General features: G+C 64.8%; 49 protein-coding genes and 2 tRNA genes (2 of these 51 running past the window's edge). 17 read left to right on the top strand and 34 right to left on the bottom strand.

What is annotated here, in order from left to right:
* The 5 genes from ntrX to dusB form a co-directional block, all read right to left on the bottom strand.
* Positions 1 to 461: the start of a nitrogen assimilation response regulator NtrX gene (ntrX, locus tag BraRD5C2_RS01890; RefSeq protein WP_223966450.1), read on the bottom strand. Its footprint begins 910 nt before the window's first position; only the first 461 of its 1,371 coding nucleotides appear in the window; the start codon lies at positions 459 to 461; the stop codon falls past the left edge of the window.
* Between the two features lie 17 nt (positions 462 to 478).
* Complete coding sequence (locus BraRD5C2_RS01885) at positions 479 to 2,947, bottom strand: sensor histidine kinase NtrY-like (protein ID WP_223966448.1); 2,469 nt, start codon at positions 2,945 to 2,947, stop codon at positions 479 to 481.
* 190 nt (positions 2,948 to 3,137) lie between these two features.
* Positions 3,138 to 4,580, bottom strand: a complete 1,443-nt coding sequence (gene ntrC / locus BraRD5C2_RS01880; protein WP_029084144.1) for a nitrogen regulation protein NR(I) — start codon at positions 4,578 to 4,580, stop codon at positions 3,138 to 3,140.
* A gap of 9 nt (positions 4,581 to 4,589) precedes the next feature.
* A complete protein-coding gene (locus BraRD5C2_RS01875) occupies positions 4,590 to 5,765 on the bottom strand; it encodes a two-component system sensor histidine kinase NtrB (RefSeq protein ID WP_223966447.1) in 1,176 nt (391 codons plus the stop codon).
* Positions 5,762 to 6,763 (bottom strand): tRNA dihydrouridine synthase DusB, encoded by a 1,002-nt coding sequence (gene dusB, locus BraRD5C2_RS01870; RefSeq protein WP_223966446.1) that lies wholly within the window; start codon positions 6,761 to 6,763, stop codon positions 5,762 to 5,764. The genes BraRD5C2_RS01875 and dusB overlap by 4 nt, the downstream gene beginning before the upstream one ends.
* Before the next feature lie 285 nt (positions 6,764 to 7,048).
* On the opposite strand from dusB, the gene BraRD5C2_RS01865 reads away from it, so the two are divergent.
* The 3 genes from BraRD5C2_RS01865 to BraRD5C2_RS01855 all read left to right on the top strand — a co-directional run bounded on the left by BraRD5C2_RS01865 (position 7,049) and on the right by BraRD5C2_RS01855 (position 9,404).
* A complete protein-coding gene (locus BraRD5C2_RS01865) occupies positions 7,049 to 8,245 on the top strand; it encodes a bifunctional 2-C-methyl-D-erythritol 4-phosphate cytidylyltransferase/2-C-methyl-D-erythritol 2,4-cyclodiphosphate synthase (protein WP_223966445.1) in 1,197 nt (398 codons plus the stop codon).
* A 1-nt stretch (position 8,246) separates the two neighbouring features.
* On the top strand, positions 8,247 to 8,846 hold the full coding sequence (locus BraRD5C2_RS01860) for a CinA family protein (protein ID WP_223966444.1): 600 nt from the start codon (positions 8,247 to 8,249) through the stop codon (positions 8,844 to 8,846).
* Positions 8,847 to 9,017: 171 nt separating this feature from the next.
* Entirely contained in the window at positions 9,018 to 9,404 is a 387-nt protein-coding gene (locus BraRD5C2_RS01855) for a BA14K family protein (protein ID WP_223966443.1), read from the top strand.
* Between the two features lie 102 nt (positions 9,405 to 9,506).
* On the opposite strand, the gene BraRD5C2_RS01850 is transcribed toward BraRD5C2_RS01855, so the two are convergent.
* From BraRD5C2_RS01850 to lipA, 3 genes are all read right to left on the bottom strand, one after another.
* The gene (locus BraRD5C2_RS01850; RefSeq protein WP_223966442.1) at positions 9,507 to 9,974 is read right to left on the bottom strand and encodes a type II toxin-antitoxin system RatA family toxin; all 468 of its coding nucleotides are present in this window, start codon (positions 9,972 to 9,974) and stop codon (positions 9,507 to 9,509) included.
* Positions 9,974 to 10,513 carry a P-loop NTPase family protein gene (locus BraRD5C2_RS01845; RefSeq protein ID WP_223966441.1) on the bottom strand — a complete coding sequence of 180 codons (540 nt, stop codon included), beginning with the start codon at positions 10,511 to 10,513 and terminating at the stop codon, positions 9,974 to 9,976. Before BraRD5C2_RS01845 ends, BraRD5C2_RS01850 begins: the two co-directional genes overlap by 1 nt.
* A gap of 77 nt (positions 10,514 to 10,590) precedes the next feature.
* A complete protein-coding gene (gene lipA, locus BraRD5C2_RS01840; protein ID WP_223966438.1) occupies positions 10,591 to 11,550 on the bottom strand; it encodes a lipoyl synthase in 960 nt (319 codons plus the stop codon).
* Between the two features lie 134 nt (positions 11,551 to 11,684).
* Here lipA and BraRD5C2_RS01835 point away from each other — a divergent pair, with 134 nt between their 5' ends.
* Complete coding sequence (locus tag BraRD5C2_RS01835; protein ID WP_223966437.1) at positions 11,685 to 12,290, top strand: DNA-3-methyladenine glycosylase; 606 nt, start codon at positions 11,685 to 11,687, stop codon at positions 12,288 to 12,290.
* Between the two features lie 18 nt (positions 12,291 to 12,308).
* Here the strand turns inward: BraRD5C2_RS01835 and BraRD5C2_RS01830 are convergent, their stop codons facing one another.
* The 8 genes from BraRD5C2_RS01830 to BraRD5C2_RS01795 form a co-directional block, all read right to left on the bottom strand.
* A complete protein-coding gene (locus tag BraRD5C2_RS01830; protein WP_223966435.1) occupies positions 12,309 to 15,176 on the bottom strand; it encodes a valine--tRNA ligase in 2,868 nt (955 codons plus the stop codon).
* Positions 15,177 to 15,424: 248 nt separating this feature from the next.
* Positions 15,425 to 16,174 (bottom strand): PopZ family protein, encoded by a 750-nt coding sequence (locus BraRD5C2_RS01825; RefSeq protein WP_223966433.1) that lies wholly within the window; start codon positions 16,172 to 16,174, stop codon positions 15,425 to 15,427.
* A gap of 333 nt (positions 16,175 to 16,507) precedes the next feature.
* Complete coding sequence (locus BraRD5C2_RS01820; protein ID WP_223966430.1) at positions 16,508 to 17,890, bottom strand: TolC family outer membrane protein; 1,383 nt, start codon at positions 17,888 to 17,890, stop codon at positions 16,508 to 16,510.
* 215 nt (positions 17,891 to 18,105) lie between these two features.
* Positions 18,106 to 18,771: a protein-L-isoaspartate O-methyltransferase family protein gene (locus tag BraRD5C2_RS01815; RefSeq protein WP_223966428.1), complete on the bottom strand. Its 666-nt coding sequence runs from the start codon at positions 18,769 to 18,771 to the stop codon at positions 18,106 to 18,108.
* Positions 18,772 to 18,906: 135 nt separating this feature from the next.
* Positions 18,907 to 19,086, bottom strand: a complete 180-nt coding sequence (locus BraRD5C2_RS01810; protein WP_223966426.1) for a hypothetical protein — start codon at positions 19,084 to 19,086, stop codon at positions 18,907 to 18,909.
* Positions 19,087 to 19,218: 132 nt separating this feature from the next.
* Positions 19,219 to 19,293 (bottom strand) — tRNA-Asn (locus BraRD5C2_RS01805).
* A gap of 256 nt (positions 19,294 to 19,549) precedes the next feature.
* On the bottom strand, positions 19,550 to 19,918 hold the full coding sequence (locus tag BraRD5C2_RS01800; protein ID WP_223966425.1) for a hypothetical protein: 369 nt from the start codon (positions 19,916 to 19,918) through the stop codon (positions 19,550 to 19,552).
* Between the two features lie 115 nt (positions 19,919 to 20,033).
* On the bottom strand, positions 20,034 to 20,519 hold the full coding sequence (locus BraRD5C2_RS01795; RefSeq protein WP_223966423.1) for an anthrone oxygenase family protein: 486 nt from the start codon (positions 20,517 to 20,519) through the stop codon (positions 20,034 to 20,036).
* Positions 20,520 to 20,611: 92 nt separating this feature from the next.
* Between BraRD5C2_RS01795 and BraRD5C2_RS01790 the strand changes: the two genes are divergently transcribed.
* Entirely contained in the window at positions 20,612 to 21,283 is a 672-nt protein-coding gene (locus BraRD5C2_RS01790; protein WP_223966422.1) for a TetR/AcrR family transcriptional regulator, read from the top strand.
* Between the two features lie 300 nt (positions 21,284 to 21,583).
* On the top strand, positions 21,584 to 21,766 hold the full coding sequence (locus BraRD5C2_RS01785) for a hypothetical protein (RefSeq protein WP_223966421.1): 183 nt from the start codon (positions 21,584 to 21,586) through the stop codon (positions 21,764 to 21,766).
* A gap of 43 nt (positions 21,767 to 21,809) precedes the next feature.
* Here BraRD5C2_RS01785 and BraRD5C2_RS01780 read toward each other — a convergent pair.
* From BraRD5C2_RS01780 to BraRD5C2_RS01755, 6 genes are all read right to left on the bottom strand, one after another.
* Positions 21,810 to 21,883, bottom strand: a tRNA-Cys gene (locus BraRD5C2_RS01780).
* A 55-nt stretch (positions 21,884 to 21,938) separates the two neighbouring features.
* Positions 21,939 to 22,652: a tRNA-uridine aminocarboxypropyltransferase gene (locus tag BraRD5C2_RS01775; protein ID WP_223966420.1), complete on the bottom strand. Its 714-nt coding sequence runs from the start codon at positions 22,650 to 22,652 to the stop codon at positions 21,939 to 21,941.
* A gap of 39 nt (positions 22,653 to 22,691) precedes the next feature.
* Positions 22,692 to 25,847, bottom strand: coding sequence for an efflux RND transporter permease subunit (locus tag BraRD5C2_RS01770; RefSeq protein WP_223966419.1), 3,156 nt, complete (start codon positions 25,845 to 25,847; stop codon positions 22,692 to 22,694).
* Positions 25,844 to 28,972 carry an efflux RND transporter permease subunit gene (locus BraRD5C2_RS01765; RefSeq protein ID WP_223966418.1) on the bottom strand — a complete coding sequence of 1,043 codons (3,129 nt, stop codon included), beginning with the start codon at positions 28,970 to 28,972 and terminating at the stop codon, positions 25,844 to 25,846. Before BraRD5C2_RS01765 ends, BraRD5C2_RS01770 begins: the two co-directional genes overlap by 4 nt.
* A gap of 48 nt (positions 28,973 to 29,020) precedes the next feature.
* The gene (locus BraRD5C2_RS01760) at positions 29,021 to 30,484 is read right to left on the bottom strand and encodes an efflux RND transporter periplasmic adaptor subunit (protein WP_223966417.1); all 1,464 of its coding nucleotides are present in this window, start codon (positions 30,482 to 30,484) and stop codon (positions 29,021 to 29,023) included.
* Positions 30,474 to 31,943 (bottom strand): efflux transporter outer membrane subunit, encoded by a 1,470-nt coding sequence (locus BraRD5C2_RS01755; RefSeq protein ID WP_223966509.1) that lies wholly within the window; start codon positions 31,941 to 31,943, stop codon positions 30,474 to 30,476. The genes BraRD5C2_RS01760 and BraRD5C2_RS01755 overlap by 11 nt, the downstream gene beginning before the upstream one ends.
* 436 nt (positions 31,944 to 32,379) lie before the next feature.
* Between BraRD5C2_RS01755 and BraRD5C2_RS01750 the strand changes: the two genes are divergently transcribed.
* Complete coding sequence (locus tag BraRD5C2_RS01750) at positions 32,380 to 32,781, top strand: DUF2177 family protein (RefSeq protein ID WP_223966416.1); 402 nt, start codon at positions 32,380 to 32,382, stop codon at positions 32,779 to 32,781.
* Here the strand turns inward: BraRD5C2_RS01750 and BraRD5C2_RS01745 are convergent.
* From BraRD5C2_RS01745 to BraRD5C2_RS01735, 3 genes are read right to left on the bottom strand one after another with little or no spacing between them, the layout of a single operon-like run.
* Positions 32,770 to 33,585 carry a DUF1295 domain-containing protein gene (locus tag BraRD5C2_RS01745; RefSeq protein ID WP_223966415.1) on the bottom strand — a complete coding sequence of 272 codons (816 nt, stop codon included), beginning with the start codon at positions 33,583 to 33,585 and terminating at the stop codon, positions 32,770 to 32,772. The two genes, BraRD5C2_RS01750 and BraRD5C2_RS01745, sit on opposite strands and share 12 nt — an antisense overlap.
* Before the next feature lie 23 nt (positions 33,586 to 33,608).
* Positions 33,609 to 34,259: a ChrR family anti-sigma-E factor gene (locus BraRD5C2_RS01740; protein WP_223966414.1), complete on the bottom strand. Its 651-nt coding sequence runs from the start codon at positions 34,257 to 34,259 to the stop codon at positions 33,609 to 33,611.
* Positions 34,256 to 34,951: a sigma-70 family RNA polymerase sigma factor gene (locus tag BraRD5C2_RS01735; protein ID WP_223966413.1), complete on the bottom strand. Its 696-nt coding sequence runs from the start codon at positions 34,949 to 34,951 to the stop codon at positions 34,256 to 34,258. The genes BraRD5C2_RS01740 and BraRD5C2_RS01735 overlap by 4 nt, the downstream gene beginning before the upstream one ends.
* Before the next feature lie 144 nt (positions 34,952 to 35,095).
* Between BraRD5C2_RS01735 and BraRD5C2_RS01730 the strand changes: the two genes are divergently transcribed.
* The 4 genes from BraRD5C2_RS01730 to BraRD5C2_RS01715 all read left to right on the top strand — a co-directional run bounded on the left by BraRD5C2_RS01730 (position 35,096) and on the right by BraRD5C2_RS01715 (position 39,725).
* Complete coding sequence (locus tag BraRD5C2_RS01730; protein WP_223966412.1) at positions 35,096 to 36,430, top strand: NAD(P)/FAD-dependent oxidoreductase; 1,335 nt, start codon at positions 35,096 to 35,098, stop codon at positions 36,428 to 36,430.
* Positions 36,427 to 37,230 (top strand): DUF1365 domain-containing protein, encoded by an 804-nt coding sequence (locus BraRD5C2_RS01725; RefSeq protein ID WP_223966411.1) that lies wholly within the window; start codon positions 36,427 to 36,429, stop codon positions 37,228 to 37,230. The genes BraRD5C2_RS01730 and BraRD5C2_RS01725 overlap by 4 nt, the downstream gene beginning before the upstream one ends.
* Entirely contained in the window at positions 37,220 to 38,458 is a 1,239-nt protein-coding gene (locus BraRD5C2_RS01720; RefSeq protein ID WP_223966409.1) for an SAM-dependent methyltransferase, read from the top strand. Before BraRD5C2_RS01725 ends, BraRD5C2_RS01720 begins: the two co-directional genes overlap by 11 nt.
* 232 nt (positions 38,459 to 38,690) lie before the next feature.
* Entirely contained in the window at positions 38,691 to 39,725 is a 1,035-nt protein-coding gene (locus BraRD5C2_RS01715; RefSeq protein ID WP_223966408.1) for a cysteine synthase A, read from the top strand.
* Between the two features lie 118 nt (positions 39,726 to 39,843).
* Here BraRD5C2_RS01715 and BraRD5C2_RS01710 read toward each other — a convergent pair whose 3' ends face one another.
* The 4 genes from BraRD5C2_RS01710 to BraRD5C2_RS01695 are packed head-to-tail and all read right to left on the bottom strand — an operon-like array spanning position 39,844 to position 44,359.
* Positions 39,844 to 40,584 (bottom strand): amino acid ABC transporter ATP-binding protein, encoded by a 741-nt coding sequence (locus BraRD5C2_RS01710; protein WP_029083902.1) that lies wholly within the window; start codon positions 40,582 to 40,584, stop codon positions 39,844 to 39,846.
* A gap of 11 nt (positions 40,585 to 40,595) precedes the next feature.
* Positions 40,596 to 42,116 (bottom strand): amino acid ABC transporter permease, encoded by a 1,521-nt coding sequence (locus tag BraRD5C2_RS01705; protein ID WP_223966407.1) that lies wholly within the window; start codon positions 42,114 to 42,116, stop codon positions 40,596 to 40,598.
* Entirely contained in the window at positions 42,113 to 43,318 is a 1,206-nt protein-coding gene (locus BraRD5C2_RS01700; RefSeq protein ID WP_223966406.1) for an amino acid ABC transporter permease, read from the bottom strand. Before BraRD5C2_RS01700 ends, BraRD5C2_RS01705 begins: the two co-directional genes overlap by 4 nt.
* A 24-nt stretch (positions 43,319 to 43,342) precedes the next feature.
* The gene (locus tag BraRD5C2_RS01695) at positions 43,343 to 44,359 is read right to left on the bottom strand and encodes an amino acid ABC transporter substrate-binding protein (protein ID WP_223966405.1); all 1,017 of its coding nucleotides are present in this window, start codon (positions 44,357 to 44,359) and stop codon (positions 43,343 to 43,345) included.
* 329 nt (positions 44,360 to 44,688) lie between these two features.
* On the opposite strand from BraRD5C2_RS01695, the gene metC reads away from it, so the two are divergent.
* From metC to BraRD5C2_RS01670, 5 genes are all read left to right on the top strand, one after another.
* The gene (gene metC, locus BraRD5C2_RS01690; RefSeq protein WP_223966404.1) at positions 44,689 to 45,885 is read left to right on the top strand and encodes a cystathionine beta-lyase; all 1,197 of its coding nucleotides are present in this window, start codon (positions 44,689 to 44,691) and stop codon (positions 45,883 to 45,885) included.
* Between the two features lie 289 nt (positions 45,886 to 46,174).
* Complete coding sequence (cpaB, locus tag BraRD5C2_RS01685) at positions 46,175 to 46,978, top strand: Flp pilus assembly protein CpaB (RefSeq protein WP_223966403.1); 804 nt, start codon at positions 46,175 to 46,177, stop codon at positions 46,976 to 46,978.
* 13 nt (positions 46,979 to 46,991) lie between these two features.
* Positions 46,992 to 48,458 carry a type II and III secretion system protein family protein gene (locus BraRD5C2_RS01680; RefSeq protein WP_374707943.1) on the top strand — a complete coding sequence of 489 codons (1,467 nt, stop codon included), beginning with the start codon at positions 46,992 to 46,994 and terminating at the stop codon, positions 48,456 to 48,458.
* Positions 48,459 to 48,485: 27 nt separating this feature from the next.
* The gene (locus tag BraRD5C2_RS01675; protein WP_223966402.1) at positions 48,486 to 49,226 is read left to right on the top strand and encodes a CpaD family pilus assembly protein; all 741 of its coding nucleotides are present in this window, start codon (positions 48,486 to 48,488) and stop codon (positions 49,224 to 49,226) included.
* The gene (locus BraRD5C2_RS01670; protein WP_223966400.1) at positions 49,223 to 50,491 is read left to right on the top strand and encodes an AAA family ATPase; all 1,269 of its coding nucleotides are present in this window, start codon (positions 49,223 to 49,225) and stop codon (positions 50,489 to 50,491) included. Before BraRD5C2_RS01675 ends, BraRD5C2_RS01670 begins: the two co-directional genes overlap by 4 nt.
* Before the next feature lie 130 nt (positions 50,492 to 50,621).
* On the opposite strand, the gene BraRD5C2_RS01665 is transcribed toward BraRD5C2_RS01670, so the two are convergent.
* Together BraRD5C2_RS01665 and BraRD5C2_RS01660 are read right to left on the bottom strand one after the other, a co-directional pair.
* The gene (locus tag BraRD5C2_RS01665; protein ID WP_223966399.1) at positions 50,622 to 51,413 is read right to left on the bottom strand and encodes a tetratricopeptide repeat protein; all 792 of its coding nucleotides are present in this window, start codon (positions 51,411 to 51,413) and stop codon (positions 50,622 to 50,624) included.
* Positions 51,414 to 51,585: 172 nt separating this feature from the next.
* Entirely contained in the window at positions 51,586 to 51,831 is a 246-nt protein-coding gene (locus BraRD5C2_RS01660) for a PilZ domain-containing protein (RefSeq protein WP_021079298.1), read from the bottom strand.
* A gap of 317 nt (positions 51,832 to 52,148) precedes the next feature.
* Between BraRD5C2_RS01660 and BraRD5C2_RS01655 the strand changes: the two genes are divergently transcribed.
* Positions 52,149 to 53,831 (top strand): Na/Pi cotransporter family protein, encoded by a 1,683-nt coding sequence (locus BraRD5C2_RS01655; protein WP_223966398.1) that lies wholly within the window; start codon positions 52,149 to 52,151, stop codon positions 53,829 to 53,831.
* A gap of 18 nt (positions 53,832 to 53,849) precedes the next feature.
* Here BraRD5C2_RS01655 and BraRD5C2_RS01650 read toward each other — a convergent pair whose 3' ends face one another.
* The 3 genes from BraRD5C2_RS01650 to BraRD5C2_RS01640 form a co-directional block, all read right to left on the bottom strand.
* Positions 53,850 to 55,655: a M23 family metallopeptidase gene (locus BraRD5C2_RS01650; RefSeq protein ID WP_223966397.1), complete on the bottom strand. Its 1,806-nt coding sequence runs from the start codon at positions 55,653 to 55,655 to the stop codon at positions 53,850 to 53,852.
* A gap of 180 nt (positions 55,656 to 55,835) precedes the next feature.
* Complete coding sequence (locus tag BraRD5C2_RS01645; protein ID WP_223966396.1) at positions 55,836 to 56,174, bottom strand: lipid-A-disaccharide synthase N-terminal domain-containing protein; 339 nt, start codon at positions 56,172 to 56,174, stop codon at positions 55,836 to 55,838.
* Positions 56,174 to 56,756 carry the 3' portion of a glycosyltransferase family 2 protein gene (locus BraRD5C2_RS01640; protein WP_223966395.1) on the bottom strand. It continues 194 nt past the right edge of the window, so the window shows 583 of its 777 coding nt (coding positions 195–777); its start codon lies beyond the right edge, outside the window — the gene reads right to left on this strand; the stop codon is at positions 56,174 to 56,176. The genes BraRD5C2_RS01645 and BraRD5C2_RS01640 overlap by 1 nt, the downstream gene beginning before the upstream one ends.

Raw genomic sequence — 56,756 nt, 5'->3', positions numbered from 1 at the left:
TGGCGCAGCTGATTCATGCAGGCCGAGCGGCCGGTCAGGACGCTCGCCGCGGGCGCCAGTTGCTTGAGCTCCTTCACCTCACGCTTGAGCCGCGAGGTCTCCAGCGCCCGCGTCGCGACCAGGATCAGCCGGTCCGACTTGAACGGCTTCTCGATGAAGTCATAGGCGCCGCGCTTGATCGCGGCGACGGCGGTTTCGATGTTGCCGTGGCCGGAGATCATCACGACCGGCAGATCGGCATTGTCCTTCTTGATCTGCTCGAGCAGTTGCAGGCCGTCGAGCTTGGAGCCCTGCAGCCAGATGTCGAGGAAGACCAGGTTCGGGCGGCGGTTGGCGATCTCGGCAAGCGCCGAATCGCTGTCGCGCGCGGTGCGCGTGGAAAACCCCTCATCGTCCAGGATACCCGCAACGAGGTCGCGAATGTCTGCTTCGTCGTCGACAATCAGAATGTCACTTGCCATGGGTTACACCTGCGTTGTCAGTCGCCCGTCGCGGCTTTGATTCTTGGCTGTTGGCTTCTTGGCTCTTGCGCATTTGGCTCTTGGTTATTGGGTTCTTGCTTGTTGGGTTCTTGGATCGGCTCTTGAATTTTTGGTTCATTGTTGGTCGCCTGTGCCGGGCCGTTGGTCGGCTCTTGCGGCGGATTTTTTTCACCGTCCGGGTCGGATGATTTCACGTCCGGCTTTTGTTCCTTGCTCTCGGGCTTGTTCTCCGGCTTGGCCGCCTGGCCCGTGACGGAAAAGCGCAGACGCATCCAGGCACCGCGCTGGCCCTCGCGGAAATCGGAGGCGTCCTTGAGCTCGATGCGGCCGCCATGGTCCTCCAGAACGCGGCCGACGATCGCCAGTCCAAGCCCGGTGCCCTTCGCCCGCGTCGTGACATAGGGCTCGAGCAGCCGCGCACGGGCGACCTTGGGCAGGCCGATGCCGTTGTCGACGACATCGATCAGGATATCGTCGCCCTCGCGCTGCGCGACGACGTCGATGCGGCCCTTGCCGAGCTCCTCGCGCGGGACCTGCTCGATCGCCTCGGTCGCGTTCTTGATGATGTTGGTCAGCGCCTGCGAGATCAGCCGGCGGTCGAACTGCGCCGGCAGCGGCGACTGCTTGATTTCGGCCTCGATGTCGAGATCGGGATGCGCGACCTTCATCAGGAACACCGCCTGCTTGACCACGTCGGCGACGTCCTCACCCTCGATCACGGGCTTGGGCATCCGCGCAAAGCGCGAGAACTCGTCGACCATGCGCCTGATGTCGTCGACCTGGCGCACGATGGTATCGGTGCACTGCTCGAAGATCGACTTGTCCTTCTCCTCAGTGATGGTCTTGCCGAACTTGCGGCGGATCCGCTCGGCCGAGAGCTGGATCGGGGTCAGCGGGTTCTTGATCTCGTGGGCGATGCGGCGGGCGACGTCGCCCCAGGCCGAGGTGCGCTGCGCCGACACCAATTCGGTGATGTCATCGAGCGTGATGATGTAGCTGTCGCGCGACTGGCTGGTCTGCTCGGCCGAGACGCGAACCGACAGATTGCGCTCATTGCCGTCGCGCAGGATCGTGACCTGCCCCTGAACCAGGCGCTGAGTGCCTTCGCGCGCCGTCTTCATCATCTCGTCGAGCTCGGGCAGCACGTCCGAGAGCGGATGGCCGAGCGTCTCCGACTCGGCATGCCCGATCAGCTTCTCCGCCGACCGATTAAGGACGCCGATAGTGCCTGAGGCGTCGACCCCGATGATCCCGGCGCTGGCCGACGACAGCACCGCTTCGATGAAGCGGCGTCGGCTGTCGATGGTCTCGCTGGCATCGACCAGCTCGTTGCGCTGGGTGCGCAGCTCCTGGGTCATCTTGTTGAAGATTTCGCCGAGCAGCGCGAGGTCGCTTGCCGACTTGTGGACCGGCACCTGGACATTGAGGTTGCCGGTCGAGACCTCGCTCGCCGCACCCATCAGCTGGCGGATCGGCGACACCAGCCCGTTGGCGAAGTTGAGGCCAATCAGCACCGAGGCCATCAGGATGGTCAGCGCGATCACCGCGAACATCAGCGCGAACGCCACCTGGATGCCAAGCCTTCGGGTCTCGAGCTGGGCATATTCGGCGGCGCTGGTCTGGGTCTGCTTGAGCTGGGCGACGACGGCCGGATCGAGCAGACGCGCCACGTACAGGAACATGTCGTCATAGGCCCGCAGGCGGACCACGGAAGCGACGTAGTTTTCGGGGAAGACCGAGATCTTCGGCTCGGTCTCGTTGATGTCCTTGAGGATGTCCGGCGGCGGCGCCTCGTAGTTCAGGCGAACGCCGGTTTCGGCGCTGGCGACGATCTTGCCGTCCTTGTCCATCAGCACCGCGACCGGCAGGTTGCGGGACTCGGCGCCGGCCGTCATCAGCTGCAGGAACGTCATGCGATCCTGGTCGTAGAGCGGCCGCGCATGGGCGAGATCGTTGGCCATCGCCAGCGTGTCGCCGTTGATGAGCTGCGCATGCTCCTGCATGTAGGCGCTGGCAATCGTCAGCGAGTTCTGGATCACCTGCTTGGTGGGGCCAGAGAACAGCCGGTCGAGGCCACGCTCGATGGTGACGTTGGCGACGATCGACACCAGCACGGCGGGCAGCACCGCAATCACCGAGAACAGGCCGACGATCTGGACATGCAGCCGTGCCGCTGCCCGGCCCCGCCGCCTCGCCTGCACCATCTGCCAGACTTCCCGGACGATGATGCCGACCAGCAGCAGGATCGTGGCGGCATTGATCATCAGGAAGGAGCGCACGACCTCGGAGGTCGGCTCGATCGGGGTCAGGCCGGTCAGCACCACGAAGGTGAGGAAGCCGGACAACAGCGCGATCGCCACGGCGAACGGTGCCAGCCAGCGCCGCAGCGGGAAGCCCCGCGCCTCTACATTGGGCTCAGCCGGGGACGCGTGTAACGTTGAAGCGGTGGTGTCTGCGCTGGTCATACCGGCAATTGAGCTGAAAGCGATCGCCCGCGGGAATTGCGAACTGATGCAATCATATCACAATGTTGCCGAATTGCGACATTTCCGCGGCGCAAACCGCGGTGCGGCGCCGTGTCCCTCAAAACCATTTGTGACTACTCAATAACGGTAGCGAGGCTTGAAGCCGGGCTTGCGCCCCGCCCCGTCGGTCCTAGCCGCCGCTCCGGTAGACCTGGATATCGAGGTCGCGGATCTTCTTGCGCAGCGTGTTGCGGTTCAATCCGAGCAGGTCGGCGGCCCGGATCTGGTTGCCGCGGGTCGCCGCCAGTGCGGCGGTCAGGAGCGGGATCTCGATCTCCTTGAGGATGCGGTGGTAGAGGCCCGGCGGCGGCACGCCGTTCGGGAAGCCGGAGAAGTGCGAGGACAGATAGGCCTCCACGGCCCCGCCGAGATTGTCGACGCCGACGGTCGCGGTGCTGCCGGAGGTGACGGCCGGCGGCGCCAACTCGCCGTCGATCACAGAGGCGGTGATGACGTCCTGCGGATAGAGCGCGGCGAGCCGCCGGGCGAGGTTTTCCAGCTCGCGGACGTTGCCCGGCCAGCGGTGCTGCTTCAGCCGCTCCAGCGCCTGGGTGTCGAGCTTCTTCGGCGGCAGGCCGTCCTTTTCGGCGAGCGAGAAGAAGTGCCGGATCAAATCGGGCAGATCCTCGATGCGCTCGCGCAGCGGCGGCAGTCGCAGTGGCACCACGTTGAGGCGGAAGAACAGGTCTTCGCGGAACAGGCCCTGCTGGATCAGGATGCGCAGATCCTTGTTGGAGGCCGCGACGATGCGCACGTCGGTCTTGATCGGGGTGCGGCCGCCGACCGTGGTGTATTCGCCCTGCTGCAGCACGCGGAGCAAACGGGTCTGCGCCTCCATCGGCATGTCGCCGATCTCGTCGAGGAACAGCGTGCCGCCCTCGGCCTGCTCGAAGCGGCCGGAGGCGCGGGTGTTGGCGCCGGTGAACGCGCCGCGCTCATGGCCGAACAATTCGGATTCGATCAGGTCGCGCGGGATCGCCGCCATGTTGACCGCGACGAACGGGCCGTTGCGGCGCCGGCCATAGTCGTGCAGCGCGCGGGCGACCAGCTCCTTGCCGGTGCCTGACTCGCCCGAGATCATCACGGTGAGATCGGTCTGCATCAGCCGCGCCAGCACGCGGTAGATCTCCTGCATCGCCGGCGAGCGGCCGACCAGCGGGATCGAGTCGAACTCGCCGTCATCGGCGGGACTGGAGACCCGCTCCTTCGGCTCGGCCAGCGCGCGGCCGACGATGGTGATCAGCTCCTTCAGGTCGAACGGCTTCGGCAGATATTCGTAGGCGCCGCGCTCGGAGGCGCGGATCGCGGTCATGAAGGTGTTCTGCGCGCTCATCACGATGACCGGCAAATTCGGCCGCATCTTCTTGATCCGCGGCAGCAGATCGAACGCGTTCTCGTCGGGCATCACCACGTCGGTGATGACGAGATCGCCCTCGCCCTGGCTGACCCAGCGCCACAGCGTGGCGGCGTTGCCGGTCAGGCGCACCTCATAGCCGGCGCGCGACAGCGCCTGGTTCAGGACGGTCCGGATGGCGGTGTCGTCGTCAGCGACAAGTATGCTACCTGCAGGCATTGGTGTTCCTCATCGTGTATCCTGAGAGGCAGGCGAGGACGTACCCGGAACGTCATCGCGGTTGCTTTGGTCGTGTTGTTTGGCGGCGGTGTACATCGGCATCAGCACGCGGAAGGTGGTTTTGCGCGGCTGCGACTCGCATTCGATGATGCCGCCGTGATCGCCGACGATCTTGGCGACCAGCGCGAGGCCAAGCCCGCTGCCGGTCTGCTTGGTTGTGACGAAGGGATCGAACAGGTTCGGCAGCAGGTCTTCCGGCACGCCTGAACCGTTGTCCTTGACGCAGAACTCCAGCGGCAGCGAGACCCGCGATTTCTTGCCCGGCACCGACAGTCGCACGCCCGGCCGGAACGCCGTGGTGAGGTGGATCTCCGCATCGGTGCCGAGATCGGCGACCGCTTCAGCCGCGTTCTTCACGAGGTTGAGGAACACCTGGATCAGCTGGTCCTGATTGGCGAGCACCGGCGGCAGCGACGGATCATAGTCCTCAATGAAGCGGACGTTGCGGGCAAAGCCCGATTGCGCCAGCCGCTTCACATGGTCGAGCACGGAATGGATATTGACCGGGCCACGCGCCACCGGACGGTCGTCGCCGAACACTTCCATGCGGTCGACCAGCGTCACGATGCGGTCTGCCTCGTCGCAGATCAGCCGCGTCAGCAGCCTATCCTCTGAGGAAGCCTGCTGCTCGAGGAGCTGCGCGGCGCCGCGGATGCCCGACAGCGGATTCTTGATCTCATGGGCGAGCATCGCGGCCAGCGCGATCACCGAGCGCGCCGCGCTGCGATGGGTGAGCTGGCGATCCATCTTGTCGGCGATGGTGCGCTCCTGCAGCATCACCACGATATGCCCGGGCCGCTCGGTCAGCGGCGCGACGTGCAGGTCGACCTGACGATCGCCGCCGATCCGCGGCGTGCCGAGATCGACCTTGTATTCGTTGACCGGCGAGCCGCTCGCCCGAACCTGCTCGATCAGCGCGAGCAGCGGGCTGCCGAACGGCACCAGCTCCTTCAGCGACTGCCGGCGCAAGAACTGCGTCGAGATCTCGAAGAAGGATTCGGCGGCGATGTTGGCATCGACGATCCGTCCGTCGGGGGCGACCAGCAGCACCGGATTGGGCAGCGCGTTGAGGATGGCCTCGCCGTCGGTGGGCACGGGCCGGCGAAATTCCATGGCTGACGTCATGCGGCAGCGCTCCAGGCAAAATCGTCGTAGGCGTCCTCGAGCGCGCGATGCACGCTGGACGGCTGCTCTGAAGTCAGGATCGCCTGCCGCCAGGTCTTCAATGTTGCCGCCGGCGCGCAGCTATAGGCCGCCGCAGTCTCCAGCGCCCAGCCGAGATGCTTGCGCGCATGCCTGAGCCCGATGCGCAGGCCATAGTGGCTGCAGACCTCGTCATAGAGCGCGCGAACATGCTTGAGCTGCTCGGCGAGCGACGGCGCGGCCTCGGCGACCCCGGTCTCGAGCCGGCGGCCGATCTGGCCGGGCAGCCAAGGCTGGCCCTGCGCGCCGCGGCCGATCATGACGGCGTCGGCGCCGGACATCTCCAGCGCGTCGAGCGCCTTGTCGAACGAGGTGATGTCCCCGTTGACCACGACCGGGATCGTGACGGCATCCTTGACCGCGCGCACCGCGTTCCAGTTGGCCTCGCCCTTGTAGAACTGGCAGCGGGTGCGGCCATGGACGGTGATCATCTGCACGCCGGATGCCTCGGCGCGGCGCGCCAGTTCGGGCGCATTGAGCGAGCGATCGTCCCAGCCGAGCCGCATCTTCAGCGTCACCGGCACCTTGACCGCCGCCAGCGTCGCCTCGATCAGCGTCACCGCGTGGTCGAGGTCGCGCATCAAGGCCGAGCCGGACTGGCCGCCGGTCACGTGGCGCGCCGGGCAGCCCATGTTGATATCGATGATGTCGGCGCCGGCGCCCTCGGCGATCCGCGCGCCTTCCGCCATCCAGTGGGTCTGGCAGCCGGCAAGCTGGACCACATGCGGCCCGATCCCGGCTGCCTCACAACGCAGCTTCGACATCGGCTTACCGTTCACCAGATCGTCGCTGGCGGTCATCTCGGAGACCACCAGTCCGGCGCCCAAACTAGCGGCGAGTCGCCGGAAGGGCGCGTCGGTGATGCCTGACATGGGCGCGAGGAGAACCCGGTTGGCGACAGCAATATCGCCTATCTTCAATGGGTTACGAGGAGTACTTTGCACGCCGGTCACAGCCGTCTCGTCGTTCTGTCAGCCACGCCATTGCAGCTGACGTCGTCTATTCTGCGCACAATTCTTGTGCAGTCAAGGCTCATGCCTACGGTTTAGACATTCCTACCACCTGTGTAAGTGCACTGCAACAAAATCTGCTTTTCCCACAGTCATCGGCAAACGCTCTGTTTTTGCGCAGCGGTCATGCTAAGGGCTGTGCGCGGCGGTCCCCGCCGCTCCCCTCATCCCCGATTTGTTTGTCACTGGTTCAACATGCCGAAGCCTGAGCGTACCGCAGCCATCCTTGTCGCAGCCGGCCGTGGACTGCGCGCCGGCGCAGGCGGACCCAAGCAGTACCGGACGATCGGCGGACAGACGGTGATCTACCGCGCCATGGAGGCGTTCTCCGGGCACCCCGACGTGTTTGCGGTGCAGCCGGTGGTCAATCCCGACGACGCCGCATTGTTCGACGAAGCGGTCGCGGGCCTCCGCCATCAACCGCCGACGCCGGGCGGCGCGACCCGGCAGGCCTCCGTCCATGCCGGGCTCGAGGCGCTCGCCAGCGCGAAGCCCGACATCGTGCTGATCCACGATGCCGCGCGTCCCTTCGTCACGTCGGCAGTGATCTCGCGCGCGATCGCCGCGGCCGGTCGGACCGGCGCTGCGATCCCAGTGATTCCGGTCACCGATACGATCAAGGTCACCGGCGATACCGGCGATGTCGAGGCGACGCCGGAGCGCGCCCGCTTGCGCATCGCCCAGACGCCGCAGGCATTTCGTTTCGACGTAATATTGGAGGCGCATCGTCGTGCCGCGCGCGAGAGCCGCAGCGACTTCACCGACGATGCCGCGCTTGCCGAATGGGCGGGATTGACCGTTGCGACGTTTGAAGGCGATGCTGCCAACATGAAACTCACCACACCCGAAGATTTCGTGCGCGAGGAAGCGCGGCTCGCGAGCCAGCTCGGCGACATCAGGACCGGCACCGGCTACGACGTGCACGCCTTTGGCGACGGCGACCATGTCATGATCTGCGGCGTGCGCGTGCCGCACACAAAGGGATTCCTGGCGCATTCCGACGGCGATGTCGCGCTGCATGCGCTGGTCGACGCGATCCTCGGTGCGCTGGCCGACGGCGACATCGGCTCGCACTTCCCGCCGAGCGACGCCAAGTGGAAAGGCGCCTCGTCCGACCAGTTCCTGAAATATGCCGTCGAGCGCGTCACCGCGCGCGGCGGGCGGATCGCCAATCTCGAGGTGACGCTGATCTGCGAGCGGCCGAAGATCGGCCCGCTGCGCGACACCATGCGGGCGAAGATCGCGGAGATCTCCGGCGTCCACATCTCGCGCGTGGCGGTCAAGGCCACCACCAGCGAGCGGCTCGGCTTCACCGGCCGCGAGGAAGGCATCGCGGCGACCGCGAGCGCCACGGTTCGCCTCCCCTGGGATGAAACCGGCTGGAGTGCCTGACATGGGCGGCAGCGACGCTCGTGCCCTCTCCCGCGCGCTGCTCGACCTGTGCCGGATGCGCAAGCTGACCATCGCGACCGCCGAATCCTGTACCGGCGGCCTGGTCGCCGGCGCTCTCACTGATATTCCCGGATCGTCCGACGTGATCGACCGCGGCTTCGTCACCTATTCGAACGAGGCCAAGCGGGCGATGCTCGGCGTCAAGGCGGCTACGCTGGAGACGTTCGGCGCGGTGAGCAAGGAAACCGCGACCGCGATGGCGATCGGCGCGCTGGAAAAGGCCGGCGTCGACCTTGCGGTCTCGATCACCGGGATCGCTGGCCCCGGCGGCGCGACGCCGGGCAAGCCGGTCGGCCTGGTGCACTTCGCCGTCGCCGCGCGCGATGGCCGCATCGTTCATCGCGAGCAGAGGTTCGGCGCGATCGGCCGCAGCACAGTGCGGCAGCGCTCCGTGGTCGAGGCGCTGCGCATGCTGATGGAGCTCGCGCGCCCGCCGCAGGCCGCAAAGCCGCGGCGCGAGGCCGCCAGCCGGTTGCGGCCGCGCGTGGCGCGGTCGCCGCGAAACCACGCCGCGAAACGCAGAAGGCCGCCACGCGGATAGGCCTACGCAAGTCTAGTCGCGCGAAGGCCAGCCTCACACTACCCTCAAGTCAACTGCGACCCAGTGCCGCCTATCTCAGGTGGAACTGCGACGTCGCTTCGCCGTTTTCCATTATTCCCGCCGCCGTTTGAATCGTTTTTCCAAACAGCAAAATCCCACAACAAGGAGAAAATGATGAAGTTGGGAACTTTGGTCGTGGCCGCAATCACCTCTGGCGCCATGACGCTGTCGACTATTGCCCCCTCGTTCGCCGCACCGCTCGCGCCCGCCCGGTTGCAGGACCAGCCGACCTCCGTCGAGCACGTGCAGTATCGTCACTGGCATGGCGGCCCGCGTTACGGCTACCGCGGCGGCTACTACGGTCATCGCCATGACGGCGGTGGAAACGGCGCTGCGATCATCGGCGGGCTTGCAGCCGGTGCGATCATCGGCGGCGCCATCGCGGCGAGCCAGGCCAAGGCCAACAACGACGCCTATTGCTCGCAGCGTTTCCGCTCCTACGACCCGGCTTCAGGCACCTACATCGCAAAGGGCGGTGTACGGCGTTCGTGCCCTTAAAGTCAGCGAACGCGCCTCCGCACTATCCGTCATGCCCGGCCTTGTGCCGGGCATTTGCGTTCCGGGGAAACGACCGCCTCGTCAGCGGACGAGACAGCGTTACTAGGTCGAGAGCTGGGGCTTGCCGTAGACCTGATCGGCACGCTTCTCGAACGCGGCAGCAAAGCGCGAGAATGCGGCGTCGAACATCGAGCCCATCAGCATCGCCAGCATCCGGTTCTTGAATTCGTAGTTCAGGAAGAAGCCGACATCGCATTCGGTGTCCGACTTCGGCTCAAAACTCCAGCGATTCTCCAGATTGCTGAACGGTCCGCGCAGATATTCGACCAGGATCTTCAGGTTGGGTCGGTCGAGCGTCACCCTGCTGGTGAAGGTCTCGCGCACCAGCTTGAAGGAGACGGTCATGTCGGCGACCACGACCTCTGTGCCGTCGTCTTTGGGCGTCCGCTGGCGGATCTTGAGCGCCTGGCACAGCGGCACGAATTCGGGATAGCGCTCGACGTCCGCGACCAGGTCGAACATTTGAGGTGCGGTGTGGCGGACCCGCCGCTTGCTTGAGAATCGTGGCATCAGTGGATACTCGCACGGTTTTGCTGGCGTGCGAGACGCTGCAGATAATCGTCCGCCTGGGCCCGATCGGTGAAGCAGACCAGCGATTGATCGGCGCGCAAGCCCGAAAAATATTCGATCAGCTTCGGTCGCTGCCGCTGGCGATAGGTCCAGACATAACGGAAGAATTCGAGGTCGATCTTCTCCGGGCAGCCTTCCGCCATCTCGGGGCGAACCTGGCCATAGCTACCGGCGATCCGCCCCAGGATTCCGAGCATGCAGGTCAGTCGCGGCAGGTCGAACCAGATGATCGTGTCGGAAAGCTCCCGGCGCAATTCACCTGCGCCGTTCCTCATGAAGTTCCCATCCATGATCCAGCGCGGCCCTCGCGTGACCTCGATCATGCGGCGCTCGAATTCATCCTTGTCGGACTCGACCCAACCCGGCTTCCAGAACAGCGCGTCGATCGACACAGTCGGGATACCCGTTATGGCAGACAGCCGTCGCGCAAAGGTCGACTTGCCGGACCCCGACGATCCCATCACCAGCACGCGTTGCATTGGTCCCGTCCAAGATTCGGTCAAGGCTCGATCAGGCAACGGCGCGCGGTGACGCCGGCCTCCTGCCGTTTCAAAATCTAGCGGCCGCGAGCCGTGCGTGCCGCCTGCAGCTTCGCAAAATCCTCGCCGGCATGATGCGACGAGCGCGTCAGCGGACTCGCCGACACCATCAGAAATCCCTTGGTATAGGCGACACGCTCGTAGCCGGCGAATTCATCCGGCGTCACGTAGCGCATCACGGCGTGATGTTTGCGCGTCGGCTGCAAATACTGGCCGATGGTCAGGAAATCGACCTCGGCCGAGCGCAGATCGTCCATCACCTGCAGCACCTCGTGCCGCTCCTCGCCGAGACCGACCATGATGCCTGACTTGGTGAAGATGGTCGGGTCCATTTCCTTGACCCGCTGCAGCAGCCGGATCGAATGGAAGTAGCGCGCCCCGGGACGGACCGTCAGATAGCCCGACGGCACCGTTTCCAGATTGTGGTTGAAGACATCGGGCTTGGCCGCGACCACGCGCTCGAGCGCGCCGTCCTTGCGCAGGAAGTCCGGCGTCAGGATCTCGATCGTGGTGGTCGGGCAGCGGGCGCGGATGGCGCGGATCACTTGCGCAAAATGCTCGGCACCGCCGTCAGCGAGATCGTCGCGATCGACCGAGGTGATCACGACGTGGGCCAGACCGAGCTTCGAGACCGCCTCGGCGACGTGTTCGGGCTCATGGGCATCGAGCGCGCTGGGCATGCCGGTCTTGACGTTGCAGAACGCACAGGCGCGGGTGCAGGTGTCGCCCATGATCATGAAGGTGGCGTGCTTCTTATCCCAGCACTCACCGATGTTGGGGCAGCCCGCCTCCTCGCACACCGTGACGAGGCCGTTCTCCTTCACGATCTTGCGCGTGTCCGCATAGCCGCGCGTGTTCGGTGCGCGGACCCGGATCCAGTCCGGCTTCGGCGGCGACACGGCATCCGGCCGGTTCACCTTTTCGGGGTGGCGCGGGCGGAGCTGAGTGGTGGAGATGGTGTCGACGATGGTGACCATTTGTGCCTGCAAATCGCGAGAGGCCATAGCTAGTCCGTGTTGGCACGGCTCGCAACCCGGCCTATGCAACCCTAGCAGATCAGCCAATATATTGGCAGTGTCGAGGTCCGTTCCGCCCCGATTCCCACCTCAAAATGGCTCAAAAACCCCGCTCGACCCGTGCGACCGCGCCGCGCCTCGGCAAAGCTCTGAAACGCTCGTTCTTCGATCGCAGCGTCCTCGAGGTCGCGCCCGACCTGATCGGCGCGACCTTCCTGGTCGGCGGCGTCGGCGGCATCATCACCGAGGTCGAGGCCTACCATCACACCGAACCGGCGGCCCACTCGTTCAACGGACCGACCCCGCGCAACCAGGTGATGTTCGGCCCACCGGGCTTCTCCTATGTCTACCGATCCTACGGCATCCATTGGTGCGTCAACTTCGTCTGCGAGGCGCCGGGCTCGGCCAGCGCCGTCCTGATCCGCGCGCTCGAGCCGACCCATGGGCTTGCCGCGATGCGCCGGCGGCGCGGGCTGGAGGATGAGCGCGCCTTGTGCTCGGGGCCCGGCAAGCTCTGCGAGGCGCTCGGCATCACGATCGCGCACAGCGAACTGCCGCTCGACCGGCCGCCGATCGCGCTCCACGCGCGGCTGGAGCCGCCCGACATCGTCACCGGATTGCGGATCGGCATCACCAAGGCCGTCGACCTGCCCTGGCGCTATGGGCTGAAAGGATCGAAGTTCCTCAGCAAGCGGTTCTGAGCGTCACAGCGTTATCAGCTATGACGCCTTCTTCAGTAGCTCGATCGCCTCGAGGATCTTGGCGCGGCGCTCCGTTGCTGCCGCGCGCTTTTCCTTCTCTTCCTCGACGAGCTCTTCCGGCGCGTTGGCGACGAACTTCTCGTTGGAGAGTTTTGCATCGACCCGCTTGATGTCGGCGTCGGCCTTGCCGAGCTCTTTCTCCAGACGCGCCCGTTCGGCCGCAAGATCGATCACGCCCTTCAGCGGCAGCGCGACGACTTCGCCGCGCACGAGCAGCTGCATGGCGCCTTCCGGCGCGGCGTTAGCGAAGGAAATCTCCGACAATCGCGCGAGGCGTTTGATGGTGTCGTTCCAGCGCTGGGCGCGGTCGCGCGTCTCGTCGGAGGTGGTCACGATCGCCAGCGGCGTCAGCGTCGACGGCGGGATGTTCATCTCCGCTTTCACCGATCGCATTGTGGTGACGAGATCGACCACCCAGCCGATCTCGGCCTCGGCCGCGGGATCGCTGAACTCGTCCGCATCGAGCGCCGCAATCACCGGTGGAATGATCGGATCGACGACGGGACCTGCGGTCGCGATCGCCGCCAGTTGCTCCCCGGTCACGCCCTGCTTGCGCGGCCAGGGCGCCAGCACCAGGAGGCCGTCGCGCTTTGCGGTCACGGCCCACAGCTCTTCGGTGATAAAGGGCATGAACGGATGCAGCAGCTTGAGGATCTCGTCGCGGGTCCAGGCGATCATGGCGCGGGTCTCGGCCTTGGCCGCGCCCTCCTCGCCCATCAGCACCGGCTTTGCCAGCTCGAGATACCAGTCGCAGAACACGTTCCAGACGAAGCGGTAGATCGCGCCGGCCGCGTCGTTGAAGCGATGATCCTCGATCGTCTCGGTCACCTCGCGGGTGACGCGCGAGGTCTCGTGCGCGATCCAGCGGTTCAACGTCTCCTTGGCGCCCTTCGGATCGAAACCGTCCGGCTTGACGCACTCGTTCATCTCGGCGAAGCGGCAGGCGTTCCAGAACTTGGTCGCGAAGTTGCGGTTGGTCTCGACCAGATGCGGCGACAGGCGGATGTCGTGGCCCTGCGCCGCCTCACGGGTCAGCGCGAAGCGCAGCGCGTCGGCGCCGAAATCGTCGATCACGCCGAGCGGGTCGATGACGTTGCCCTTCGATTTCGACATCTTGGCGCCCTTCTCGTCACGGACGAGACGGTGGATGTAGACGGTCGAGAACGGCGCCTCCTTCATGAAGTGGAGGCCCATCATCATCATGCGGGCGACCCAGAAGAAGATGATGTCGAAGCCCGTGACCAGCGTGTTGGTCGGGTAGTAGCGCGCGACCTCCGGCGTGTCGTCCGGCCAGCCCAGCGTCGAGAACGGCCACAGCGCCGACGAGAACCAGGTGTCGAGCACGTCCTCGTCACGCGTGATGAAGCCCTCGCGCTTGGCGGGATCGACCGCCATGTCGTGGCCCTGCTCCGGTGTGATGACTTCCTGCTCGACGTAATAGCCGAGCGCGTTGCCGACCGCCTCTTCCTCGGTCTCGGCCACGAACACCTTGCCGTCGGGCCCGTACCAGGCCGGGATCTGATGGCCCCACCAGAGCTGGCGCGAGATGCACCAGGGCTGGATGTTCTCCATCCACTCGAAATAGGTCTTTTCCCAGTTCTTCGGCACGAACGTCGTCTCGCCCGAGCGCACCGCTGCCATCGCCGGCTGCGCCAGCGTCTTGGCGTCGACATACCACTGGTCGGTGAGATACGGCTCGATCACTACGTTCGAGCGGTCGCCATGCGGCACCATGTGGGTGTTGGGCTCGATCCGTTCGAGGAAGCCGAACTCCTCCAGCCGCACCACGATCTTCTTGCGCGCCGCGAAGCGCTCGATGCCGTGAAACTCCGCCGCGAACTCGTCGGCGCCCGTCGGCAAGCCGCGCAGATAGTCCTCGTTGCCGGTGAGGCTGAGGCAGCCTTCCTGGTCGAGCACGCTGATCTGCGGCAGGCCGTGGCGCTTGCCGATCTCGAAGTCGTTGAAGTCGTGCGCCGGCGTCACCTTGACGGCGCCCGAGCCCTTCTCCGGATCGGAATAGTCGTCGGCGACGATCGGAATCCTGCGGCCGACCAGCGGCAGGATCACATGCCGGCCGACCAGGTCGGTGTAGCGCTCATCGTCCGGATGCACCGCGACCGCGGTGTCGCCGAGCATCGTCTCCGGACGCGTCGTCGCGACCACGATGAACGATTTGGGGTCCTCGGGATTGAACGTCCGCCCCTCGATCGGATAGCGCAGGTACCAGAGATGGCCCTTGACCTCGACCTGCTGCACTTCGAGATCGGAGATCGCGGTGAGCAGCTTCGGATCCCAATTAACCAGGCGCTTGTCCTTGTAGATCAGGCCCTGGCGGTGCAGCTCGACGAACACCTTGACGACGGCGCGCGACAGGCCCTCGTCCATGGTGAAGCGCTCGCGCGACCAGTCGCAGGACGCGCCGAGGCGCTTGAGCTGGTTGACGATGGTGCCGCCGCTCTCGGCCTTCCACTGCCAGACCCGCTCGAGGAACTTGGCGCGGCCCATGTCGCGACGGCCCGGCTCCTGCCGCTCCATCAGCTGACGCTCGACCACCATCTGGGTGGCGATGCCGGCATGATCGGTGCCGGGCTGCCACAGCACGTCGCGGCCGCGCATCCGCTCGAAACGGCACAGGATGTCCTGCAGCGTGTTGTTGAGCGCGTGGCCCATGTGCAGCGAGCCGGTCACGTTCGGCGGCGGGATCACGATGGTGAAAGGCGCGGCGTCCTTGCGCTCGGGCCGGCCGGCCTTGAACGCACCGCTCTCCTCCCAGATCTGGGCCATCCGGAGCTCGATATCGGCGGGCTGGTAGTTTTTCTCGATCATGACAATGCGCTGTGGACCATGGGGAAAGGGTAGAAAGCCGCCCGAACGCACCAAGTCAACCGGACCGGCACGTCAAAACGGCATTGGGAGCGTTTTCGAGCGAAGTGGATACCGGTTCGCGTGAAAACGCGTCAAAACGGGGAACTGGCGTTTCGGGTCTGATCCTATCAGAACCGAAACACGGGGGCATTTGGGGGCTGAATGAGGGCTGCCAAGCCCCTGCGGAAGGAGCTGACGCCCGCGGCGGACTAGCGCCCGCGGGAGACCCGCTCGATCTCGGCCTTGACGATCCGCTCGACCAGCCCCGGCAGATTGTCGTCCAGCCAGGACTTGAGCATCGGCCGCAGCATCTCCTTGACCAGATCTTCCAGCGTCCGTGCATTGTTGCTCAGCACGGTGTTGGCCAGGGAGTTGAAGGCGGATTCGACCGCCCGCATCGTGGTTCCCGAGATGATCTGTTGCATCGGCGCAGTTTCGATTGCCGGCGGCTCTCGCTCTCGAACCGGTTCTCGCATTGGCTCCGGCACCCGTGTGCGGGCTTCCGTGAACTCGACGTCATCCTGCGGCTCGACCTTGCGGAACGACGGCGTGGCCGCCGGTTCCGGCAGCGCCATGTCGTCGGTGAGCTCGAATACATCGGCTTCGGGCTGGGCTTCGGGCTGCGGCGACGGCCTGATCTCGGCCGCAGGCGTCGCCTCGTCGAGGCTGGCGAGCAGCGAGTCGATGTCGTCCTGACTGTTGCTGGCCGGCGTTGGCGCCGGCGGCGGTGATTTCGGTGCCGACGCGGCGGGCTTCGCGGCCGGGGGTGCTGCGGGCGGCGGGCTCTTCATCGCAGGCTTGGCGGCTGGTGGCGGCGGCTCGACTTTCGGCGGCGGCGGTGCAGCAGCAGCAGGTTTCTCGGCCGCGGCCGGCTTCGCCTCGTCGTCGGCAATGATGCGACGGATCGACGCCAGAATCTCCTCCATCGAGGGCTCTTGGACCTTCGCAGGTTGCGTCATCTCCGACTCCACATCGAAACTTATTTTACATCAAGCCCGAGAGGATTCGCCGGTTCCGATGAAGCAGGCGGAGATTTTCATTGCTCCCGCCCGACTTGTCCCCAGATCAAGCCCGCCCGAGGCTTTGTGCAAGCTTCGTGTCGCCCAATGCAGCGTGATCACAGGTGGCGTCGCACCTGCCATCACGCAACGCCGGCGCCGCGAATCGCGTTGCTGCCCGACAAAACGGTATGTCAGGCCAATTATCGATTGCAAGCAAACGCGCCAGTCTGTGGTCCTGATTAACTCAGAACCACAAACATGGCGCGACGAGCGACGTTGATGTGAAGGTGTTTAGCGGCCGTCGGGCGTACGCACGCCGGCCCAGTTGTCGCGCACCTGCTGATAATGCACGGTGGGATCATAGACGTTGGTCGAAAGGCCCATCACCTGCGGTGACAGCCGGCCGATCGCGCTCAGCACGTTGTAGGATGCAACGACGCGGTCGTGTTGCGCGGTGACGAGTGCGTTGCGCGCATTGACCAGCGCTTGCTGCGCGTTGAGCACGTCGAGCGTGGTGCGCTGACCGGCCTTGGCCTCTTCGCGCACGCCGTTCAGCGCGATTTCGGACGCGGTCACCTGCGCCTGCGCCGACGCGACCTGCGACTTGCCGGCGACCAGCTGGCCCCATGCGGTGACGACGTTGGCACGCGCCTGATCCCTGGTCTGTTCCAGGACCAGACGCTGCTGCGCCAGCGATTCCTTCGACTGCCGGATCAGCGAATACTCGGCGCCGCCCTGATAGATCGGCACCGACACCTGAACCTGCGCCGCCGCATTGAACAGCCGGTTCACCGACAATTGCTGCTGGTAGCCTTCGGTCACCGACGCCTGCAACCCGACCGTCGGCAGCAGCGCGCCTTCGGCAACCTTGGTCTGCAGGAAGTTGACGTCGACGCCATACATCGCGGACGTGACGTTCGGATTCTGGGTCAGGCTGAGCTCGACGGCCGCCGCAAGCGTTGTCGGCAAGAAGCGATCGACCGGCGAGCCGGGCGCGAGATTCTGCGGCTCGTTGCCGATGATGCGGCGGAAGTTCGACCGCGTGGTCGTCAGGTTCGATTCTGCGGTTAGCTGCTGGGTCTTGCCGGCCGCAAGTTGCGCCTCGGATTGCGCGACGTCCGTCCGCGTCACCTCACCTACGTTGAAGCGGTCCTGGGTCTGCTTCAGCGTCTGTTCCAGCACGCGCGTGTTGCTGCGCTGGACCTCGACGATCGCCGCGTCGCGCAGATAATCCATGTAGATGGTGGCGGCGCTCAGGATGACGGTCTGCTCGAGCACGCGCAGACCTTCGCGTGCCGACGACACCTGGCTTTCGGCCGCGCGCACCCTGTGCGGGGTCTGCGCGTTGTACAGCGACTGGTTCACCGTCAGGCCCGCGCTGGCCGGATTCTGGGTTCCGTTGATCGCGCTCTTGATACCCGTCGGCTGCTGGTCGGTGTACTGATATCCGCCGCTCACGGTCAGCGCAGCTTTCGGACGGTAGCCCGAGAGCGCCTGGGGAACGTTTTCGTCGGTCGCCCTCACCAGCGCGCGCTGCGAATTCAGCTGGGGGTTGTTCTGGTAGGACCGCACCAGCGCGGCCTCGATAGTATCGGCGAGCGCGGGCACGGGGCCCAGCTCCGCCAAGAGAAGGACGGCAGTCGCAGCCGCGGTGATAGCTTTCACCCCACGCATCCCCGGTAATCCAATCATTGTAGTCGCCGTCTCCACACGCAAGTCAGTTCCGGCGGTCGCTTCAGACGAAGTGAGTCCCGCCTCACCTTAATCCGCAGCTAAGGGCAACGGAACCACCCCGCAACGGAACACGGCGGAAACTCTTCACATGGGGCAAACGGGCCACACTTCTGATTCGGAACGGGATTTTATCAGGTGGCGCAGTGCAGTAGCGGTCAGAAGACGAAGGCGGGAACCCGTTCCAGTCCGGGCAGCACGGGGGCCGTGGCGTCGAACAGCTCGCGATGTCCGAAATCCCCGTGGGTGTGAGTCACGAGGGTCGCGCGCGGCGGCGGCGTTAGGCCGAACACCCCGACCAGCCGGCCCCCCTCCTTGAGCTGACCGAACAGCCCGCTCGGGATGATCTCGGTCGCACCGTTGAGAACGATGACGTCGTACGGCGCGCAGGCGGCATCGCCGTCGGCCACCGCCGCGGTCTTGACGGTCACATTCTGGATGCCGAGCTGGGCGAACGCGGCAGAGGCCTTGCCGGCAAGCGCCGGATCGCTCTCGGTTGCGCTGACCTCTCCGGCAAGGTGCGCCACGATGGCGGCGGCGTAGCCGGTCGCACAGCCGACGACCAGGACGCGGTCGGTCGCCTTGATCTCGGCGGCTTGCAGCATCCTGGCGAGCAGCGCCGGCGTGATCAGGCAGCGCTTGGCCGCATCGCCCTCGGTCACGTCGAGATCGAGGTCGAGATAGGCCAGTGCCTGCTTGCTGGCCGGCACGAACACCTCGCGCGGCACGGTCAGCATGGCTTCGAGAATACGATCATCGGTCACGTCGCTCGGACGCACCTGACCATCCACCATGTACTGGCGCGCGGTCGAAAAACCGGTCATTGGCGGGACCCTGCAAGTCGCGGCATTGCCGCTGGAGAAGCTAGAACAGGGCCATCTTTTGGAACAAGCTTCGCGAAAACGCAACACGCCGTTGCCGCGCAAAACGCGCTCTCAAAAGGCGCTTCGCGGTGCGCCCTATTCGATCGTGACGGCAAGCCGGCCGATCAGGCGCGCCACTTCGTCGAGATGCTCGGAATCATGCTCCTCGACGGCCCGCGCGAGCCGGCGAACGCATTCATCGTCACTGATGCAGGGAGCATCGTTCGGAACAAGCGTCGGCTGCGGCATCGACAGGTCGATCAGGGTAATGGCCATCAGAATCACCTCTCAAGACCCGGCAGGACGAAGTCTCCGCGGTTATTGAGTCGATTTGACGACGATTTTTGTCTGCCTGTTACGGACCACAGGCTTGTGAACGACGATGAAGGGTATTGATGGGGCCAAAACTGGCTCCCCGGGCTGGATTCGAACCAGCGACCATTCGATTAACAGTCGAATGCTCTACCGCTGAGCTACCGAGGAATAGGCGAACAAAGCGTTCGCGAGCGGGCAGCGTATAACAAAGCCTTTCGGCCTTGCAAAGAACCAAATGGGCCTCCGGCGAAACTTTAGCGCGGGACGGTAAACCTCTGCGGTGCAAGGCTTTGCCGGCGTTCCAGGGCGATGCAGGCCTGTCCCGGCTGTCCCGCTTTCGGCGCCATGCGCGCCCGCAAACGCCGCCGGCGCGGCCATTCCGCCGCACCGTGGATTCTTCCGCGGGCCCGGCCCGCCCCTGACGTCACTCCGCGATGAACGAGGTGGTCTTGGTACCGGGGTCGTAGCGCAACCTCAGAACATTGAGCTTGCAGAGATTGACGTTCTTCCACAGCACCGATTCATTGTAGTTGGCCCAGTCGACCTTGATGTTCCAGACGCAGCCCTCGTCGTCGTTGCCGAACTCGACATAAGCGGTGTCCTGATTCTTCAATGTGCCTTCGAGCTCATTCTCCCATTCATCGAGGCCGTCATCGGGCCCGTTGAAGCCGAGAAATTTGATGGCGTATCCGGTCTCGTTGACCACCGAAACGTTGCGGTTATCGGCGGCCGACGCGGGCGAGGCGATCAGCGCCAGTCCCATCACAAGCAGTGCCGGCAAAATAGACTTCATCGAAAATCTCCTGGCAGTCGGCCGCGCATCGGTGTGCGACGTCACATCCTTAGCGATCGTGCCGCACGGGTACAAATCGTGCACAGAATGCGAAGCGCATCGCTCACGAAACGCTCTATCGCGCAGCGATGGCGACAATGAACAGCGCCGTCGCCGCAAGCGAGGCGATGGCCCGCACGTGGTTCCAGAAGGTCCAATCGGTGAGATAGCGCGCCCAGACCGGCGCGGCCGCTGCGCTCGCCGGATCTGTGGCCGCAAGCTGATCGTTCAGCGGCACGTTGAACACGGCCGTGACGACGAACATCCCGACGACATAGACGATGCCGCCGCAGATCATCGCAACCGCGCCCGGCTCCTGCCATCGCAGCCCACCGAGCAAAACCAGCACGGCGCAAGACAGCGTGGTGCCGAGAAAGAGCGGCATGAACAGCGAGCGCACGATGTCAACATCGATCGCGTTCATCGCCGTGATGCCGGCGGCCTGATCGATGCGGCCGAGCGCGGTCATGACGAACGCCGAGAACGCGAAATAGACCCCGGCAAGCAGGCCGCAGCCGAGCGCGGAAAACCACAGCAAGCCCGAGGTCAGGACATTGCGCATCCTTCCATCTCCAAATACGATAAATACTCGTATTTGTAAAATGAGATAAACTCTCGTATTTGAAGCGTCAACCCCGATTGCGGAGGAGAGAAATGGCGAGACGAAAGGCCGCGCCTGAGGCAGCGGCAAGGGCCGCGCCCGGGGTGGGAGCCCCCCTGCCCGGGTTGGCGCGGCTTGCTCCGACGCAACAGCGCAGCCGCGAGCGGTTCGAGCGCATCCTCGCCTGCGCGACCGAGATCATGGCGGAGAAAGGCAGCGAGGCCTTCCGCATGAGCGACATCGTCGAACGCAGCGGCGTCGCATTCGGCTCGCTCTATCAATATTTTCCCGACAAGGCCGCGATCATCGGCACGCTGGCGGAACGGCACAACGCCGTCGGGCACGATTGCGTCAGGCGCGATCTGGCCGCGGTCTCATCCGCGCGCGACCTGCACCCGGCGCTATGCCGGATCGTCGACAGTTACTACGAGATGTTCGTGCGCGAGCCCGTGATGCGTGACATCTGGCAGGCGACGCAGGCCGACCGCGCCCTGCAAAAGCTCGATGCGGACGACATGGCCGTGCTCTCCGGCCTTTTGTCCGACGCGGTCAGGCGGGTTGCACCCAGCATGCCGGCCGCCTCCCTCACGGCCCTCTCAGGACTGACGATGACGCTGATCGCAGCCGCCGTGCGTCACGCGATCACGCTGCCGCCGCGGAAAGCGCGGCAGGTGCTGACGCAATTCAAGACCATGCTGCCGGGAGACCTCGCCGGGCTCGCATGACCACGATCGCGCCGACACCGGGAATTTCCCCGGCTTGTCTCCGCTGTCACGTCTCCCTAAAATTTCTGCGATATTTGACGGCTATCAATATTGCCGGGAAGTCCGGGAAGAGTTTTTCGCAAGATGTGATTTGTCTCACACGAGGTGCGGCCTTGCCGACCTAGGTTCCCCGCGGGGGTCAGCAGCGTTTTATTAACCAAAGCGGGCGCCATCGTTCTTTTCATAAAATTCGAACGATTGGCTCAATCCGGACCGAAGACAGTTTTGCGACCATGGCGCTCTCGAACCTCGGAGAGCGCGATGAGCGAAGTCGAATTTGATCTGCTGCTGGACGCCGTGCGAACGGCGATCGCGCCTATTGCTCAGGAGGATTTCGTGGCCCAGCCGTCGCCCCGCATTCAGCCGCCGCCGCGCGCCGCCAATGACAACCAGGTGCCGTGGCCGCTGATTCCGTTTCCTGAAGGCTGGTACGCCGCGAGCTAAGGCGGCTTCTCACGTATTGGCTGCAAGCCATTGATGAGATGAGTGGAGGCCACGACCAGAATTGAACTGGTGTACACGGTTTTGCAGACCGTTGCGTAACCACTCCGCCACGTGGCCCCTTGCGGCGCACTTCATATACGCCCTCTCTGCGATAGGCAACCAAGCCGGACAGCTAACGCCGGCGCTTCCGGAAGTCCCGCTTCTTCGGTTTGGGCGCCAATTCCGGCATTTCGGCCTGCACTTCGCGGAATCTCGCCAGCATCCGCTCGAAACTATCAGTTAACGCTGTGGCGATATCCGGCCGCTTTTCCAGCCCGGCCAGCAGGATCGAGGCTGCCTCGATGGTGGACAGGCCGTCGCGCCGCGGTTCCCGGCGCAGTTTGCCGTACAGCGAGGGCCGTTTCGGTCCGAGAATCACCCGCTGGCACTTCAGCATCCAGGCATTTCGCCACCACAGCGCCTTGGCCTGGCTCCAGGTGCCGTCGAGCAGCACGATGCCCTCGATGTCGGAGAGGATCCCGCGCTGGTGCGGCTCCAGCTCGCCCTTACGGTTGATCGCGACGATCTCGGCGTCGGTTTCGAGATCTTCGACCTTGGCCGAGCCGAGATAGAGCACCGCCCAGCGCGACGGATCCGGCACCGGCCGGCCGAGTGCCTTGGCGAGGCTGGGCCAGGACAGCCCGATCCGCACCACGGCTTTCTCGAAATGCCGCGCCAACAGTCGCGCGGTGCCGAGCGCCCTGTCCTGCTCCTGCGGGTGGACCAGGATCAGGAGCTGGATCCGGTTTTTGATCGGCGTGACGCTGTCGCAGATGCACAGCGGCATCGGCTTGCCGCAATGCGCGCAATCCTCCACCAGGTCGGTCTCGTCAACAGGGTCTGCCATTCAACGGCTATACGTCGTGGATAGCCTCGTCCGCAACATTCAATGCAGGACCAGCCTGACAACGCCGGAAGCGAGGCCGAGCAGAGCGACCGCCGCGCTGAGCCACCTCAGTTTCTGTCGTCCCGGCAAATCCTTGAACCGGTCGATCAACAGATAGATTACCGGCGTGGTGTAGAGCGTTAGGATCTGCGACACGAACAGGCCGCCGATGATGGTGATGCCGAGCGGCCGCCGCAGCTCGGTGCCCGGGCCAGTCGCGATCACCAGCGGAATGCCCGCGAAGAGCGCGGCCATCGTCGTCATCAGGATGGGACGGAAGCGCGCCCGGCAGGCCTCGAAGATCGCATCCCGCGACGACAGGCCCTGATGCCGCTCGGCCTCGAGCGCGAAGTCGACCATCATGATGCCGTTCTTCTTGACGATGCCGATCAACAGGATGATGCCGACAAAGGCGATTACCGTCAGCGGCGTGTTCGTCACCTGTAACGCCAGCAAGGCGCCGAGGCCAGCCGACGGCAGTGTCGAGATGATCGTGATCGGATGCGCCAGGCTCTCATAGAGCACGCCGAGTACGATATACATCGCAACCAGCGCGCCGAGGATCAAAAGCGGCTGCCGCCCGCTGGTCTTGTTGAAGTCACCGGCATTGCCGTCGAAGCTGCCGCGAATGCCCTCGGGCATGTGCAGCTCGTCGACCGCCTGCTGGATGTTCGTGGTCGCGACCTCCAGCGGCACGTCCGGCAGCAGGTTGAACGACACCGTGGTCGAGGGGAATCCGCCGGAGTGATAGACCGCGAGTGCCGACAGTCCGCGCTGGTAGTGCACGAGCGCCGACAGCGGCACCTGTACGTCATTGGCGCCGGCGACATAGATGCGCTCGAGGTTCGACGGGTCGCTCTGGAATTTGGGGTCGATCTCGAGCACCACCACGTACTGGTTGCGCTGGGTGTAGATGTACGAGATCTGCCGCTGCGAGAACGCGTTGTTGAGCGCGTTGTCGATGTCCTGCACCCGGACGCCGAGACTCGAGGCCATCTTGCGGTCGATCACGAGGTTGAGCTGCAAGCCGCCGGGATCGCGGTCGGAGGAAACGTCCGTGATGCCTTCCACCGTCTCCATGCGCTTGGCAACGAGCGGCGCCCATTTCTGCAACAGATCGAGATCGGTCGAGGCCAGCGTGTACTGGTAGTCGGAATCGCTCTGCCGGCCGCCGGTGCGGATGTCCTGGGCGGCGAACATGAACAGGCGGATGCCCGGCACCATGAACAGGTTGCGGCGCAGCCGGTCGATCACCTGCGCGGTGGAAAGCCCTCCCCGCTCTTCCGGCGGCTTCAGGCTGATGAACATGGTGCCGCGGTTGGAGGTGGCGCCGCCCGGGCCGCCGCCGGAGCCTACCGACGAACCAATGCCGGCGACCGCGGGGTCGGCCATCACGATGTCGGCGAGGCGCTGCTGCAGACCGAGCATCGACTGGAACGAGATATCCGCCGAGGCCCGCGTCGCCCCGATCACGAAGCCGCTGTCATCGGTCGGGAAATAGGCCTTCGGCGTCTTGTAGTAGAGCACCACTGTCAGCGAGACCGTGGCGGCGAACACCGCCATCGTCAGCCAAGGATATCCGAGCACCCTCCGCAGCGTCCAGGCGTAGAACGCCACGACCCGCGACAGCGGGCCCTCGATGACGCGATCGTACCAGGTGGCGCGGTCGGAGGTCGTCTCCTTTATATAGTGAGCGCAGATCATCGGCGTGATCGTCACCGACACCAGGGTCGACACGATGATGGCGAACGTCAGCGTCAGCGAGAACTCGCGCAGCAGCCGGCCGACGATCCCGTCCATGAAGATCAGCGGCGTGAAGGCCGCGATCAGCGATAGCGAGATCGACAGCACCGTGAAGCCGATCTGCTTGGCGCCTTCGACCGCGGCCGGATATGGCGCCATGCCCTGCTCGAGATTGCGGTACATGTTCTCGATCATCACGATGGCGTCGTCGACCACGAAGCCGACGGAGATCGCGAGCGCCATCAGCGACAGATTGTCGATCGAGAAGCCGGCGAGCCACATCCCGGCGCAGGTGCCGGCCAACGCCAGCGGCACCGAGACGCCGGCGGCGATCGTCGGTACGATCCTGCGCAGGAACACGAACACCACGACCATCACAAGCATGGCGGTCGCCAGCAGCGTGAACTGCATGTCCTCGACGCTGGCGCGGATCGTTCCGGTGCGATCGACCAGGGTCGAAATCTCGACCCCGGCCGGGATCCACTGCTTCAGTTCCGGCAGCATCCTGCGAACGCCGTCGACGGTATCGATGACGTTGGCGTCGCCCTGCTTGGTGATCTGGATCAGCACCGCCGGCTGCTTGTTGAACCAGGCGATCGAGCGCGAGTTGCGAACGGAATCCTCGACCTCGGCAACATCGGAGAGACGGACGAAATTGCCGTTCGAGCTCTTGATGACGATGTCGCGGAACTCGGCCGCGGTGCGCATCTGCTTGTTGATCGAAAGCGTCTCGCTCAGCCGGTCGCCGTTGAAGATGCCGACCGGACCCAGCGGATTGGCATTGATGATCGCAAGCCGGACGTCGTCGGTCGCGATCCCGGCGTTGGTGAGCGACACCGGATTGAGCGCGATGCGCACCGCCGGCTGGTCGGCGCCGCTGACGGTCACCTCGCCGACCCCCGGCACCTGCGAGATGCGCTGCGCCAGCACGGTGTCGGCGACGTCATACATCGCGCTGGTCGAGATCGTCTTCGAGGTCAGCGCCAGCACGAACACCGGCGCTGCGGCCGGATTGGCCTTGCGGAATTTCGGCAACGACGGCAGGTCGCTCGGCAGATCGGCGAGCGAGGCGTTGATCGCGGCCTGCACGTCGCGTGCGGCGCGGTCGATGTTGCGGCCGATCGAGAACTGCACCTGGATGCTGGTGGTGCCGAGCGAGCTCGTCGAGGTGATCTGGTCGACGCCCGAAATGGTGCCGAGCTTGCGCTCAAGCGGAGCCGCGACGGTCGCGGCCATCACCGACGGATCGGCGCCGGGCCGCGATGCCGACACCCGGATGGTCGGGAAGTCGACGTTCGGTACCGACGACACAGGCAGAAATTCGTAGGCGACGATCCCGACCAGGAACAGCCCGATCGCCAGCAAGGTGGTGCCCACCGGCCGGCGGATGAAGGGCTCGGAGATCGAGATCACTGCATGCCCTCGGTGGCCCCCGCGATCGGCGGGCCGCTGGGACCTGGTTCCGGCACGGCCCGCTCGATCCGGCGGTTGAGCCGGTCGAGCGCGAGATAGATCACCGGCGTGGTGTAGAGCGTCAGCAGCTGGCTCAGCAGCAGGCCGCCGATGATCGAGATGCCGAGCGGAAAGCGCAGCTCGGCGCCGGTGCCGCTTTCGATCGCGAGCGGCAGCGCGCCGAACAGCGCCGCCAGCGTCGTCATCATGATCGGCCGGAACCGCAACAGGCAGGCCTGCACGATGGCGTCATAGGACGACATGCCCTGGTGCCGCTCGGCCTCCAGCGCGAAGTCGATCATCATGATCGCGTTCTTCTTGACGATGCCCATCAAGAGGATGATGCCGATCAGGCCGATCACCGAGAGGTCCTGCCCGCACAGCATCAAGGCGAGGATGGCGCCGACGCCGGCCGAGGGCAGCGTCGAAAGGATCGTGATCGGATGGATGTAGCTCTCGTAGAGCACGCCGAGCACGATGTAGATCGTGATGATCGCCGCCAGGATCAGCCAGGGCTGCCCGGCCAGCGAGCGCGCGAATTCGGCGGCGTCGCCGGAATAGATGCCGACGATGCTGCCGGGCATTCCGATCCTCGTCTCGATCGCCTTCACCGCCTCGACCGCGTCGCCGAGCGCCTCGCCCGGCGCCAGGTTGAAGCTGAGCGAGACCGACGGGAATTGCGCCTGGTGCGAGATCGCGAGCGGCGCCGTGGTGCGGACCAGCGTCGCCACCGCTGACAGCGGCACCTGCGCCCCGTTGGCGCCCGGCAGATAGAGCTTGTCGAGGATCGACGGATCGCGCTGATACATCGGCAGCGCCTCGAGCACGACACGGTACTGGTTGGCCTGACCGTAGATCGTCGAGATCTGCCGCTGCGCGAACGCGTCGTTCAGCGTGTCGGTGACGCCCTGCAAACTGACGCCGAGCTGGCCGGCGCGCTGGCGGTTGATGTCGAGCGCCGCGCGCAGGCCGCCATCCTGCGCCTCCGAGGAAACATCGCGGAAGATCGGGTCGCGCCGCATCTCGGCAACGAGCTTCTGCGACCACTGCGAGACCTCGGCGGCATCGGTCGCAGTCAACGTGTACTGGTACTGCGAGCGGCTCGACTGGGTCGAGATCTGCACGTCCTGCACCGGCTGGAAGTAGACCGTCATGCCGGGGACCGTCGCGATCTTCTGCTTCAGCCGCTCGATCACCTTGACGACACCGTCGCGCCGCTGGTCGAGCGGCTTCAGCGTCATCACCAGGCGGCCGACATTGGTGGTCGGATTGACCGAGCCGGCGCCGATCACCGAGACCACGCCGACCACGTCAGGGTCGGCCTTGATGAGGTCGGCGACCGCGCTCTGGCGGCGCTGCATCTCGGCAAACGAGACGTCGGGGCCGGCCTCGGTCACCGCCGTGATCGAGGACGTGTCCTGCAGCGGCAGAAAACCCTTCGGCGCCAGCACATACATGATGAGCGTCAGCGCGATGGTCGCGAACGTCACCAGCAGCGTCGCGCGCTGGCGCCGCAGCACCCAGAGCAGCGTGCGATGGTAGACCTCCACCATGCGGTCGATGAAGCGGCTGACCGCGGCAAGGCCCGGAACCGCCATCTCCTCATGGATGTTCTTGAGCAGCCGCGAGCACATCATCGGCGTCAAGGTCAGCGAGACGATCGCCGAGGTCACGACCGCGATCGTCAAGGTCAGCGCGAATTCGCGGAACATGCGGCCGACCAGGCCAGACATGAACAGCAGCGGAATGAACACCGCGATCAGCGACACCGTCAGCGAGATCACGGTGAAGCCGATTTCGCTGGCGCCCTTCAGCGAGGCCTCCATGACAGTCTCGCCGTTCTCCATGTGGCGGACGATGTTCTCGATCATGACGATGGCGTCGTCGACCACGAAACCGGTCCCGATGGTCAAAGCCATCAGCGACAGATTGTCGAGGCTGAAGCCTGCGAAATACATGACGCCGAAGCTCGTGATCAGCGACAGCGGCAGGGCGACGCCTGCGATCAGGGTCGCGCGCAGCGATCGCAGGAACAACAGCACCACCAGCGTCACCAGCACGACGCTCAGGATCAGCGTGAACTGCACGTCGTGGACCGAGGCGCGGATCGTCACGGTACGGTCGGAGACCACGGTCAGCTTGACGCCGGCCGGGACGGCCCGCTGCAGCCGCGGGATTTCGCCGCGGATCTGCTGGACGACATCGATGACGTTGGCGCCGGGCTGGCGCTGGATGTCGATGATGACGGCCGGCGTGCCCTGGTACCGGCCGCCGGTGCGGTCGTTCTCGAGCCCGTCGACGATCTGTGCAACGTCGCCGATCGTGACCGGCGAGCCGTTGCGATAGGCGATGATGATCGGCCGGTAGGCGTCGGCGGCGGCGATCTGGTCGTTGGCGGCGATGGTGTAGGATTGCTGGGCGCCGTCGAGCGAGCCCTTCGGCCCCGACACATTGGCGCCGGCGATCGCGTTGCGCAGATCCTCCATCGCGATGCCATAGGCCGCAAGCCGCGCCAGGTCGGCCTGCACGCGCACCGCAGGCTTCAAGCCGCCGAGGATCGAGACCCGGCCGACGCCGGAAATCTGGCTCAGCCGTTGTCCGAGGATGGTATCGGCGAGATCGCTCATCGCCCGCAGCGAGATCGTGTCCGAGGTCAGCGCCAGGGTCATGACCGGCGCGTCGGCCGGGTTCACCTTGGCGTAGACAGGTGGATACGGCAGCGTCTTCGGCAGGATGCCCGCCGCAGCATTGATCGCAGCCTGGACGTCCTGGGTGGCACCGTCGATGTCGCGGTTGAGATCGAACTGCAGCGAGATCTGGCTGACGCCGAACGAACTGGTCGAGTTCATTGACGACAGCGACGGGATCTGGCCGAGCTGCCGCTCCAGCGGCGCCGTGATCAGCGAAGCCACCACGTCGGGGCTCGCGCCCGGCAGTTGCGTCGACACCTGCACGGTCGGGAAGTCGACCTGCGGCAGCGCCGAGACCGGCAGCGCCCAATAGCCCAGCGCGCCGCCGATCATCAGGGCGATGCCGAGCAGCGAGGTGGCGATCGGCCGGCGGATGAACGGTTCGGAGACGCTCATGGTTGCGTGCTCGCTGTTGGGTCGGACATTACGAGGTCAGGATGTCGGTCATGGCTGCGCCTTCGGCGCGCCGCCCGACTGTTCGCCCCCTGCCGCCGGCGCGGGCGCCGGTCCGGTCTGCCCCTTCTGATCGCCATCGCTGTGCTCGCGCCGGCCGCGATGCTCGCCGCCGTGCCCGTCCTGCTTGGCGTCCTTGCTCTGGTCCTTGCCCTGGTCCTTGCTTGGGCCCTCGCCATGCGCCCCGCGCTTACCGTCCGGATTGCGGCTGCGCTTGCGCGGCGCCAGATCGGCGGCCGGCGGCCCGTCGTCCTTGCCGACCACGACCTTGGAGCCATCAGCGAGATTGGCAAAGCCCGTCGTCACGACGCGGTCCGACGTGGTCAGGCCGCTGGCGATGACGGCTTCATGCTCGTTCTGCTGCGTGACCGTGACCGGCTTGGCGGTGACGGTGTTGTCCGCGCCGATGACGTAACTGAACGTACCGGCGGGACCGCGCTGCACGGCCGATGTCGGCACTACGATCGCCTGCGGCAAGGTCTCGACCTTGAGGCGGACATTGACGAACTGCCCGGGCCAGAGCTGGTAGCTGGCGTTCGGAAGTTCGGCCTTCAGCTTCAGCGTGCCGGTGGTCGGATCGACCTGGTTGTCGATGCCGGTGAGCTTGCCGGTATCGATCACGGTGACGCCGTCATTGCCGAACACATCCACCGCGAGCTGGTCTTTCGCCGCCGCGGCGTTGACCCGCATGATCTGCTGCTGCGGCAGGCTGAACCACACCGCGATCGGCTGCAGTTGGGTCAGGATCACGAGCCCAGTGGTGTCGGAGGCGTGGATGATGTTGCCCTGGTCGACCTGACGCAGGCCGGCGCGGCCGGAGATCGGTGCGACGATCTTGGTGTAGCCGAGCGTGGCGCGCGCATTGTCCACCTGGGCCTGGTCGGCCTTGATGATGGCCTCCTGCTGCGCGACCAGCGCACGCTGCGTATCGGCCTGCTGCTTGGAGCCCGCGTTGGTGGCGGCGAGCTGCTCATAGCGGGCGAGGTCGATCTTCTGATTGGCGAGCAGCGCTTCGTCCTTGGCTTTCGTGGCCACCGTCTGGTCGTATTGCGCCTGATAGATCGCGGAATCGATCTCGCCCAGCACGTCGTCCTTCTTGACGTCCTGGCCCTCGACGAAATTGACCTTGAGCAACTTGCCGTCGACCTGCGAGCGCACCGTGACGGTGTTGAGCGCCTTCACCGAGCCCACGCCGTCGAGATAGACCGGCACGTCATGCACCTGCGGCGTCGCCGCAAGCACCGGCACCGGCAGATCGGGCCGCGCGCCCGCGCCACGCCCGCCGCCGCCATTTTGCTTGGGCTGGAAAGCAAGCCAGCCGAGATAGCCGAGCCCGCCGAGGATCACGAGTGTGATGAGCAGCGACACCATGCGCCCAAGCACGCGCGAGACCAGGCTCCGCTTGCGCGGCGCAGTACTTTTCTCGTCATCCGTCGAGTCAGGCTTAAAGAGCATCGACCGGTCTTTCCATCTTCGGTTCCCAGCCGCCCCCCAAAGCCTGATATAGGCTCACGATCGCCAATAGCCGGGCCAGCTGGGCCTGGGAATAAGCGTCTTCCGCCTGGAACAGGGTCAGCTGCGTGTTTAGCACAGTTACGATGTCGGCGGTGCCGGCCTTGAGTTGCTGCTCGGCCAGATCGAAGGCGCGTCGCGACGACGACAGCACGTCGCGCTGCAGCTGCAGCCGCCGCGAGGTCTCGCGGATCGCGACCAGCGCGTTGTCGACATCGGTGAACGACTGAACGACCGTCTTGCGATAGGTCTGCAGCAGCTCATCCTGCCGCGCCTTCGCGTTCTCGAAATTGCCGAGGATCCGGCCGCCGTCGAAGATCGGCTGGGTCATGCCGCCGACCAGGTTGAAGAAGGCCGCGTGCGGCTGGAACAGCGAAACCAGCGCCTGGCTCTGGTAGCCGCCGGTCCCGGTCAGCTGGATGCTGGGAAAGAATTGCGCCCGCGCGCTGCCGACGTTGGCGGTGGCGGATGCGAGCTGCGCCTCCTGCCGGCGGATATCGGGACGCTGGGTCAGCAGTTCGGACGGCAGCCCTGGCGTGACGCGCGGGATCGCAACGGAGTTGAGCGAGCCGCCGGCGACGCGCACGCTCTCCGGCGGACGCGACACCAGCACCGCGAGCGCGTTGACGTTCTGGTCGAGCGTCTGCCGCAGCGGCGGCACCAGTGCGCGCTGATTCGCGACCACGCTTTCCTGCTGCGCGACATCGAGGTCGGAGCCGGTGCCGGCCTTGAAGCGGTCCCGGATCGCATTGAGGATGCGCTCGGCGCTGGCGATGTTGCGCTGTGCGGTGCGCAACCGGTCCTGGGTGGCAAGCACCGTGAAATAGGCGTTGGCGACGCTGGCGAGCGTCGTCAGCGCCACCACTTCGCGGTCGAACCGGTTGGCGACGGCGGTCTCCTCCGCCGCCTGCGCGGCGTCGCGATTCTGGCCCCAGAAGTCGAGCTGGTAGCTGGCGCTGAGCGAGCCACTGTAGTTCACCACCTCGCGCCCGCCATTGGTCAGGCCGCTGGCGCTGGAGCCCGAGGTGCGTGAATAGGTTTCAGACCCGTTGAGATTGAGGGTCGGCAGCAGCGCCGCGCCCGCCTGCCGCGCCAGCGCGTCGGCTTGCCGGAAACGCGCCACGGCCGCGGCGATGTCGAGGTTGACGGTCTGCGCCTCCTCCATCAGCTGCGTCAGCTCCTTGGAGCGGAAGCCCCGCCACCAGTCGAGCGTCGGAAGCGCGTCGCCCGGCCGGCTAAGGCGCGCCGCCTTGTAGCCCTGCGGCACGTCGAGCGCGGGATCGGGGATGTCCTGGGTCAGAATGCAGCCGGCTGAACCCGCGACCAGGCCGAGCGCGACGAGCGATCGTCCCGCGAGCCGTCGCAGGCGGACGGCGAGGCCGAACCGGCCTCCAGGCAGCATCACGGACGCGGGCTGGGTCACACCCACTCTCCGCCAAAGCCAGACTTCGCCCGTGGCGTACGAATGACGCGATCAGCAATGGTCTGGGTGACGTGCACGGGGTGAATCTTCCAATGGAACCTGACTGTCCCATCCTATCCTTGGGACGATAGGGCGGACAGCCCTGTCAGGATCGCGCGACGTCGCATCCACTGCGATTCGCCGCCACCCGGACGGACGACTTTTCCCCATTTTTGCAGCGTTTGCGCGCACCCGAACCAGTATCCGGACGTTCGGATTCTAACAAAGATTTCATGGGGATTTCTCCGCCCTGTTGCACCGAATCCGCAGCTTGCCGTCCCCGACCGCCGTCGGGATGATCCAGACGCATCGATCAGTCGTTACCTCATTGAGAGCTGCGCCTTGCGACAGCGGCGTTCAACCTTCGGGCCCCGTCATGACCTACCTCTACGCCTACCTGTCGACACTCATCGTCTTTTTGCTCTGCGACATGGCCTGGCTTGGGGCGATGGCGAGCCGATTGTATCGCCCGACACTCGGCGACATCCTGTCGACGGAGGTCAACCTGCCTCCGGCGATCGCCTTCTATCTGATCTACCCGATCGGGCTCGTGGTGTTCGCGGTGCTCCCGGCCATAAGGTCCGAAAGCCTGGCCCAGGCGGCGCTCAGCGGCGCACTCTTCGGCTTCTTCAGTTACATGACGTATGATTTGACCAATCAGGCGACTGTGCGGAACTGGACCTTCCAGCTCACTCTGCTCGATATGACTTGGGGAACGCTGCTTGGCGCCATGTCCGCCACGGTGGCCTGCCTCATTACTGCAAGGCTAGCTGCCTGAAGTCGGCTTCGGAAACGGAAAGAACGGCCGGGTCCGCGCCTGCACGTCACGAAATTGCTGGCCGCGCGAGCGCAGCATGTGCTGTTCGAGCGGCGGCACGCCGGACACATGGACCAGAACCCAATACATGCAGGCCGGCGCCAGCAGCGTGATCCAGCCGAGCGGATACGAGGCGTCGATCGCGATCAACGGATACGCCAGCCAGCAAAGCCACTCGAAGAAATAGTTCGGATGGCGCGACCACTTCCATAATCCCGCCTCGCAAATCCGATGTCGATTGGCAGGGTTCGAGCGGAATTTGCTGAGCTGCGCGTCGGACAAGGCCTCCCCGATCAGGCCAGTCAGCAGCAGCACCGCGCCGAACAAGTCCGCAAGCCCAAGTGCGGGTCGCGGGTTATGCGCCGCGAGCGCAACGGAGATCGTCAGGATGAGCCCAACCGCCGCCTGGGCCTGGAGCTGCAGGAACATCCGCCTGTCGGCCGTGTCGCCCCATTGATCGATCAGGTCGCGATAGCGCGGATCATCGCCCGCTTTCCAAGTCCGCGACAGAAGATGACTTCCGAGCCGCAGCGACCAGATCGCGACCAGCAGCGCGACCATGATCTGCCGCGCGGTCGGCACGCCATCTTCCGGGACCGGGACGAGGCTGGCCACGCAAGCAACGAAACCGGTGCCGAATGTCCAGCAGACATCGATCCATCCGGTGGCTCTGGTCCGTCGCTGGATCTGCCAGGCGGCCGCCATGACCGTGGACAGCGCAAGGGCCATGAGTACGAGTTGAAATATCAGCTGGAGCAGGCTCACGGAGCATCTCCCACGAGCGGCCGTCACATGCGGATCAACGGCTGCAGCAAACGGCCGATCATTCCGTTGAGCTTTAAATCTCCCTGCATCGCGACCAGGCAGATGCAGTCTTCGGTCGAGTTGATCCTGACGTCATGATCCACCGACCCGTCGCCAAAGTCGAAATCTCCGGGCCCGAAATGGCCGCCGGCGTGGACGAAGCTTCCTGACAGCACGCAGGTCATTTCAAACCCGGTGTGGGTATGTTCGATCATCCTCGTTCCCGGGCTGGATTTCAGGAGAAAGACGCGTGTCGCGCTCGGCTCGGGCAATCGGATCGACCGCAAATGCACCTTCGGTGCGATCCATCTCCACGGACTATCGGGATAGCTGTCCAGAAAGTTCGGCAAACCCGGTACGTCGCGGAATGCCTGCCCCCGACGCCGCTCCGGGATGGAGGTCAGCGAGGTCTCGTCCAGCCTGCGCTCCATCGCCTCGAGCGCTCCGTCCGACATTGCGGTCGGCGGCAATCCAGTCAAGATCGCGCCGCCGACATGCTCCATCGCGCGTACTACCGCCCGGCACTTCGCACAGCCGACCAGATGGGTGGCAATGCCAATTTGCTGGCCAAGGTCGGCCGTGCCGGCTGCGAACATCGCCAACAGCTCGTCCGGGGGATGATGATGGACGGTCATGAGAAGTCATCCAGCAAGCTGCGCAGCCGGGCCATCGCCAGCCGCAAGCGTGATTTGACGGTGCCGAGCGGGATATTGAGCGCCCTTGCGATCTCCGCGTGGGCCGTTTCGTGAAAGAAAGATAGTTCGATCACCCGCATCTGCTCTTCCGGCAGCACAGACAGCGCATCGCGCACCCGCGCCTCGATTTCAGATGCCGCCACCCCGGTGTCGGGCAACGGCCCCTCATCGCGCTGAAACTCGAGTTCCGTCTCGGACGTATCGCTCGTTGGGGTTCGTTTCTGACGACGGAGCGCGTCGATGCGGAGATTTCGCGCGATCGTAAAGATCCAGGCTGCGGCACCAGCGCTGCCGGGATCGAACAGGCTGGCCTTCGACCACACGGCGAACAAGGCCTCCTGCGCCAGTTCGTCGGCAAGCTGCTCGCCCGCACCGGAGCGCTGCATGAACGTCTTGATGCGCGGCGCAAAATGCCGAAACAACGCCGCGAAGGCCTCGCGATCCCTGCGGACAGCAACGGCTTCGATCAGCCGGGCCCATCTGGCGGCATCCGACGTCTCATTGTCGGGAGTTTCACTCAGCATGCCGCGCGGGCACTCCCTATCACTGACGGCTCTGCGACCGCAGTACCGGATCGCGCCGGGCCTGACCAGACCGATGACCCCGGAAACATGTCGAGCGGCGGCTTGCATGCATCAGGAACGCCACCCGGCCGCGGTTGGATCACTGCCGGTGATCCAACCCGCAATATCCGTCGTTTCGTTCCATGACGCCGACCGCGCAATCGGCCGGCGCATCGTGCCGCTGAGGGATTGTAGTTGAGCAGCGACGGCAGATTGAACATAGCCGTAGTCGGAACCGGCATTTCCGGCCTCTCGGCCGCCTGGCTGCTCAGCCAGCGGCACGACGTGACGGTCTACGAGAAGTACGATCGGATCGGCGGGCATTCCAACACCGTGATAGCGTCCATCGGTCACGAGCGCGTTGCCGTGGATACCGGCTTCATCGTGTTCAACCGGAGCACCTACCCTAATCTCGCTGCGCTGTTCCGGCATCTCGATGTCGCTACGCAAGCATCGGAGATGTCGCTGTCGATTTCGCTCGACCGCGGCAATCTGGAATATTCCGGGACCGGCCTCTCGGGCCTGCTGGCCCAGCCCGGCAACCTCCTGCGCCCGCGCTTCTGGTCGATGCTGCGCGACGTCGTCCGGTTCTACGATCGCGCGACACGCGACGCCGCTCGGCTGAGCGACGAGTCGATCAGCCTCGGCGATTATCTCGTGCAAGGTGGTTATGGCGCAGCGTTCCGCGACGACCACCTGCTACCGATGGCAAGCGCTATCTGGTCGGCCCCCCCGGATGAAATTCTCGCCTTTCCCGCGGCGACATTCATTCGCTTCCACCACAATCACGGGCTGCTCCAATTGACGCAGCGACCGCCATGGGAAACCGTGGTCGGCGGCAGTCAGGTCTATGTGCAGCGGCTGGTTCAGCCGTTCGGGGACCGGATCAGGCTCGACTGCGGCGTGGTCCGGATACGCCGATCGTCCGGCCGCGTCTTGGTCACGGATGTCCACGGCGAAACGCAGCCATACGACCACGTCGTGCTGGCAACACACGCAAATCAGGCATTGTCGACGATCGACGATCCGACGCCCGATGAAGCCGAGCTGCTCGGCGCGTTCCGCTATAGCCGCAATCTTGCGGTGCTCCACTCCGATCCCGGATTCATGCCGCGGCGCCGACCGGCCTGGTCGAGCTGGAATTATGTCGGCTCGCGAGACAACGCCGCCGCGCCGGTCGGCGTGACCTATTGGATGAACCGGCTCCAGGGCATTCCCCAGCATTTGCCCCTCTTCGTCACGCTCAATCCAACGCATCCGCCACACAGCGACACGCTGCATCACACGGAGGTGTACGAGCATCCGATCTTCGATGCCGCCGCGATCGTCGCACAGCGGCGGCTATGGTCGCTGCAAGGCCAGAAAAATACCTGGTTCTGCGGCGCGCATTTTGGCGCCGGCTTCCACGAAGACGGGCTGCAATCCGGGCTTGCGGTCGCCGAACAGCTGGGAGGCGCGCGGCGGCCGTGGACCGTATCAGACGAATCCGGACGCATCGCGCTCGCCGCAAGCGCGAGGTCGTTGCCCGAACCGGAGCTGCAACCATGACGCTCCGCTCCTGCCTCTATCGCGGCAGCGTCATGCATCGGCGGCTGAGGCCCACCACGCATCGCTTCCGCTATCGTGCGTTCTGGCTGCTGCTCGATCTCGACGAGATGCCCCTGCTCGCTTCCCGTTTGCGGCTGTTCTCCCACAACAGATTCAACCTGTTTGCACTTCACGATGCCGATCACGGCGACGGTAGCGCGACGCCACTACGCCTGCAGGCCGAAGGTTGCCTGATGCAGGCAGGGATCGATATCGCCGGAGGGCCGATCCGGGTCTTCTGCATGCCTCGAACCCTCGGCTACAGCTTCAATCCGCTCAGCATCTATTTCTGCCACCGACACGACGGCCAGCTCGCCGCGATCATCTATCAGGTTCACAACACGTTCGGCGAACGCCACGCCTATGTGGCCTCGGTCGCGGCCGATACTGGCACCATCCGGCATGACTGCGACAAGGCCTTCTACGTGTCTCCCTTCCTGAACATGGACATGTCCTATCACTTCCGGCTGAACCAACCGGACGAGCATTTTGCGCTCGGTATCAGCGCAAGCGCGGGCGGAGCAACCGTGCTCGGCGCCTGCCTGACCGCGACACGCCACGAGCTCAGCAACCAAGCGCTGTTGTACAATTTCGTCGCCATTCCGCTGGTCACGATCAAGGTGATCCTTGCGATTCATTGGGAAGCGTTGCGGCTTTGGTTGAAGGGCTTGCGGTTACGCGGGCGCCCGCAACGCTCTCCTCACACGATCACGACCGTGCCCCCATCGCCCCAGCATCGGATTGACTCGCATGCACTCTGACCACCCGCAAACCGTCCCCTGCCCGCATCCTGTCGAATGGCCGCCGGTGCTGCGGGCGACTGTCGGGACGCTGCTGCGGCGGCTGTTCCGCCGTATCGACTGCGGCGAAATCCTGCTCCAGACGCCGAGTGGGCGCGGCGTCGTGATTTCCGGGATGCGCGGCGAAGAGCAGGCGCAGATCAGGATCCATGGTTGGAAATGCCTGCTGCGGCTGTTGATCGGCGGTGATCTGGGTTTTGCCGAAGGCTTCCTTGCCGGTGAATGGTCGACGCCCGATATCTACTCGTTCCTCAGCGCGGCTGCACCGCGTTCGGCACGCGCCCCCTCGTTCGAGCGGCTGAGGCCGCCGCGGCCTCTGAACTGGCTTCGTCACGCCCTGCTCAATCGCAATACCAGGCGCGGCAGCCGGCGCAACATTCGCGCCCATTACGATCTCGGCAATGATTTCTACCGCCTCTGGCTCGATCCGAGCATGACCTATTCGTCGGCGATCTACACCTCGCCACACCAGACGCTTGCGCAGGCCCAGCAGAACAAGCTCGATCGGGTGACTGAACTGCTCGATCTCAGCGGCGGCGAGAAGGTTCTCGAGATCGGCTGCGGCTGGGGCGCGCTGGCACAGCATCTCGTCGAACGGAATGTCTGTCACGTCACCGGCCTGACACTGTCGACCGAACAACTTGGCTACGCATGCGAGCAACTCTCCGAACAGGGTCTCGCCGACAGGGCAAATCTGCGGCTCGAGGACTATCGCGACACCAAGGGCACCTATGATCGCGTCGTCTCGATCGAGATGCTGGAGGCAGTCGGCGAGGCGTACTGGCCGTTGTTTTTCGACAATCTGCGGCAACGGCTCGATACCGGCGGCATCGCGGTGCTGCAGGTGATCACGATCGACGAACGTCGCTTCGAAAGCTATCGCAGGCGGCCGGAATTCATCCAGCGATACGTATTTCCGGGCGGAATGTTGCCGACCGTCGAGATCGTCGAACGACTGGTCGACAATTCCGGACTTCGGCTGGTTTCGACCGAGTTCTTCGCTGCCAGCTATGCGCGCACGCTGGCCGACTGGCGCGACCGGTTCGTCGACGCGTGGCCATCGATCGAAGCCCTCGGCTTCGATATCCGCTTCAAGCGGATGTGGGAGTATTATCTGGCCTATTGCAGGCTCGGCTTCGAAATCGGCGCTCTTAATGTGGGGCTGTACAAGATCGAGCGACCGTCTTGAACGAACCGTGTCGTGCGAATCTGACGCAGAGCGCCGATTTGCAGCAAGATTTGGCCGGATCGCAGCGCATTTTCAAAACGATCTTTCCGGCTGTGTCATCCCCCGCACGGCCAACTGGTTAACGCAGACCGCCACGCGAAATTCGCCGCACTGCAAAAGCCTTCCCCTTTTGCCATCGGCACACTAGTTTCCGGCCAGAGCAAAACACGGACCGGCAAAAGATTACCCCGACATGGCATTCAACAAAGGCGTTATTGAAGCGATCGGCAACACCCCCCTCATCAAGCTGAAACGCGCATCCGAACTGACCGGCTGCACCATTCTCGGCAAGGCCGAATTCATGAATCCCGGCCAGTCGGTGAAGGATCGCGCCGGCAAGGGCATGATCCTGGAGGCCGAAAAGCGCGGCGATCTAAAGCCCGGCGGGCTCGTGGTCGAATCGACCGCGGGCAATACCGGCATCGGACTTGCGGTCGTGGCCAGCGCGCGGGGCTACCGCACCCTGATCGTCATTCCGGAGACCCAGAGCCAGGAAAAGAAGGACATGCTGCGGCTGTGCGGGGCTGAGCTCGTCGAGGCGCCGGCGCTGCCCTACTCCAATCCGAACAACTATCAGCATCTCGGCAAGCGTCTCGCCGAGCAGCTGCGCAAGACCGAGCCGAACGGCGTGCTGTTCGCCGACCAGTGGAACAATCTCGACAATCCCAAGGCACACTATGACTCGACCGGACCGGAGATCTGGCAGCAGACCAACGGCAAGGTGGATGGCTTCATCTGCTCGGTCGGCACCGGCGGCACGCTCGCCGGCATCAGCCGCTATTTGAAGGAAAAGAACAAGGACATCGTCACCGCTTGTGCCGATCCGCACGGCTTCGCCATGTACGAGCTGTTCAAGAACGGCCAGGTCAAATCGACGCCGGGTGACTCGATCACCGAAGGCATCGGGCTCGGACGCAAGACGCCCGTGATCGAGACCGCGAATGTCGACGACGCGTTCCTGGTCTCCGACGAGGAAGCCGTGACCATCATCTACGAGCTGCTGGAGCACGAAGGTCTGTGCCTCGGCGGTTCGACCGGCGTCAACATCGCGGGCGCGATCCAGCTCGCCAAGCAGCTCGGCCCCGGCAAGACGATCGTCACCATTCTCTGCGACTCCGGCAACCGCTATCAGTCCAAGCTGTTCAACCCGGCCTTCATGCGTTCGAAGAATCTGCCGGTCCCGGAATGGCTGGAAAAGCGGAGCAAGATCGAGCTGCCGTTCGTGTAGGAGACAACGTCATTCCGGGGCGATGCGAAGCATCGAACCCGGAATCTCGAGATTCCCCGGTGCGCAATTGCGCACCTGCGGCCTGGTCCCTCGGACCATCCCGGAATGACTCCAATAATCACCGCAAGATCTGGCTCAGGAACAGCTTCGACCGCGCGTGTTGCGGGTTGGCAAAGAATTCCTGCGGCGTGTTCGACTCGATGATCTGACCGGCGTCCATGAACACGACGCGATTGGCGACTTCGCGGGCAAAGCCCATTTCGTGGGTCACGACCAGCATGGTCATGCCCTCCCTGGCGAGATCGACCATGGTGTCGAGCACCTCCTTGACCATTTCCGGGTCGAGCGCCGAGGTCGGCTCGTCGAACAGCATCACCTTCGGGTTCATGGTCAGCGCCCGGGCGATCGCCACGCGCTGCTGCTGACCGCCCGACATCTGGCCGGGAAACTTGTTGGCCTGATGCGGGATCTTGACCCGCTCGAGGAACTTCATCGCGGCCGCCTCGGCATCCTTCTTCGGGATGTTGCGCACCCAGATCGGCGCCAGCGTGCAATTGTCGAGCACGGTGAGATGCGGGAACAGGTTGAAGCTCTGGAACACCATCCCGACCTCGCGCCGCACCTCGTCGACCCGGCGCAGGTTCGGGCCGAGCTCGATGCCGTCGACCACGATCTCGCCCTCCTGAAATTCCTCCAGCGCGTTGATGCAGCGGATCAGGGTCGACTTGCCCGAGCCGGACGGGCCGCAGATCACGATGCGCTCGCCCTTGCCGACCTCAAGGTTGATGTCGCGCAACACGTGGAAGTCGCCGTACCATTTGTTGAGCGTGGAAATGTTGACGATCGGAGTTGTGGACATGGTGACCTTGTTCAGTGGCGGCGGTGAGCGTTGAGCCTGTTTTCGACGAACAGCGAGTAGCGCGACATTCCAAAGCAGAACACGAAGTAGATCATTCCTGCAAAGGCGAAGCCGGTAAAGGCTGTCGTCGGCGTCGACCAGTTCGGGTCGGAGAACGATGCCCGCAGGGAACCCAACAGATCGAACAGCGCCACGATCGACACCAGCGAGGTATCCTTGAACAGCGAGATGAAGCTGTTGACGATGCCGGGAATGACGTAGCGCAGCGCCTGCGGCAGCACGATCAACGACGTCGTCTTCCACCAGGACAGGCCGAGCGCCGAGGCGGCCTCCGCCTGCCCGCGCGCCACCGCAGCCAACCCGCCCCTGATCACCTCGGCCATATAGGCGCCAGTAAAGATCGCCACGCCAATCAGGGCACGCAACAGGCCGTCGACGGCGAAATTGCCCGGCACGAACAGCGGCAGCATGTAGGTCGCGAAGAACAACACCGTGATCAGCGGCACGCCGCGCCAGAATTCGATGAAGGCGATCGAGAATATCCGGATCAGCGGAATGCTCGACCGGCGGCCGAGCGCAAGCGCAATCCCGATCGGCATCGAGGCAACGATGCCGGTGATCGCGATCACCAGCGTCACCAGGAGGCCGCCCCACAGCCGCGTGTCGACGATCGGAAAGCCGCCGCGATCGAGCCCCATCAGCTTGATGCCTGCGGCGATCCCGGCAAACGTCAGCAGGCTACCGATCAGCGCCCTGTGCCCGGTCCGCGTGCCGCCTCCGAGCACGAACAGCGCGGCGGAGACGATCGCGGCAGTGACCAGGAAATCGCCCCAGACCGGCAGCGACGAGAGCTGCAACTGGTCGCGCAGCCAGGTCAGCGGAAAGATCAGCCAATGGATTAGAAGGCCGACCAGGACGAGCACCTTGCCCAGTACCCATGGCAGCGGGGCGATCGCCGAACTCTTGCTGAGATTGACCAAGAGATCGCCGGCGCCGCCAATGCTCTGCTCGAACAGCTGCAACAGGCCCGCGGTCCAGCTCACGCCGAAGCCGGCGATGCCGCCGCCATGCAGCAGGAAAAACGCCACCACCGGAAAGGCGAAGAAGAACAGACCGGAGTTGATGCCCTTGGCCGGCAGGCGCGGCATCAGCAGCGGCAGCAACAGCGCGGCGCCGAGCCCATAAGTCAGATTGACGCGCCAGCGCTGGGCTTCGGGATAGAAGCCATAGACCAGCTGCGTCAGCTTGGCCTGGATATAGGGCCAGCAGGCGCCGACCTCGTGCCCCGCCTTTTCGGCGAGGCAAGCAGTGCGCTCCTTGCCGGTCCAGACCGCGTCGACCAGCAGGAACTTGAGCGTCGGGACAACGATGTACCAGGCGAGCAGCAGCCCGAGAATCGTGAGCAGGATGTTGCCCGGCGAATTCAGCAGCCGCGTTCGCACGAAGCCGATGAAGCCGGTGGTCTTGGCCGGCGCCGCGCGTTCGGCGACCAGATCCTGCCGGACAAAGGACGAGGCCGACAGATCGGTCATGCCGCCATGCTCCGGTTGATGCGCCAGCCATAGACGCTCATCAGCGCGCTCGTCGTCAGCGAGAGCAGCAGGTAGACGCCCATCGTCATGGCGATGATCTCGATCGCCTGCCCGGTCTGGCTCACCGCGGTGCCGGCGAACACCGAGACCAGGTCCGGATAGCCGATCGCCACCGCCAGCGACGAATTCTTGGTGAGATTGAGGTACTGGCTGGTCAGCGGCGGCACGATAACGCGCATCGCCTGCGGCACCACGATCAGCCGCAGCGTCGCGGCGCGGCTGAGGCCGAGCGAGGAGCCCGCCTCCATCTGGCCCTTATGGACCGACATGACGCCGGCCCGGACGATCTCGGCGATGAAGGCCGCCGTGTAGGTCGAGAGCGCGACCGTCAGCGCAACGAATTCGGGGATGACCCGCGCGCCGCCGGCGAAGTTGAAGCCTTTCAGCTGCGGCAACTCGAACTTCAACGGCCAGCCGAAGATCAGCATCGAGACCAGCGGCAGACCGACCAGGCAACCCAGCAGATAGGGCCAGATCCGGATCACCTGCCCGCGCTGGAACAGGGCACGCCGCGCGTGGTGCCGCAAGCCCAGCGCCACGAAGATGCCGACCGCGAGCGCGGCCAGGAACGGATAGAGGCCGGGTTCACTGACCGGCTGCGGCACGATCAGGCCGCGATTATTGAGGAAGAACGCACCGAAGATCGAGATGCTCTGCCGCGGCGCCGGCAGCGCCGCGAGCACTGCGAGATACCAGAACAGGATCTGGAACAAGACCGGCAAGTTCCGGACAATCTCGACATAGATGCCGCCGATCCGCGACAGCAGCCAGTTCGGCGACAACCGGCACAGCGCCACGACGAAGCCGATCACGGTGGCGAAGACAATGCCGATCACCGAGACCAGGATCGTGTTCAACAAGCCGACGAAGAACACCCGCCAGTAGGTATCGGAATTGTTGTAGGCGATCAGGCTCTGATTGACGTCAAAGCCTGCATTGTAATTGAGGAAGCCGAAGCCCGACGCAATGTGCTGGGTCTCCAGGTTCGTCCGCGCATTCGCCACGATCTCATACGCGATCCAGGCCAGGACCGCGGCGAAGCCAATCTGGGCGGCCAACCCGTTCCAGCCGGTCTTGCCGCCAAGCGCACGCTTCAGCCTGAGGGCAAATTGCAGCGGTGGTTTGCGGGGCGCGATGCTCATCGCGGCAGCCGTTGACCGGACCGATCAGCGGATCGGCGGCGCGTACTGGATCCCGCCCTTGTTCCAGAGATTGTTGACGCCACGGGCGATGCCGAGCGGCGAGCCGGCACCGACATTGCGCTCGAAGTTCTCGCCGTAATTGCCGACCGCCTTGACGATGCGCACCACCCAGTCCTTGGTCAGGCCGAGCTGTTCGCCCAGATTGCCGTCGGTGCCGAGCACCCGCTTCATCTCCGGCTTGTCCGATTTGAGCATCGTGTCGACATTCTTCTGGGTGATGCCGAGCTCCTCGGCATTGATCATCGCAAACAGCGTCCACTTCACGATGTCGAACCACTGGTCGTCGCCGTGGCGCACCATCGGCCCCAGCGGTTCCTTGGAAATGATTTCCGGCAGCACGATGTGATCGGCGGGGTTCGCGAGCTTCAGACGGCTCGCATAGAGCCCGGAGGCGTCGTCGGTGAAAACGTCGCAGCGACCGGATTCATAGGCTTTGACCGCTTCGTCGATGCTGCCGAATGCGATCACCTCGTACTTCATGTTGTTGCCCTTGAAGAAGTCGGCGAGGTTCTGCTCCGTCGTGGTGCCGGTCTGCACGCAGACCGACGCGCTGTTCAATTCGAGCGCCGAATTGACCTTGAGCGACTTCTTCACCATGAAGCCCTGCCCGTCATAATAGGTCACGCCGGTGAAATTGGCGCCGAGCGAGGTATCGCGCGACACCGTCCAGGTGGTGTTGCGCGACAGCACGTCGATCTCGCCGGATTGCAGCGCCGTGAAGCGATCCTTGGCCGACAGCGGCACGAACTTGACCTTGGTCGGGTCGTCGAGCACCACGGCGGCAATGGCCCGGCAAACGTCGACGTCGATCCCGGTCCAGTTCCCCTTATCGTCCGGTGATGAAAAGCCAGGCAAACCCTGGCTGACGCCGCAGGACAGCTGACCGCGGTCCTTGACCGTCTTGAGGGTTTGCGCCGAGGCGGACTGGACCGACAAGGCAGCGGCAGCGGCAAGGAGGACAGCCAGGGATACGCGTTTCATGGGTAGGCCTTTCAGGGTCGTCCATTGGACGTTTTGCTTTGTGATCGCCTCGCGTTCACGGGCCATCCCAATGATCCCCTGCAGCAAAAGATGCTGATCTGACAGTCAGTTTGACGTGCAAACCGGCCAGGCAACGGATCGTAGGTCGCGGCAGGCCCCTCAACGTGCGGCGACTGGTAGTTGCGGCGCATCACATAGCGACTGACGAGCCGGGTCAAGGGGTTGACGCACGTCTTCTACCTCTTGTTAGTAACACCTCCCGGCGTGGCCCTGTCTTCCCGACGCGCTACGGCTGCGGCAAAAAGTCTAAAGTCTAACGGCAGCAAACCATGACCTCCTCCGACGGCTCCACGCCCTCCCGCCCGCAAGACGCCGCGACCCGCCTGGTCACGGCCGGCCGCGACACCAAGGCCCAGAAGGGCTTCGTCAATCCGCCGGTCTTCCACGGCTCGACCGTGCTTTATCCGACCGCCGAGGACCTCCACGCCCATCGTGCCGAATTTACCTATGGCCGCCACGGCAGTCCGACCACGCGGGCGCTGCAGGACGTGCTGATGGCGCTGGAAGGCCCGCAATGCGCCGGCGTCGGCATCGCCCCGTCGGGACTGGCCGCGATCAGCACCACGCTGCTCGCCGTGCTGAAGGCCGGCGATCACCTGCTGGTGTGCGACAACGCCTATCGGCCGACCCGCAATTTCTGCGACAACATGTTGAAGCGCTACGGCATCGAGACCAGCTATTTCGATCCGCTGATCGGCGCCGGCATCGAGACGCTGTTCAAGCCGAATACCCGCGCGGTGCTGATTGAAGCCCCCGGTTCGCAATCCTTCGAGATGCCCGACGTCCCCGCGATTGCGGCCGTGGCGCATGCCCGCGGCGCGCTCGTGATCGACGACAACACCTGGGCGACGGCGCTCTATCACCGCTCGCTCGAACAGGGCGTCGACATCAGCATGCAGGCCGGCACAAAGTATGTCGGCGGCCACTCCGACATCATGTTCGGCACCATCGCGGCCAATGCAAAGGCCTGGCCGCTGATCCAGGAGGCGATCCGCCTGCTCGGCGTCTGCGCCGGTCCGGACGACGTCTATCTCGCGCTGCGCGGTGTCCGCACGCTGTCGGTGCGGCTGGCGCAGCACCACCGCTCCGGGCTCGAGATCGCGCGCTGGCTTGGCGCGCGGCCCGAGGTCGATCGTGTGCTGCACCCGGCCCTGGAAACCGATCCGGGGCACGCCATCTGGAAGCGCGACTTCACCGGCGCCTCCGGCCTGTTCAGCATCGTGCTGAAGCCGGTGCCGCAGAGCGCGGTCGATGCGATGCTCAACGCGCTCACGCTGTTCGGCATGGGCTTTTCCTGGGGCGGCTTCGAAAGCCTCGCCATCCCGTTCGACTGCAGCGACTATCGCAGCGCGACCAAATGGTCGCCGGGCGGGCCGACGCTGCGGCTGCATATCGGGCTCGAAAATCTCGACGACCTCAAGGCCGATCTTGATCGCGGCTTTGCCGCGTTGAAGGCCGCGCTCTGATCCTTCGGCGCCGGCTTGCGCGTTAGGCGACATTAACCACGACCGACTGGCCGTGACGCCGCGTTGCGACCTCCACGTCGCACACGTTGCACGCGCGCGATCTCAGGGATTCTGCGGAGATGCGACGGCGCCCGATAACTCGCCGTTCACCATCCCCACCAATCCCTTAATTGTCCGGACGTTCCATCAAGTTCCCTTATACTTTTGCGGCCGTAGTGATGCTCCCGGGAAGGGTTGTCAGTGCCGCAAGGACGTGACTGCCCTGCGTTAAGGGCATTCAGACAATCGCATGAAGACGGCACGCATCGTGGTCCTCGGCATCGCCGGCGTCGCAGGCCTCGCGGCCATGTATCTCGCGAGCGTTGGCGATCGCAAACCGGCGCCGGTCGCGCCGCCAGTAGTTCAGCTGCCGACCGTCGAGGTGCTGGTGGCGAAGTCCGACATCGGGCTCGGCCAGTCGGTCAAGCCTGAAGACGTGCAATGGCAGCGCTGGCCGGCCGAGACCGCGAGCAGCGCGTTCATCCGCCACGACACCAATGCCGACGCCATGAACGACGTCATCGGCTCCATCGCACGCGCACCCTTCATCATCGGCGAGCCGATCCGCGAGCAGAAACTGGTCAAGGCCAATGGCAGCGGCTTCATGGCCGCGATCCTGCCCACCGGCATGCGCGCGATCTCCACGGAAATCTCGCCGGAGACCGGCGCCGGCGGCTTCATCCTGCCCAACGACCGCGTCGACGTGATCCTGTCGCGACGCGACAAGAATCCCGATCGGCAACAGGGCAGCGGCGACATCATCACCACCGAGATCCTGCTGTCCAACGTCCGCGTGCTGGCGATCGACCAGGCGCCGAAAGAGAAGGACGGCAACAACTCCCTCATCGGCAAGACGGTGACCCTCGAACTCAAGCCCGAACAGGCCGAGACGCTCGCGCGGGCCCGGCAGAGCGGCACGCTGGCGCTGGCGCTGCGCAGCATCGCCGACGTCAACGAGAAGACCGACGAGACCACAGACCATGCCCCGAAGCGGGGCGAGAGCATCCGGGTGGTGCGTTTCGGCATCCCGAGCTCTCAGACGACACAGAAGTGATGGGGGCTTCGATATGACAATTGGTGCAAAACAACTGGCGACGCGGGCCACACTGGTCCGCTCGCTGTCATTCTCGGCGGTCACCGCCCTGATGCTGATCCCTGCCCTCGCGAGCGCAACCGACCCCGACAAGAACGCGGACGTCGCGGTGACCAGCAGCATTGCCGCCAAGACGCGCTTCGTCTCGCTCGGCGTCGGCAAGTCGGTGGTGGTCGACCTGCCGCGCGAGGCCAAGGACGTCCTGGTCGCCGATCCCAAGATCGCCAACGCCGTGATCCGCTCGGCGCAGCGCGCCTATATCATCGGCGCCGCGGTCGGCCAGACCAATGTGGTTTTCTTCGACGCCGACGGCAACCAGGTCGCCTCCTACGACATCGCGATCAAGCGCGACCTCAACGGCATGCGTGCCGCACTGAAGCAGATGCTGCCGGGCGTCCAGATCGAGGGCGTCGGTGAGAGCGTGGTGCTGACCGGTACCGTGGCAAGCCCGGTCGAGGCGCAGCAGGCCGGCGACATCGCAGCCAAGCTGGTCGGCGGCGCCGACAAGGTCGTCAACTCCATCGTGGTGCGCGGCCGCGACCAGGTGATGCTGAAGGTCACCGTCGCCGAAGTGCGCCGCGACGTCGTCAAGCAGCTCGGCGTCGATCTCAGTGCCAACATGAACTACGGTACCGCCGCGGTCGTCTTCAACAACGCCAACGCCTTCACCGCCAACAACGGACCGCTCGCCAACAATATGCTGACCGGCGCGGCCCTGAACAAGCTCGGCGTGCCGACCGTCACCGCGACGCTGCGCGCGATGGAGAGCGCGGGCGTGGTGAAGACGCTGGCCGAGCCCAACCTCACGGCGATCTCCGGCGAGTCCGCGACCTTCGTGTCAGGCGGCGAGTTTCCCATTCCGACCGGCGTCACCTGTCAGACCTCGGCGACAGGCACGATCGGGAATTGCGTCCAGACCGTCAGCTTCAAGAAGTTCGGCATCTCGCTCAACTTCACCCCGGTGGTGCTGTCCGAGGGGCGCATCAGCCTGAAGGTGATGACCGAGGTTTCCGAAGTCTCGATGGACAACGCGTTGACCGGCGGCCAGGGCGGCACGACCATTCCCTCGATCAAGACCCGGCGCGCCGACACCACGCTGGAAGTGCCCTCCGGCGGCTCGATCGCGATGGCCGGATTGATCCAGGAGCAGACCAAGCAGGCCATCAATGGAATGCCCGGCGTCGATCAGATCCCGGTGCTCGGGCAGCTGTTCAGGAGCCAAGACTTCGTCAACAACGAGACCGAGCTCATGGTCATCGTGACGCCCTATGTGGTGCGCGCAGTTGCGCAGAAGGAATTGTCGCGTCCCGATGACGGCTTCGCGCCGGCCTCCGACGCGCAGTCGGCGCTGCTGGCGCGCGTCAACCGCATCTACGGCGTTGCCGCCCGTGCCGAGCCGATCGGCGCCACGCCGGTCAATTTCGGCTTCATCATCGACTGAGGCGCTGAAGGGTTGGGGGATGCCATGATGACACGCAACACACGAGCCGGTCTTGCGAGGACGCTGTCGCTGTTCGGCGCCCTCGTCGCCACCGCGATCGCGCTTGGCGGCTGCAATCTGACCGGCGACAATATCGCCACCGGCACGGTGCCCGACGACTACCGGGAGCGGCATCCGATCGCCGTCACCGAGGGTGAGCAGTCGATCGTCGTGTTCGTGGGCCGCGCCCGCGGCAACCTTACTGAAACGCAACGCGACGACGTCATGGGACTGGCTCGCACCTGGCGCCGCGAAGGCACCGGCGCGATCGCGATCGACGTCCCGGCCGACACCTCGAATGCGCGCTCGGCGCAGGCGGTGTACCAGGAGATCCGCGGCGCGCTGGCGTCGATGGGCGTGCCCGCCCACGCGATCACGCGGCGTTCCTATCGCGTCGACGATCCGCGCGCGCTGCCGACCATTCGCATCAGCTATCCGAAGATGGCCGCGGTCGCCGGGCCCTGCGGCGTGTGGCCAAGCGACCTTGGTCCCTCGATCTACAATCCGAGCTACAACGAGAACAAGCAGTGGGAAAATTTCGGCTGCGCCACCCAGCGCAACCTTGCCGCGATGGTCGCCAATCCGTCCGACCTCGTACAGCCGCGGACCGAAACCGCCGCCTACACGCCGCGCCGGTCGGTCGCGTTCCAGAAATACGGCAAGGGCGAGTCGACCGCGACCACCTACCCAGAAGCCGATAGAGCCAAGCTGAGCGACGCCGGGAAATGACCGAACAACAAGACGAGCCACAGCACCCCAACGACCACATCGCGCCGGCGCCACGGATTTCCGTGCAGGCTTTCTGCGCCAGCGTCGCGACTGCCACGACGGCGCGCGCCGCCGCCGAGGACCGCCGGCTCGCCAAGGCCCACCTCTCCGTCCACATGGGCGGCATCGCTGCCGCCATCGACGCCTATCACAAGGCGCCGACGCCCAATGTCATCATGCTGGAGACCGAGCCGGACATTGATTTGCTCGCCGGTCTCGACGAACTCGCCACGGTCTGCGATCCCGGCACCCGCGTCGTCGTGCTCGGCACGCCCGGCGAGACCGCACCGTATCGCGAACTGGTCCGGCGCGGCGTCAACGACTACGTCATCGGGCCGGTCAAGGTGCTCGACATCGTGCGCTCGATCTGCGGCCTGTTCTCGTCCACGGAAGCGGTCTCTGTAGGCCGCCTGATCGCGGTCGCGGGCGCCAAGGGCGGTGTCGGCGCCTCGACCGTTGCCCACAATGTCGCCTGGACCATCGCGCGCGACCTCGGGCTGGATTCGGTCGTGGTCGATCTCGACCTCGCCTTCGGCACCGCCGGCCTCGACTACAACCAGGATCCGACCCAGGGCATCGCCAATGCGGTGTTCTCACCCGAGCGCCCGGACAGTGCCTTCATGGAGCGCCTGCTGGCAAAATGCGGCGATCACCTGAGCCTGCTGGCGGCACCGGCCACGCTCGACCAGGTCTACGATTTCGGCGCCGAAGCATTCGATGCCATCTTCGATACGATGCGCATGACCACGTCCTGCATCGTGCTCGACGTTCCGCATCAATGGACCGCCTGGACCAAACGTGTGCTGGTCGGCGCCGACGATATCCTGATCGTCGCCGAGCCCGACCTCGCCAACATGCGCAACACCAAGAACATGATGAACCTGTTGCGCACCACGCGTCCGAACGACCGCCCGCCGCTCTACTGCCTGAACCAGGTCGGCATGTCGAAGCGCCCCGAGATCGAGGTCAAGGACTTCGCCAAGACGATCGAGAGCCAGCCGATCGCGACCATCCCGTTCGATTGCAGGTTGTTCGGCGAAGCCGCCAACAACGGTCAGATGATCGCGGAAGTCTCGGCGCGTCACCGCACCACAAGGACCTTCCTGCAGATCGCGCAACGCCTGACCGGCCGCCCCGATCTCGCCGAGACGCGCGAGTCGTTCCTGTCGCCGCTTCTGCGGAAGCTGCAGTCGCGTCGCAACGATGGACGCCGCGCCGCCGGCTAGAGCATTTTCGGTTCTGATTGAATCAGAACCGAAGCTCTAGATTCTCGTTTTGACGCACTTTCTTCACGCGAACCGGTGTCCACTTCGCTCGAAAACGCTCTAGCCGTCCAGACTTTCGCGTGAGAACGCTCTAGTCGCGGCGGCTCGCCGCGACCGGGATCTTGTCCGTATCGGTGCGGCTCGCATCGTTGCGCGCCAATAGCCGCTTCAAGGCGGCGACATTGGCGGAGCCCTGCTCCGGCGGCACATCGGCCTTCATGATGGTTTCAGCGTCGGCCTGGCGGCCCTGCAGGCCGACCACGACGGCGAGATTGGTGCGCACCCGCATGTCGTCGGGCGCGCGATCCCGCGCACGGCGCAGCGTTTCCTCGGCCTTCGGCAGGTCTTTCGACAGCAGATAGGACAGGCCGAGATTGGAGAGCACCGACGGATCGTCGGGCACGATCTTCAGGGCACTTGCGTAATACTGGCGGGCCTCGTCGTGGCGCTCGAGCTGGTCGAGCACGGCGCCCTGCGCCGACAGGATGCGCCAGTCCGGGTCTTCCGGGGTGTGGGCGCGCCCGAGCACGTCGAATGCCTGCTGGAAATTGCCGTTGTCGGCGAGCGCCCGTCCGTAGCCGGCGAGCAGCGCCTTGTTGCTGGGCTGCGCCAGCACCGCCTGCTCCATGACCGCGACCGCCTGCGCCCGCTGGCCGGTGGCGCGCAGCGCCCGGGCGTATTTCAGCGCGGCGTCGGTATCCTTCGGATTGGCGCGAACGCGTTCGTGGTAGGTCGCGATGTCGCGCCGCGGGTCGGCCGTGGCCGGCGTGGCCTCCGCCGTATCGCCCAATGACCCGGTGATGTCGGACGGACCCGAGGTCTGACAGGCGGACAGCCCGATTAGCAGGATCGCAGCCGATACCGAGCCGGCGAGACGGTGCATACGGCCTGAAGGTCGGGGTAGTTTGTCAGACATCAACGAGACTCGGAACAGCGAAGGTTCCGGGATGCTCACAGCTTAACCCTAAGTTCCGGTTAAGGATGCCATCATCTCGCCGTCATCCGGCCCAGAAGCGGTGCCGGACGCGGCGCAAACCGCCGACCTGGCGGCTGGATCAGTCGACGAACTGGGCGCCGAATTCATGCCCGATCCGCCAGGCCAGGCGGCACTGACGCGGACTGCCGCTCGACAGGATGATGGTGAATTCCGGCGGAATCTCCAGATATTCAGCGATCACCTTGACGCCGCCAGCCGAGATATCGGTGATCATGCAGTCGCGTGGCAGCGACCCTGTGCCCAACTGAATTTTGGCGACGCTCCGGCACTCACGGCGTTCGCTCTTGCGGCGATTGACAAACATTCTGATCCCCAAGCCCTCTTCTGGATAGCTTCTCGGCTGGACAGCTACTCGTTCCCACCGTCATAACGGGGAAAGATTGGAAACTGCCTAGCGGAACCAATCGCAATTGAGCGGTGATGTTCGAGATTCGTTTACCGGGCCTCACCGTTGGACCATGAGGCCGGCTCCGGTGACCTCAGTGCCTCAATTGGCGGCCTCCCTCCTAACGGGGCCCTTTCCAACAGCCGGTTCCAACGTGAACAAAAAGGGGTTGATCCCAGGTCATTTGACGATAGCGTGACCCCTTCGACTCGAATTTGCCGGGATATCCAGGAAGTATGGGAAGTCTAGTTCTGCTTGATCTGATGGGGGGCGTCGCGCTCCTGTTGTGGGGCCTGCACATGGTCCACAGCGGGATTCTGCGGGCCTTCGGGCCCGATTTGCGGCTGTTGCTGGCGAGGGCGCTGAACAACCGCTTCACCGCCCTTGGCGCAGGCCTCGGCCTGACGGCCCTGCTCCAGAGCTCGACCGCGACCGCCTTGATCACCAGTTCCTTCGCCGCCGAGGAGATCGTCAGCCTGGTGCCGGCGCTTGCGATCATGCTCGGCGCCAATATCGGCACCACGCTGATCGTGCAGGTGCTGTCGTTCAACGTCGCGGCCGTGGCGCCGGTGCTGTTCATTGTCGGCCTCGTCGCATTCCGCAGCGGGCCGCGCTCCCGCATCAAGGATCTCGGCCGCGTCTCGATCGGCCTCGGTCTGATGCTGCTCGCGCTGCATATCCTGCTCGACACGATGGCGCCGGCCGAGAATGCCCCGGGCGTGCGCGTGTTCCTGAATGCGATCACCGGCGATCCCGTGCTCTGCATCCTGATCGGCGCAATCGTGACCTGGCTGGTTCATTCCAGCGTCGCCAGCGTGCTGCTGATCATGTCGCTGGCCTATTCGCAGTTCATCTCGCCCTATGCCGCGTTCGCGCTGGTGCTTGGCGCCAATCTCGGTAGCGCCATCAACCCGTTGATGGAGGGCGCGCGGCGCGACAATCCGGCGAGCTACCGGCTGCCGGTCGGCAACCTCGTCAACCGCGTCGTCGGCGTGCTGTTGGTGGCGCCGTTCCTGCGCCCGATCACGGAGACCATCTACGCCTGGCAGCCGGATCTCGCCAAGGCGACCGCGCTGTTCCACATTGCCTTCAACGTTGCGACAGCGGTGCTGTTCATCGGCGTGCTCGACCACATGGCGCGACTGCTCGAGCGCCTGTTGCCCAAACGGGCGCAGGAGACCGATCCGTCACGGCCGCGCTATCTCGACGAGAGCGCGCTGGAGACGCCTTCGCTCGCGCTGGCCGATGCCGCGCGCGAGGTGCTGCATATGGGCGACCACACCGAGGCGATGTTGCGCAAGGTGATGGCGGCGATGCTGACCAACGATCGCGCGCTGGTCGACCAGGTGTCGAAGATGGACAACACCGTCGACCGCCTGAACGAGGCGATCAAGCTTTACGTGACGAAACTTACCCGCGGCAGCCTGGATGAGCGCGAGGGTCACCGCGCCATGGAGATCGTCGCATTCGCGATCAATCTCGAGCATATCGGCGACATCATCGACAAGAATCTGAGCGAGCTCGCGACCAAGAAGATCAAGCATCGCCTGCAATTCTCGGCCGAAGGCGCCGAGGAATTGTCGGCGTTCCACAAGCGCACGATTGACTCGCTTCGGCTCGCGTTCGGCGTGTTCATGTCGGGCGATGCCGCCGAGGCGCGCAAGCTGCTCACCGAGAAGGCGGCGCTGCGCGCGGCCGAGCTCGCCGCCGTCGAGCGCCATCTGGAGCGCCTGCGCGAAGGCCGGCCCGAGACCATCGAGACAACCTCGCTGCATCTCGACGTGCTGCGTGATCTTCGCCGCGTCCATTCGCACATCTGCTCGGTCGCCTATCCCGTGCTCGACGCCGCCGGCGAGACTGCCGCCGATCGCGAGAACGCGGTCGAGGCGGCCGAACTGCCCGCGCCCGGACGCCCTTAGTCCGACGTGCCTTCCAGGCTACGTCGGCGGCCGATGTTCTGAGCCAGACTGGCGCTGTGGAAACGCCGAGGCCGCGGCGAGCTGGTCGATGCTGTCCCGCTGGCGATCGAAAGCCCCAAGCAGATCGCCTTGCAGCACCCGGCCGCCTGACAATTTCATCCGCAGCGGATCGACGTTACGGCCGTTGATCCGCACCTCATAATAAAGATGCGGTCCGGTCGAGAGCCCGGTCGATCCGACATACGCAATCGTCTCGCCCTGACGAACGCGGTCTCCGATCTTCAGCCCGGGCGGAAAGCTCGCGACATGAGCATAGGTCGTCTCATAGCCGCGATCGTGCAGCACGCGGATAAATTTCCCGTAGCCGTGCTCGTAGCCTTCGGTCTCGACGACGCCGGCGCCCGCGGCCGCAATCGGTGAACCATAGGGCGCCGCAAAGTCGACGCCCTCATGGAAGCGGCGGTCGCCGAGGATCGGATGGATGCGCCAGCCAAAGCCGTCGCCGAGGCGCCCGCTGACGACCGGCTTGCGCAACAGGAATTTGGTGATGGACTGGCCATCCTCATCGTAGAAATCGGAGCTGCCATCGTCCGGGGCCGTGAAGCGATAGTAGCGGCGCGCCTGCCCGCCGGCCGTCAAGTCGATGAAGACCAGCTCGGGCTGGCCAATGTCGTTGGGCGCATAGATGATGTTGGCGACGTCGGCGTCGCCGAGAGGCTCGTCGAGGTCGAAATCGCGGCCGCAAAGCCGCATGAGTTCGGCAACGATCCCCTCGTCGACGTGATTGGAGCGAGCAAGCGCGTTAAGCCCGTCACGTAGCGTCTCACCGGGGACGGAGTGGATGTCGGTCGACTGACGCAACAACTTCCCGTTCGACGCGGCGACATCCGGCTGTTCCGGCACGATCGCCTGGTATCGGCCGCTGTCGGTGCGACCGACAGCGGACACTGCCGAGTCTGGCCGTTCGATCGAGACTTTGGCGACATGGCCGCGCGGCGAGCCGGTGTCTCCGTCCTGTTCGATGATCGTGATCTTCTCGCCACCAGACAGCGTCTCGTGACCGCCAGGCGACGGGAAAGCGGCAAGGATCGCCGGAGCGTCCTCCGCAGCCGCGGTCAACGCCCGCAGAATGGCGAACAGTGTGTCACCGGGTCTTGCGATGAGGACATGTCGATGGTGACGCGCAGAGGAAGTCGACTTCGGAAGGCTGGTGACGTTGACAGCTTCACCGATCGGAGAAGACGGCTGCGGCGCAACTTCACTGTCGGCATAGGCGCTGGTTCGGCCCGGCAGCTCGCGGCGTGATGGACCAGTCCGGATGATGGCGGGTAACTCCGACAGCAATTGCGCGTTCGCTCGCTGCTCGTCCTTACCGTCTGCCGGTGCTTCCCGGCGACGGTCCTGTTGTGGTTCGGGATCGATCTCCGCGAGCCGCGCTGACACGCGGGTAAATCGACGGACCGAGCCCGCATCACTCAGCTGCTCGATCTTGAGCGCAGACGGATGGCCTTGCGGGCCCGGCTTCCGATCCAGACGATCGCCGCGCCGCGCCTCGTCGACCACCTGCCCCGTGAAACGCGGAAGTGAAACGACCGGCGATGCCGCGAATCGCGTGCGATCACCGAATGCTCCACGCAGCGCGCCACCAAGGAGCACGACGGCTGCAGCCCCAATCAGAACCGTCCCCGCCATCCAGCGGATACTGATAGCGCGCCGGTCCGGCAGGCCGCGCTCGCCTGTCAGCGGCGGCTCTTCAGGAAACCCGAGATCACGGTCGCTCGATGGATAACCACGCGCTTTGGTGGGTTCGCCATGGCCGGTCATCAACGCCCCTCATCCCCTGGCGCGGGATGCAGCCACGCCCACGACGAAGCGTAGATGCCATACGCCTTGGGGCGATTGTTTGACCGTCGTTCAGCTTTGATCACAATTGAGGTCGACTGGAATCCGTCGAGACGGCCGAGGAGACCAGCATACCGCTCGTCGTACTGACGACCACGAGGATCAGTTGTCGAGCGTCTTCGACGCCTTGCCGCGGTTCTTCACGATCAGCATGATGTTACGAATGTAGATCAGCGTCGCGAGGCCTTGCCCGATGATGATGACAGGCTCGCGCTTGGCGAGCCCGTAGATCAGCGTCATCAGACCGCCGCCCATCGAAAAGAACCAGAACGCCATCGGCACCACGCTCTGGCCGGCACGCTCACTGGATATCCACTGCACGAGAAAGCGCGCCGTGAAGAACAATTGCGCGATCAGGCCGAACGCCAGCCAGAAGTCGAACTTGGCGATGAACACGTCGTAGAAATAGGCGCTGAGCGCCTGGCCGAACTGAATCAGCATCACTTCACCTCGGTCACGACAGGCACTTCAGTGCATGTCACTTCAGTGACGACCGGCGTCGGCTTCTTGCGGCGGATCAGCCACCACACGCCACCGAGATCCATGATCCCGATCCAGAGCCGGTCGAAGAATCCATAATTCGACACCCCGGAATGGCGCGGGCGGTCGACGACATCGACATAGGCGATCGCGAGCCCCTCGCGGCGGACCAGCGCCGGAAGGAATCGATGCAGCCCGTCGAAATAAGGCATCGCCAGAAACACCTCGCGCGGAAACGCCTTCAGGCCGCACCCGGTGTCGCGGGTGCCGTCGCGCAGGATGATGCCGCGCACGGCGTTGGCGATCCGCGATTGCAGCTTCTTGAAGCCGGTGTCCTTGCGTCCGACGCGCTGGCCCGCGGCGAGGCCGACGCGGCCATTGCCGCTCTCGATCGCCGCGATCAGCTTGGGCAGGAAGGCCGGATCGTTCTGGCCGTCGCCGTCAAGCGTTGCCACGATCGCGCCGCGCGCGGCGCGCACGCCGCTGCGCACGGCGGCGGACTGGCCCGACGAGACGGTGTGGCGGAGTTGCCGGAGATTGGGC

This window comes from Bradyrhizobium sp. RD5-C2 (assembly GCF_019972155.1).
In the GTDB taxonomy this organism is placed as follows: Bacteria; Pseudomonadota; Alphaproteobacteria; order Rhizobiales; family Xanthobacteraceae; genus Bradyrhizobium.
This window is presented reverse-complemented; position numbering and strand designations above follow the sequence as displayed.

Bases quoted from the DNA above. Each gene is read 5' to 3' on its own strand.
- BraRD5C2_RS01865 (WP_223966445.1), top strand. From the start codon at position 7,049: ATGCCGAAGCCTGAGCGTACCGCAGCCATCCTTGTCGCAGCCGGCCGT.
- BraRD5C2_RS01655 (WP_223966398.1), top strand. From the start codon at position 52,149: ATGGGAAGTCTAGTTCTGCTTGATCTGATGGGGGGCGTCGCGCTCCTG.
- BraRD5C2_RS01885 (WP_223966448.1), bottom strand. From the start codon at position 2,947: ATGACCAGCGCAGACACCACCGCTTCAACGTTACACGCGTCCCCGGCT.
- BraRD5C2_RS01815 (WP_223966428.1), bottom strand. From the start codon at position 18,771: ATGACCGGTTTTTCGACCGCGCGCCAGTACATGGTGGATGGTCAGGTG.
- BraRD5C2_RS01845 (WP_223966441.1), bottom strand. From the start codon at position 10,513: ATGCAACGCGTGCTGGTGATGGGATCGTCGGGGTCCGGCAAGTCGACC.
- BraRD5C2_RS01760 (WP_223966417.1), bottom strand. From the start codon at position 30,484: ATGCTCTTTAAGCCTGACTCGACGGATGACGAGAAAAGTACTGCGCCG.
- BraRD5C2_RS01875 (WP_223966447.1), bottom strand. From the start codon at position 5,765: ATGACGTCAGCCATGGAATTTCGCCGGCCCGTGCCCACCGACGGCGAG.
- BraRD5C2_RS01825 (WP_223966433.1), bottom strand. From the start codon at position 16,174: ATGACGCAACCTGCGAAGGTCCAAGAGCCCTCGATGGAGGAGATTCTG.
- BraRD5C2_RS01670 (WP_223966400.1), top strand. From the start codon at position 49,223: ATGACCGAACAACAAGACGAGCCACAGCACCCCAACGACCACATCGCG.
- BraRD5C2_RS01675 (WP_223966402.1), top strand. From the start codon at position 48,486: ATGACACGCAACACACGAGCCGGTCTTGCGAGGACGCTGTCGCTGTTC.
- BraRD5C2_RS01710 (WP_029083902.1), bottom strand. From the start codon at position 40,584: ATGTCCACAACTCCGATCGTCAACATTTCCACGCTCAACAAATGGTAC.
- BraRD5C2_RS01735 (WP_223966413.1), bottom strand. From the start codon at position 34,951: ATGCAAGCCGCCGCTCGACATGTTTCCGGGGTCATCGGTCTGGTCAGG.
- BraRD5C2_RS01835 (WP_223966437.1), top strand. From the start codon at position 11,685: ATGGCTCAAAAACCCCGCTCGACCCGTGCGACCGCGCCGCGCCTCGGC.
- BraRD5C2_RS01830 (WP_223966435.1), bottom strand. From the start codon at position 15,176: ATGATCGAGAAAAACTACCAGCCCGCCGATATCGAGCTCCGGATGGCC.
- ntrC (WP_029084144.1), bottom strand. From the start codon at position 4,580: ATGCCTGCAGGTAGCATACTTGTCGCTGACGACGACACCGCCATCCGG.
- cpaB (WP_223966403.1), top strand. From the start codon at position 46,175: ATGAAGACGGCACGCATCGTGGTCCTCGGCATCGCCGGCGTCGCAGGC.
- BraRD5C2_RS01810 (WP_223966426.1), bottom strand. From the start codon at position 19,086: ATGGCCATTACCCTGATCGACCTGTCGATGCCGCAGCCGACGCTTGTT.
- BraRD5C2_RS01700 (WP_223966406.1), bottom strand. From the start codon at position 43,318: ATGAGCATCGCGCCCCGCAAACCACCGCTGCAATTTGCCCTCAGGCTG.
- BraRD5C2_RS01660 (WP_021079298.1), bottom strand. From the start codon at position 51,831: ATGTTTGTCAATCGCCGCAAGAGCGAACGCCGTGAGTGCCGGAGCGTC.
- BraRD5C2_RS01740 (WP_223966414.1), bottom strand. From the start codon at position 34,259: ATGACCGTCCATCATCATCCCCCGGACGAGCTGTTGGCGATGTTCGCA.
- BraRD5C2_RS01800 (WP_223966425.1), bottom strand. From the start codon at position 19,918: ATGAAGTCTATTTTGCCGGCACTGCTTGTGATGGGACTGGCGCTGATC.
- BraRD5C2_RS01725 (WP_223966411.1), top strand. From the start codon at position 36,427: ATGACGCTCCGCTCCTGCCTCTATCGCGGCAGCGTCATGCATCGGCGG.
- BraRD5C2_RS01755 (WP_223966509.1), bottom strand. From the start codon at position 31,943: ATGCTGCCTGGAGGCCGGTTCGGCCTCGCCGTCCGCCTGCGACGGCTC.
- BraRD5C2_RS01820 (WP_223966430.1), bottom strand. From the start codon at position 17,890: ATGCGTGGGGTGAAAGCTATCACCGCGGCTGCGACTGCCGTCCTTCTC.
- BraRD5C2_RS01645 (WP_223966396.1), bottom strand. From the start codon at position 56,174: ATGCTGATTCAGTTCGGCCAGGCGCTCAGCGCCTATTTCTACGACGTG.
- BraRD5C2_RS01680 (WP_374707943.1), top strand. From the start codon at position 46,992: ATGACAATTGGTGCAAAACAACTGGCGACGCGGGCCACACTGGTCCGC.
- BraRD5C2_RS01665 (WP_223966399.1), bottom strand. From the start codon at position 51,413: ATGCACCGTCTCGCCGGCTCGGTATCGGCTGCGATCCTGCTAATCGGG.
- BraRD5C2_RS01775 (WP_223966420.1), bottom strand. From the start codon at position 22,652: ATGGCAGACCCTGTTGACGAGACCGACCTGGTGGAGGATTGCGCGCAT.
- BraRD5C2_RS01790 (WP_223966422.1), top strand. From the start codon at position 20,612: ATGGCGAGACGAAAGGCCGCGCCTGAGGCAGCGGCAAGGGCCGCGCCC.
- BraRD5C2_RS01695 (WP_223966405.1), bottom strand. From the start codon at position 44,359: ATGAAACGCGTATCCCTGGCTGTCCTCCTTGCCGCTGCCGCTGCCTTG.
- metC (WP_223966404.1), top strand. From the start codon at position 44,689: ATGACCTCCTCCGACGGCTCCACGCCCTCCCGCCCGCAAGACGCCGCG.
- BraRD5C2_RS01795 (WP_223966423.1), bottom strand. From the start codon at position 20,519: ATGCGCAATGTCCTGACCTCGGGCTTGCTGTGGTTTTCCGCGCTCGGC.
- BraRD5C2_RS01720 (WP_223966409.1), top strand. From the start codon at position 37,220: ATGCACTCTGACCACCCGCAAACCGTCCCCTGCCCGCATCCTGTCGAA.
- BraRD5C2_RS01855 (WP_223966443.1), top strand. From the start codon at position 9,018: ATGATGAAGTTGGGAACTTTGGTCGTGGCCGCAATCACCTCTGGCGCC.
- BraRD5C2_RS01785 (WP_223966421.1), top strand. From the start codon at position 21,584: ATGAGCGAAGTCGAATTTGATCTGCTGCTGGACGCCGTGCGAACGGCG.
- lipA (WP_223966438.1), bottom strand. From the start codon at position 11,550: ATGGTCACCATCGTCGACACCATCTCCACCACTCAGCTCCGCCCGCGC.
- BraRD5C2_RS01705 (WP_223966407.1), bottom strand. From the start codon at position 42,116: ATGACCGATCTGTCGGCCTCGTCCTTTGTCCGGCAGGATCTGGTCGCC.
- BraRD5C2_RS01750 (WP_223966416.1), top strand. From the start codon at position 32,380: ATGACCTACCTCTACGCCTACCTGTCGACACTCATCGTCTTTTTGCTC.
- BraRD5C2_RS01860 (WP_223966444.1), top strand. From the start codon at position 8,247: ATGGGCGGCAGCGACGCTCGTGCCCTCTCCCGCGCGCTGCTCGACCTG.
- BraRD5C2_RS01765 (WP_223966418.1), bottom strand. From the start codon at position 28,972: ATGAGCGTCTCCGAACCGTTCATCCGCCGGCCGATCGCCACCTCGCTG.
- BraRD5C2_RS01650 (WP_223966397.1), bottom strand. From the start codon at position 55,655: ATGACCGGCCATGGCGAACCCACCAAAGCGCGTGGTTATCCATCGAGC.
- BraRD5C2_RS01850 (WP_223966442.1), bottom strand. From the start codon at position 9,974: ATGCCACGATTCTCAAGCAAGCGGCGGGTCCGCCACACCGCACCTCAA.
- BraRD5C2_RS01715 (WP_223966408.1), top strand. From the start codon at position 38,691: ATGGCATTCAACAAAGGCGTTATTGAAGCGATCGGCAACACCCCCCTC.